Here is a 57,671-nt window from a genome sequence, read left to right on the forward strand (position 1 = left end):
CACCCACTCAAAACGCGGCGTGTAGAAGGTTGGCAGCGCAAACCACGGCGCATTTTCCACTGCGGTCCAGTCGACAATCCCCATCATGTAAGAGAGCGCATAGCCGACCAATACACCGACCAAAATCGGGATGATGGCGAGGAAACCACGGAACAGCACCGAACCAAACACGGTCACCGCCAGCGTGACCATTGAGATGATCACGGTTTTGCTGTCTGGTGATGTGCCGTCAGCGGGCAGCAAACCGGCCATATTCGCCGCCACGCCCGCCAGTTCCAGACCGATAACCGCGACAATCGCGCCCATCGCCGCCGGTGGAAACATCACATCAAGCCAGCCGGTACCGGCTTTCTTGACGATCAGCGCCACAAGGCAGAACAGCAAACCGCAGAGAATAAAACCGCCCAGCGCCACTTCGTAACCCAGCGGCAACAGCAGCAGCACCGGCGAAATAAAGGCAAAACTCGAACCGAGATAAGCCGGGATTTTGCCCTTACAGATAAACAGATAGAGCAGTGTTCCAACGCCGTTAAACAGCAACACCGTGGCCGGGTTGATGTGGAACAGAATCGGCACCAGCACAGTTGCGCCAAACATGGCGAACAGATGCTGCAAGCTGAGTGGAATGGTTTGTAAAAGCGGTGGGCGTTCATTAACGCCGATTGCACGACGGGTCATATTTTTCGCTATCCCCATTGAATATTTTTAGACAAAAAAAAGCCGACTCTCTGGCCGGCTGGTTTCTTTTATTTGGTTCCGAAAATCTTGTCCCCGGCATCGCCGAGTCCAGGAATGATGTAGCCCTTCTCGTTCAATCCCTGATCGATAGATGCGGTGTAGAGCTCCACATCCGGATGCGCTTTCTCCAGCGCGGCAATACCTTCAGGCGCAGCTACCAGCACCAGCACTTTAATGCTGGTACAACCGGCTTTCTTCAGCAGATCGATGGTAGCGATCATTGAACCACCGGTTGCCAGCATCGGGTCGACCACCAGCGCCAGGCGCTCTTCAATGTTCGACACCAGCTTCTGGAAATACGGCACCGGCTCCAGCGTCTCTTCATCACGATACACGCCAACCACGCTGATGCGCGCGCTTGGCACGTGCTCGAGCACGCCTTCCATCATGCCGAGGCCAGCACGCAGAATCGGAACTACAGTGATTTTTTTACCTTTGATCTGATCGATTTCTACTGGACCGTTCCAGCCTTCGATCGTCACACGTTCGGTTTCCAAATCGGCGGTGGCTTCATAGGTCAGCAAGCTGCCCACTTCCGAGGCCAGCTCGCGGAAACGCTTGGTGCTGATATCATGCTCACGCATCAGGCCCAGTTTATGTTTGACCAGCGGGTGTTTGACTTCCACGATCTTCATGATTGTTCTCCCGGAATTGAGTTGAGCTAAAAAAAAATCGCCGGATTATACCGCCTTTTCGCCGCTGCGCCATATGTCATCGGTCAATAGCCTGCGTCATCTAAGGATTGGCGAAAATCTGAGGCGATGCAAAGGCAGCATGAGATGGGACTCGCAAACGTTTGCCTGCGCTGTTAGAATTGCCGCGCTTAATTTTTGCCACCAACCGCAACTCGCGTGGGGATTCCGCAGTGACCGACAAAACCTCTCTCAGCTACAAAGACGCCGGTGTTGATATCGATGCTGGTAACGATCTGGTTGACCGTATTAAAGGCGTAGTGAAAAAAACCCGCCGCCCGGAAGTCATGGGTGGATTGGGCGGCTTCGGCGCGCTCTGTGCGCTGCCGCAGAAGTACCGCGAGCCTGTGCTGGTCTCCGGAACCGATGGCGTCGGCACCAAGCTGCGTCTGGCTATGGATCTCAAACGTCATGACAGCATCGGCATCGATCTGGTCGCGATGTGTGTTAACGACCTGATTGTTCAGGGTGCTGAGCCGCTGTTCTTCCTCGATTATTACGCGACCGGCAAGCTGGATGTGGATACCGCTTCATCGGTCATCACCGGCATCGCCGAAGGTTGCTTGCAGTCGGGTTGTGCGCTGGTCGGCGGTGAAACCGCTGAAATGCCAGGCATGTACCACGGCGAAGATTACGACGTGGCGGGTTTCTGCGTCGGCGTGGTGGAAAAATCAGAAATCATTGACGGTTCGAAAGTGCAGGACGGCGACGTGCTGATCGCGCTGGGTTCCAGCGGCCCGCACTCGAACGGTTATTCTCTGGTGCGCAAGATTCTTGAAGTCAGCCAGACCGATCCGGCCACTAAACAGCTGGATGGCAAGTCACTGGCCGATCACCTGCTGGCGCCAACCCGTATCTATGTGAAAAACATCCTTCGCCTGATCGAACAGGTTGATGTGCATGCGATTTCGCATCTGACCGGCGGCGGCTTCTGGGAAAACATCCCGCGCGTGCTACCAGACAACACCCAGGCGGTGCTGGAAGAGAGCAGCTGGCAGTGGCCAGCCGTGTTCAGCTGGTTGCAGCAAGCAGGCAACGTCAGCCGTCACGAAATGTACCGCACCTTTAACTGCGGCGTGGGCATGGTGATTGCGCTGAGCCCGGCAGAAGCCGATAAAGCGGTACAGCTGATGACCGACGCGGGCGAAAAAGCGTGGAAAATCGGTGTGATTAAAGCGTCTGATTCTGCAGAGCGTGTGGTTATCAATCCATGAAGAAACTGGTTGTACTGATCTCCGGCAACGGAAGCAATCTTCAGTCCATCCTCGACGCCTGCGCAAGCGGGCGTATCAACGGCAGCGTCGCTGCCGTTTTCAGTAATAAAGCCAGCGCCTATGGCTTAACGCGCGCGCAGGAAGCCAATGTCCCGCCGCATGCTTTAGCTGCCAGTGATTTTGCCGACCGCGAAGCCTTTGATCGCCAACTGATGCAGGAGATTGATGCTTACGCGCCGGATCTGGTGGTGCTGGCCGGTTATATGCGCATCCTCAGCAGCGCTTTTGTCGCGCACTATCACGATCGTCTGGTGAATATTCATCCGTCGTTATTGCCGAAATATCCGGGCTTGCACACGCATCGTCAGGCGCTGGAAAACGGCGACGAAGAGCATGGCACTTCAGTGCACTTTGTCACTGACGAGCTGGATGGCGGACCGGTTATTTTGCAGGCGCGCGTGCCGGTGTTTGCTGGCGACAGCGAAGACGAGATCAGCGCGCGCGTGCAGCATCAGGAACACGCGATCTATCCGCTGGTGATCAGCTGGTTTGTTGATGGGCGTTTGCAGATGCGTGAAGGTAAAGCGTGGCTGGATGATAAACCATTGCCGCCACAGGGATATGCACACGACTAACGTAGGGTCGCCATTCATGGCGACCTTCATCACGTCCGCACCATCACCCAAACCGTCCCGTAATGTAATCTTCGGTACGCCGCGCTTTTGGCGAGGTGAAGATGCGATCGGTTTCGTCAAACTCCACTAATTGTCCGTTATGCATAAACGCGGTGTAATCCGACACGCGTGCCGCCTGCTGCATATTGTGCGTCACTAACACCAGCGTGAAATGCTGCTTCAGCGTAGTCATCAACTCCTCGATCACCAGCGTTGAGATCGGATCAAGTGCCGAGGTGGGCTCATCCAGCAGCAACACTTCCGGCTCAATGGCGATGGCGCGCGCAATCACCAGGCGCTGCTGCTGGCCGTTAGAGAGCGTTAAGGCGTTCTGCCCCAGCTGATCTTTCACTTCGCCCCACAATGCCGCTGCACGCAGCGCACGTTCACAGGCTTCATTCAACACGCGACGATCGCGTACGCCCTGCAAGCGCAGGCCGTAAACCACGTTTTCGTAGATCGATTTAGGAAACGGATTCGGCCGCTGGAATACCATGCCAATGCGGCGACGCAGTGCGGGAAGATCCTGATTCGCCTGCATCACCGCGTAATCATCCAGCAGAATCTCGCCTTCGATGCGGCAGCGATCGATCACATCATTCATGCGATTAAAGCAGCGCAGCAGCGTCGATTTGCCGCAGCCGGAAGGACCAATCAACGCCGTGATGCGGTTTTTCGGGATCTGCAGATCAATGTTATTCAGCGCCTGGCGTTCGCCATACCACAGCGACAGCTGATTAACGCGAAGGGCAATGTCGTAGTCGGGCGTCATCAGAAACCTTTTTAGTGCGTCATAAGCCGGTAACGCTCACGCAGCCGATGGCGCAGCGCCATCGCCAGCAGATTGAGCGACAGGATGATCACCACCAGCAGCAAAGCGGTGGCGTAAACCAGCGGTCGATCAGCATCGATATTGGGGCTCTGGAACGCCAAATCGTAGATCTGAAAACCGAGGTGCATGAATTTACGATCGAGGTGCAAATAAGGGAATACCGCATCAACCGGCAGCTCTGGCACCATCTTCACCACGCCCACCAGCATCAGCGGCGCGGTTTCTCCAGCCGCACGCGCCACCGCCAGAATCAGGCCGGTGAGCATGGCGGGTACCGCCAACGGCAGCACCACGCGCCACAACGTTTCCGCCTGCGTTGCGCCCAGCGCCAGCGATCCCTGACGCAGATTATCCGGAATGCGCGACAATCCCTCTTCGGTGGCAACGATCACTACCGGCAGCGTCAGCAGCGCCAGCGTCAGCGCGGCCCACAGCAAGCCCGGCGTACCAAAAGTGGGATTGGGTAAGGCGCTGGAGAAGAACAGCTGGTCGATGGTGCCACCAATCAGCCAGACAAAGAAACCGAGGCCAAACACGCCGTAGACAATCGATGGCACGCCGGCGAGATTCACCACCGCGATGCGCACCAGCCGCGTCAGCGCATTGCGTCCAGCGTATTCGTGCAACCAAACCGCAGCGATGACGCCAAGCGGCATGACGATGATCGACATCAACAGCACCATCAGCACGGTACCAAAAATTGCCGGAAACGCCCCGCTCTCGCCGCCACCGGAAGTCGGTGAATCGCTGACGAATTGCCAAATCTGGCTGAAGAAGTGCAGCGTTTTGTTGGTTAAGGTCATGGCATTCGGATACCACGCATCCACCACCTGCGCCAGCGGGATGGTGTGATCCACGCCGTTCACATCGCGCAGCACCAGCGTATCGCGCTGACTTTCATGCTGCAGATGGGTTAACTGCTGCGCCAGCACGTTGAAGCGGCGTTGTAACGCCGTGCGATTGGCATCAAACTCGGACTGCACTTCCAGGCTGAAGCTGCCGTTACGCTGCTGCTCATCGGCCTGCTGCTGCAGGCTTTCCAGTTGTGCATTCAGGCGCGCCATCTCAATACGGCGGATGTTACTCGCCTGGCGCAGCTGCTCATGTACCTGCTGCAAACGCTGATGCAGCAAGGCATCGCGGCTTTGCGCGGTCATCACTTCATTATCCTGGCGCAGCTCCACCAGCCAGCCATAGGCATTGCCGCCGTTGCGGCGCTGTAGCACCAACACATCGACTGGACGACGGGTTTTCGCCTCACCCTGGCTGTAAAGCACGCGGAAATCCGGCGCGGCAAAGTCACGGTTACCGGTTTTCACCACATAGCGCCACTGTTCGCCCTGCTGCTGCTTTTGCAAAGTTTCGCCCAGCACCATCACCGCGCTGCCTTCCGGTGGCTGGAACTGATATTGATCGACCGGCTGCGGCCAGAAAGCGCGCACGCCTTGCCAGCCGAGCAAACCAATCAACAAGGTAAACGCCAGCAGGCAAACCGCGACAGCCCCGGCGGTGAGCCAGCGCCAGCGATCGTTCTGTTTCATCGCCGTCATCCGTGGCCCTCATGCTGGCTGTAGCGTTGACGCAGGCGCTGACGAATCAACTCAGCGATGGTGTTGATCACCAACGTGAAGATCAACAGTATCAACGCGCTAAGGAACAGAATGCGGTAATGCGCGCTGCCCGCTGCGGCTTCGGGCATCTCAATGGCAATGTTGGCGGAGAGCGCACGCAGACCAGCAAATAAGCCGCCTTCGCTGACCGGCGTATTGCCAGTGGCCATCAGCACAATCATCGTCTCGCCGACGGCGCGGCCAAAGCCAATCATTAATGCAGCGAAGATGCCCGCCGAGGCGCCCGGCAGCACCACACGCGTCAGGGTTTGCCACGGCGTGGCACCCAGCGCCAGCGAGCCCTGCCCGAGCGCGCCCGGCACGCTGAACAGCGCATCTTCCGATAAGGTGAAAATCAGCGGTACCAGTGCAAAACCCATCGCCAGCGCAGCGACTAAGAGGTTGCGCTGTTCGTAATGCGCTAAACGCTCGCCAATGTCCGGCCAGAACAGCGTTGGTAGCCACAGCGTTAACAGCGTAACCACCAGCAACACCGGCAGCAGCAAAATCACTTCAAAGCCGGGACGTCGCCAGCTGGCAGGCAACCGCGGACTGAGCACACCGCACAACAGTAAGGTGGCCGCCAGCACCAGCGGCAGCAGCAACACGCCGACCAGCGCGGTACTGATGTGCGGCGCCAGCCACACGCCAGCGATCAAACCAATCACCACGCTTGGCAGCGCGCCCATCATTTCGATCGCCGGTTTCACCCAGCGTCGTAAACCCGGCGACATAAACCACGCGGTATACATCGCGGCAGCCAGCGCCAGCGGCGTGGCGAACAACAGCGCCAGACTGGCAGCTTTTAGCGTGCCCAGCACCAGCGGCATCAGGCTGAACTTGGCTTGATAGCTGTCGCCCGCCGCAGTGGATTGCCATACCCAATCGGCCTGCGGATAGTTTTCGTACCAGATTTTCTGCCACAGGTTGCGCCAGGTGAAATCCGGCCACGGATTATCTAAAGCAAACTGCTGCCATTCCCCGGCGCGTTCGATGATCAAGGCATCACCGCGCGGCGCGAAGGCCAGCGCCTGAATGCCCGGTGCCAACTGGCGGGTTAAGATCGCGCCCTGCTGCTTGCTGGCGAACAGCTGAACCTTGCCCTGCGCATCGTAAGTGGCAAACACGCGGCGCTGCGGTTCCGGCGTGATGCCGCGCACCTGCTGGCTGCCGTTGTAAGTATGAATCTGTTGCAGACGCGGCCCTTTATCACTGGCGATAGCGAACCATTGCTGCACGCCTTGCGCATCCTGAATCAGCAAGGTGCGTCCACCGGCCAGCATATGCAGACTTTGCGGTGGCAGATTGAGAGTTTGGGTTTCGCGTAGCTGCGCGCCATCCGGCGTGATTTGCCACACGCGCAGTAAGCGCCCGCTGCTGGCGTAGAGTAAGGTGCCGTCCGGCGACAGCAGCAGATGATCGGCCTGCTGCTGCGGCAACAGGATCTGATTTACCTTTTGCTGATTTTCTAGCGTCAGCAGGCTGATGCCGGCTGCGGTTTGCGCGGCAATCAACCATTGATGATCGTTGAGAGACGTCAGCGCCATATTACTGACCGGGCCTTGCGGTAAGCGCAGCGGACGATCGCCGAGCGGGAAACCCCATTCGCCGCTGCCGTTGCGGATAACCGGTTGCATTAACAGCAGTTCGCCCTGCATATTGAGCAGCACGCTGCGGTTATCTGGGCTTGCGATCGCCGCATCAGGCTTGCCATTCAGCGCCAGTGCAGGTGCCGCAGGTTGACCATCGAGCGGGATAAAGCGCGCTTCGTTGCGGCTGATGCGCCAGCCCAAATGCCCGTCGCTGCCCATCGCCAGCATTGGGGCTTTGTCCCACAGCTGAATATTGGTGGTGGCATGCATTCCGGGCGCGCTAAACAGCGGCAGCACCACCCAGATCAGCCAGAAGAACAGCAGTAACATCAGCAGCAAAATTCCCACGCCGCAAGCTGTGACAACGCGGCGCACTACATTATCAGTGGCGCGTCGACGACGGTCGCTAAAGTGGACGGGAATACGATTTATGCTCATGCAGGCCAGGTTACCGGTGGAAACAAGTCGCTATGTTGCCCGTAGCTGATTGATAAGACAACCTTTGACGTTGGACAAGCCTGCCATACTCTCGCCATAATGGTGACGGACACTGAGCGGTAACGCATTTTTGTGCATTTTCCGCCGGACATTCCGTCCAGCATCAGCATCTCGGAGTCAGAATGGGTCAGGATAAGCTGTATATAGAAAAAGAATTAAGCTGGTTAAGCTTCAATGAACGTGTGTTACAGGAAGCCTCGGATAAAAGTAATCCGCTGATTGAGCGCATGCGCTTTCTGGGAATTTATTCCAATAACCTCGAAGAGTTCTATAAAGTCCGCTTTGCCGATCTCAAGCGGCGGATTCTGATCAGCGAAGAGCAAGGCAAACCGACCTCTTTGCGACATCTGTTAAAGAAAATTCAGCTACGGGTACAGAAGTCGGATCAAGAGTTCGACGCGCTGTATAACGATCTGCTGCTGGAAATGGCGCGTAATCAGATTTTCCTGATTAACGAACGTCAGCTGTCACCGAATCAGCAAGAGTGGCTGCGCTACTACTTCAAACATCAATTACGCCAGCACGTCACGCCGATTCTGATTAACCATGACACCGATCTGATCGAATTCCTGAAAGACGATTACACCTATCTGGCGGTGGAGATCATTCGCGGCGACGATATTCGTTATGCGCTGCTGGAGATTCCGTCGGATAAAGTGCCGCGCTTTATTAACCTGCCGGCTGAGTCACCCCGTCGCCGCAAACCGATGATTCTGCTGGATAACATCCTGCGCTACTGCCTTGATGAAATTTTCAAAGGCTTCTTCGATTACGATACGCTGAATGCCTATTCGATGAAGATGACGCGCGATGCCGAGTACGATCTGGTAACGGAGATGGAATCGAGCCTGCTGGAGCTGATGTCGTCGAGTCTGAAGCAGCGCCTCAATGCCGAGCCGGTACGCTTCGTTTATCAGCGCGATATGCCGGATGCGATGGTGGAAATGCTGCGCCATAAGCTGTCGATTTCGAACTACGATTCGATTGTGCCCGGCGGCCGCTATCATAACTTCAAAGATTTCATCGGCTTCCCGAACGTTGGCAAAAGCAATCTGGAAAACCGTCCGCTGCCGCAGATTCGTCACATCGGCTTCGACGGCTTCCGCAACGGTTTCGACGCCATCCGCAATCGCGATGTGCTGCTCTACTATCCGTATCACACCTTTGAGCATGTGCTGGAGTTGCTGCGTCAGGCCTCGTTCGACCCGAACGTGCTGGCGATTAAGATCAACATTTACCGCGTGGCGAAAAACTCGCGCATCATGGATGCGATGATTCACGCTGCTTATAACGGCAAGAAAGTCACGGTGGTGGTGGAACTGCAGGCGCGCTTCGATGAAGAGGCCAACATCCGCTGGGCGAAACGCCTGACCGAAGCGGGCGTACATGTGATCTTCTCCGCGCCGGGTCTGAAAATTCACGCCAAGCTGTTCCTGATTTCGCGCCGTGAAGGTGAGGAAATAGTGCGTTATGCGCATATCGGTACCGGGAACTTCAACGAAAAAACCGCGCGCATTTATACTGACTATTCATTGCTGACCGCCGATGCGCGTATCACCAATGAAGTGCGCCGCGTGTTCAACTTTATTGAGAATCCGTATCGCCCGGTGACCTTCGAGCATCTGCTGGTGTCGCCGCAGAACTCACGCGACATGCTGTATAAGTTCATTGATGCCGAGATTGCCAACGCGCAGCAAGGCAATCCTGCCGGCATTACCTTGAAGATCAACAACCTGGTGGATAATGGTTTAGTTGATCGGCTGTATGCCGCCTCGTCGGCAGGCGTGAAAGTGAATTTGCTGGTACGCGGCATGTGTTCGCTGATCCCCGATTTACCAGGCATCAGTGAAAATATTCGTATTACCAGCATCGTTGACCGCTATCTCGAGCACGACCGCGTCTATATTTTTGAGAACGGCGGCGAGAAAAAAGTGTTCCTCTCTTCCGCGGACTGGATGACGCGTAACATTGATCACCGCATTGAAGTTGCCGTGGCGATTCTTGATCCACGCGTGAAGCAACGCATTCTGGACATTATCGCCATTCTGTTTAGTGATACGGTGAAAGCCCGCATCGTCGATAAAGAGCTGAGTAATCGTTATGTGCCGCGCGGCAACCGTAAAAAGGTGCGTTCGCAGCTGGCCATTTACGACTACATCAAGAAACTGGAACAACCCGAATAACGCCTATGCCAATCTCACATAAAAGTACGCCGAAACCTCAAGAATTCGCGGCAATCGACCTCGGCTCGAACAGCTTCCATATGGTCATTGCCCGCGTGGTGGATGGCGCTTTGCAAGTGCTGGGACGCCTGAAACAGCGCGTGCATCTGGCCGATGGGCTGGATGCGCACAATCGCCTGAGCGAAGAAGCGATTGAGCGCGGGCTGAGCTGTCTGGCGTTGTTCGCCGAACGTTTGCAGGGCTTTAGTGCCGCCAACGTGACGATCGTCGGTACGCATACGCTGCGTATCGCCAGCAACGCCGAAGAGTTCTTGCAGCGCGCGGCTGAAGTGATTCCCTATCCAATCGAAGTGATTTCCGGCAACGAAGAGGCGCGTTTGATCTTCATGGGCGTGGAACACACGCAGCCGGAAAAAGGCCGCAAGCTGGTAATTGATATCGGCGGCGGCTCAACTGAACTGGTGATTGGTGAAGACTTTGAGCCACAGCTGGTAGAAAGCCGCCGCATGGGCTGCGTCAGCTTCGCCAATCTGTTCTTCCCGAAAGGAGAAATCACGCCCGAAAACTTCCGCCGTGCGCGCCTCTCCGCTGCGCAAAAGCTGGAAACCATGGCGTGGCAATATCGTCTGCACGGCTGGCAATATGCGCTGGGCGCTTCGGGCTCCATCAAAGCCGCCTGCGAAGTGCTGCTGGCGATGGGCGAAAAAGAGAAACTGATTACGCCCGAAACGCTGGAGTTGCTGACCACCGAAGTGCTGAAGCATAAGTCGTTCAACGCGCTGAGCCTGCCGGGCTTGTCGGAAGAGCGTAAAGCGGTGTTTGTGCCGGGCTTAGCGATTTTGTGTGGCGTGTTTGATGCGTTAGCGATTCGCGAACTGCGTCTTTCTGACGGCGCTCTGCGGGAAGGCGTGTTGTATGAGATGGAAGGCCGTTTCCGCCATCAGGATATTCGCAGCCGCACCGCGCAAAGTCTGGCCAATCACTACGCGATTGATAGCGATCAGGCGCGCCGCGTGCTGGAAACCACCGAAAAGCTCTATTTGCAGTGGCAGGAGCAGAATCCAAAGCAAGCCAATCCACAACTGTCGGCGCTGCTAAAGTGGGCCGCGCTGCTGCATGAAGTGGGATTGACCATCAATCACAGCGGCATGCAGCGCCATTCGGCCTACATCCTGCAAAACTCCAACATGCCGGGCTTTAATCAGGATCAACAGATGCTGTTGGCGACGCTGGTACGTTATCACCGCAAAGCGGTGAAGCAGGATGAGATGCCACGTTTCACCTTGTTTAAAAAGAAACAGTTTCTGCCGATGGTTTTCCTGCTGCGTCTTGGCACGCTGCTGAATAATCAGCGCCAGGCGACCACTAAACCAGATTCGCTCAAGCTCAGCACCGACGACGGCCACTGGACGCTGACCTTCCCTGCCGGCTTCCTGAGCCAGAATACGCTGGTGCAGCTGGATCTGGAGCGCGAGCAAGCTTACTGGAATGATGTCACCGGCTGGAAACTGATGCTGGAAGAAGAGGAGTAAAGCGGGCAGTTGGCCCGCAATCTGGTTATGACTACACGCCCCGATAACTATTACGCTGAAAAATACGGTCTCACGCCGACCCATTCTGAAGTGCTGGCGGCCCTGCCTCATCTTGAGGTGGGGAAAGCGCTGGATTTGGGCTGCGGCCAGGGCCGCAATAGCCTGTTTCTCAATCAGCATGGCTTTGAGGTGACGGCCTGGGACAGCAATCCCGCCAGTCTGGAACGCCTGAACAGCATCATCGCGGAAGAGAATCTGCAGAACATTCACACCGAGCTGTGCGATCTCAATAGCGTGCGGTTCAACGGCGCCTATCAGTTTGTGTTGTCGACCGTGGTGATGATGTTCCTGCAGCCGGCAACCATTCCGCAGTTGATTGCCGATATGCAGGCCAGCACGCGTAAATATGGCTACAACCTGATTGTGGCGGCGATGGATACCGATGATTATCCCAATACGCAAAACTTCCCGTTTGCGTTTAAATCCGGTGAGCTCAGCCACTATTACCGCAACTGGCACATCGTGAAGTACAACGAAGATGTCGGTGAACTGCATCGTCGTGATGAAAACGGTAACCGTATTAAATGCCGTTTCGCCACGCTGCTGGCGCAGAAAGCCAGCTACTGAGATAACGGCCGCCTTGTGCGGCCGTTACTTTGTCTGATGTTGATCAATGTGCTGAACCTTTTTTGCTCATTTTTCACACAGCGATTGCTTTAGCGATCTAAGTGTGACTAAATATTGCCTCCGCCCAACCGGGCAATTACAGGAACCACCCCGCGTGAACAGCGCTATCTCTGCACGAAGACGTCCCAAAACCGGTACCATGACCCGCGTGGTATTACTGGTCAGCTTCTTAATTTTGTTTGGCCGCCTGATTTTCATCATTCCCGGTGCCATCGAGCATCATCAGCAAAAGAAAGCCATCCCTGAACCGGTCACGCTGAGCACCAGTGATTCGCGCTAAAAAATTGCGGGTCGCCTGTCGCTGCTAAACATTGTCCTTTGAGACAATACTGCTTTTTACGTCCTGTTACCCGCAACGCGCTACACTGTGAGCTGACTTTACAGACACAAGGAACGCGTTATGTCTGCTTCGCATTCACAAAAATTAGCTGAAACCCGCCATCACATCCTCAACCTACTGCTCAACGAGCATGATCTGGTTGATGTTCTGCTGGATAAATCCGTCGATCTTAATGCCGCCGAACTGCGTGACATCACCGACTGGCGTCATGGATTAGAGCGTGAGCTACAACAATTACACGCCGCGGATTTAGCCGACATCCTCGAAGCCTTGCCGGAAGAAGAGCGTCAGGCGCTGTGGCGTTTAGTGCCAACGGCGCAGCGCGGTCACGTGCTGGTTGAGGCTTCAGAAACCGTTTGGGCCAGCCTGACGGAAGAAATGTCTGATCGCGATATTCTGCATGCCATCGAGCCGCTGGATATCGACGATCAGGTATATCTGGCGCGCTACTTGCCGCGTGATTTAACCGGACGTCTGCTCACCACTCTTGAGCCAAGCCTGCGCGCACGGTTGATGAGTGTGATCGAACTGGATCGCGACCGCGTCGGGCAGATCATGGATTTCAACATCCTGACGGTACGCTCTGACGTAACCTTAGCCACGGTGCAGCGCTATCTGCGTAAAGGCAAAAAAATGCCTGACGGCACCGATAAGATCTTTATCACCGATGAACAGAACCAACTGCAGGGCGAACTCACGCTCACGGATATTCTGCTCAACAAACCGAAGATGCTGGTCGCCGAAGTGATGAATCCGCATCCCACTACGTTTCAACTCAACGACAAAGCGGAAGACGCCGCCAGTGCGTTCGAACGTTATAACCTGATCTCCGCTGCGGTAACCGATGCACAAGGTAAGCTGATTGGCCGTATCACCATTGAAGACGTGGTCGATTTGGTGAACGAAGAGAATGAAAGCAACATCCGTAAAATGGGTGGTATCAGCCAGGGCGAAGACGTGTTTGCGCCGGTGCGTAAAGCGGTGGGCAAACGCTGGGCCTGGCTGGCGGTTAACCTGTGTACCGCGTTTGTCGCTTCGCGCGTGATTGGCCTGTTTGAAGCCACCATATCGCAACTGGTTGCGCTGGCGGCGCTAATGCCTATCGTTGCGGGCATCGGTGGCAATACCGGCAATCAAACCATCACCATGATTGTGCGCGCATTGGCGCTGCATCAGGTTGAACCAGGTAACTTCTCGTTCCTGATCATGCGTGAACTCGGCGTGGCATTAATAAACGGCCTGTTCTGGGGCGGTATTATGGGCGGCGTCACCTGGCTGATGTACGACAATCTGCAACTCGGCGGCGTAATGATGCTGGCGATGGTGCTGAACCTGCTACTGGCCGCGCTGATGGGCGTGCTGATTCCGTTAATCATGACTAAGATGAAACGCGATCCTGCCGTTGGCTCCAGCGTGCTGATCACCGCCATCACCGATACCGGCGGATTCTTTATCTTCCTCGGGCTGGCGACGATCTTTTTGCTGCATCATTAAGGCTTTAAACAGTGTGCGTAACGTTGCAGCATCTGCTGTAAATTGAGTTGCAACGTTGCGCGCGCCAGTTCACTCAATGCTGGATTGACCCGCGTTGAACCACGCTGATTTAACCATTCCAGCACATCAATTAAATGCCATAACGCTGTTTTTCCATCATGAATTGGGCGTGGAAACTGCGGGCTGTGGCTCAGCATTAGCTTACGCATGTTCTGCCGCGAAACACCTATCAACTCTGCAATATCGGTCAGCCCGACTAAATCCGGCGCGGCCTCGATCAGTTCAGCATCTGGCAATGCCTGAAAAACATCATCTAACGCGCTGCGCACCGCATCCTGTGCAGTGCTGGCTTCCCGGCTGAACGTCATGCTTAATTTTCCCGCCACACCCGCGCCAATTAACGCATCATCGCAACCTTGCGAGCCGAGACGCTCAAGCGCTTCATCAGTGTCGATTTCATCGTTAAGCTGAAAACGCAGCGTAAACTCAAATTCCATGTTTCACTCCTCGTCACTTAATCCGCTTAGGAATTTCACTGCAGTTATCCACCACCCGCCGTAACAGTTTGGCATGCGTTTCAGGATTTTTTGGCGTGCTCCAGATGCAGGTAATACAGTAATCCCCACATCGACACTCTGCCGAGTTATCTGGGCAGTACATCTTGCCCCACGCATGGTGGCCGCCGATTGCAATTTTCCAACCTCTCGCTTCCGCATACCGCAACGCTTCTTCTACCGCTTTATGCGGATGCCGCTTCCTGTCTGACATCGCTGGTTACCTTATGCTCACCGCACCAAGTTGTCAACTGACAACAATAGAATAATTCGATACTATTTCAGCGGTGAATGCTGCGGTAAATAACCAGAACGGTCTCAACGAGCTGTGCTTGTGTTTTGTGCTGGAAGACAGCGCACAAAATCAAGCGCACAGCCCATGAAGTGCATATAGACTCTGTTGTTAACACTGACCTGATGGAGAAGAAGCATGTTTAACGTGGATGATTTTGTGCAGTCTAAGACCGGTGGCCCAAAGATGCAGGTGCTGCGCGTGGAAGGCGATATGCTGTGGTGCGCTCGTGTTGACGATCACATCAAGCGCGAAATTGAAGTCAGAGCCGATACCGTAAATCCGTATCACGAAGACGGCGATTTTGGCGTCTGCTAAAAAAACGGCCCCAAATCGGGGCCATTTTTAGGGATTGTCGCGCTGTACATTGTCCTGCCCGATGCCGCCAATAAACGGCAGACGCAGCCTGAACGGTGTGAAATCCAGGCCCATGTTTAATCCCAGTAAGTTCACTTCCAGCCCCTCTTCCGCGCCAACTGTCACACCCAACACACCCAGTAGCGAAAGCTGCACGCCGCGACCTGACGGCGGTAAACCCACCGGATTAAGCAGCGAGCGATAATCTTTGCCGAGCGCGTTAGCCGGTAGATCCAGCTTCAACGCCGGTACCTCGCGGCCAATATGCGCCATAAAAGTATTGCTGTTGGGTCCAGGCCAGGCGTGATAGGTCGTCGGCCACGGATAGGATTTTATCGCCGCTTCGATCTGCGGAATCATCGCTTCTGCACTACTGCCGCGATGATCAACCAGCAGACGCGGCTTCGCGCCGTACCAGTAGCCATCCGGGAGATTACTGTTGCGCCGCACCTTATCGCCGCTGCCCCAGCTAATCACTTCATAGCGGTTGTAGCGGGTTTCACCGGCGCGTTTGAAGATAATCCACGGATGCACCGCCACGGCGCCCTTCCAGCCATAGGTCGGTGCCGCATAAACCTGCACGATAGCTTCTGCCGCATAACGCTGAGGATCCGGTGCGATGCCGGCAGAATCACGCCTTGCGGACGCCCAGCCACCGCGTTCAGAGGTGAGCTCACCGCTTCGCGTTGCCTGCGCCAGACTCGCGCCTAATGAAAGCAAGATGATGCAAAGAAAAGAGATCATTACGGCTTTGAAAGGCAACATCGACGGCATCCTGATGAATAAAAATCACTCGCTATCTTGCATCGAAACGAGTGAGTTTGTATTCACTAACTATGCGATTCATTTAGCCGTTTCATTTGCCACCAGAACGTTTGAAATAAAAAGCCCGCAATTAAGCGGGCTTCGTTTTTACGCAGTAATCAAAGCAGACTTTATTCCCACTCGATCGTCGCAGGTGGTTTACCTGAAATATCATAAACCACACGTGAGATGCCGTTCACTTCGTTGATGATGCGGTTAGAGACGCGGCCGAGGAAATCGTACGGCAGGTGCGCCCAGTGCGCGGTCATGAAGTCGATGGTTTCCACCGCACGCAGTGAAACTACCCAATCGTATTTACGCCCATCGCCCATTACGCCAACAGAACGCACTGGCAGGAACACGGTGAACGCCTGGCTGACTTTGTTGTACAGGTCAGCTTTATGCAGCTCTTCAATGAAGATGGCGTCTGCACGACGCAGCAGGTCGCAGTACTCTTTCTTCACTTCGCCCAGCACGCGCACGCCCAAACCTGGACCTGGGAACGGGTGACGATACAGCATGTCGTACGGCAAGCCGAGTTCCAGACCGATTTTACGCACTTCGTCTTTGAACAGCTCTTTCAGCGGCTCAACCAGGCCCATCTTCATCTCTTTTGGCAAACCGCCCACGTTGTGGTGCGATTTGATTACGTGCGCTTTACCGGTGGCAGAAGCCGCCGATTCGATCACGTCAGGATAGATGGTGCCCTGCGCCAGCCACTTCACATCTTCCAGACGCAGTGCCTGCTCATCGAACACTTCAACGAATACGCGGCCAATGATTTTACGTTTGGCTTCTGGATCGTTCTCGCCCGCCAGCGCATCAAGGAAGCGCGCTTCAGCCGCCACGTGCACGATGTTCAGGCCGAAGTGGTCGCCAAACATATCCATTACTTGCTCAGCTTCATTCAGACGCAGCAAACCGTTGTCGACGAACACACAGGTTAGACGCTCGCCGATGGCGCGGTGCAGCAGCATCGCGGTCACAGAAGAGTCCACGCCGCCTGACAGGCCGAGGATCACTTTGTCTTCGCCAACCTGCTGACGAATGCGCTCAACCGCATCTTCGATGATTTTGGCTGGCGTCCACAGCGCTTCGCAGCCGCAGATGTCACGAATGAAACGCTCGAGCATGCGCAGGCCCTGACGCGTGTGCGTCACTTCCGGGTGGAACTGCACGCCGTAGAATTTCTTCTCTTCATTCGCCATGATGGCGAACGGACAGGTTTCGGTGCTGGCAACGGTTTCGAAACCGGCTGGGATGGCGGTGACTTTGTCGCCGTGGCTCATCCACACGTCCAGCAGCGGTTTACCTGCTGCGCTAATCGCATCTTCGATGTCACGCACCAGCGCACTCTGGGTCAGCACTTCAACCTGCGCATAACCAAATTCGCGCTCGTTAGAGCCTTCGACCTTACCGCCCAGCTGCATCGCCATGGTCTGCATGCCGTAGCAGACACCCAACACGGGCACGCCGGCGTTAAACACGTATTCCGGGGCTCGTGGGCTGTTGAGCTCGGTGGTACTTTCCGGGCCGCCTGAAAGAATGATGCCGTTCGGGTTGAACTGGCGAATTTGCTCTTCGGTGACATCCCACGCCCAGAGCTCGCAGTAAACACCCAGTTCGCGCACGCGGCGCGCAACCAGCTGCGTATACTGAGAACCAAAATCGAGGATCAAAATACGATGTTTATGAATATTTTCAGTCGTCATTGAGGCGTTTCCATTGGGATGGACTTAATAATAAAAGCGCCCGGCAAGTGCCGGGCGCTAAATTTTACGGGATTATGAACCCATGCGGTAGTTTGGCGACTCTTTGGTGATGGTCACGTCATGCACGTGGCTTTCGTTGATGCCCGCGCCGCTGATGCGCACGAACTCCGCTTTGGTACGCAGATCGTCGATGGTTGGGCAACCGGTCAGGCCCATGCAAGAGCGCAGGCCGCCCATTTGCTGGTGCACGATCTCTTTCAGGCGGCCTTTATAGGCAACGCGACCTTCGATACCTTCCGGTACCAGTTTGTCAGCGGCGTTATCGCTCTGGAAGTAACGGTCTGAAGAGCCTTTAGACATCGCGCCCAATGAACCCATACCGCGATAAGACTTGAACGAACGGCCCTGATACAGCTCGATTTCGCCCGGAGACTCTTCGGTACCGGCCAGCATCGAGCCAACCATCACGGCCGCTGCGCCTGCTGCAATCGCTTTTGCGATGTCGCCAGAGAAGCGGATACCGCCATCAGCGATAACCGGAATGCCGGTGCCTTCCAGCGCGGCAACTGCATCAGAAACGGCGGTGATCTGTGGAACGCCAACGCCGGTAACGATACGCGTGGTGCAAATTGAGCCAGGGCCGATACCCACTTTCACCGCGCTCACGCCAGCCTGCGCCAGCGCCAGTGCGCCTGCGCCGGTAGCGACGTTGCCGCCAATGATTTCCAGGTTCGGGTATTTTGCACGGGTTTCACGAATGCGCTGCAGCACGCCTTCAGAATGACCGTGTGACGAGTCAATCAGCAGCACGTCAACGCCAGCAGCCACCAGCGCATCGACACGCTCTTCGTTGCCTGCACCAGCACCTACCGCCGCGCCTACGCGCAGGCGGCCTTCCGCATCTTTACAGGCGTTAGGTTTACGTTCGGCTTTCTGGAAATCTTTAACGGTGATCATGCCCAGCAGGTGGAAGCTGTCATCAACAACCAGCGCTTTCTCAACACGCTTCTCGTGCATTTTGTGCAGCACAACTTCGCGGGCTTCACCCTCTTTCACCGTGACCAGACGCTCCTTCGGGGTCATCACCGCAGAAACCGGCAACGTCAGGTCGGTAACAAAACGCACGTCACGGCCAGTGATGATGCCCACCAACTCGTTCTCGGTGTTCACTACCGGATAACCGGCGAAACCGTTACGTTCGGTCAGCTCTTTCACCGCCGCCAGCGCGGTGATTGGCAGCACGGTTTGCGGATCGGTAACTACGCCGCTTTCGTGTTTTTTCACCTTACGAACTTCGTCTGCCTGGCGCTCAATTGACATGTTTTTGTGAATAAAGCCCAACCCCCCTTCCTGCGCCAGTGCAATGGCCAGACCGGCTTCGGTCACGGTGTCCATGGCAGCAGAGAGCATTGGGATGTTAAGACGGATGTTTTTCGTCAGTTGAGTGCTGAGATCAGCGGTGTTTGGTAAAACAGTGGAGTGAGCGGGAACGAGCAGAACGTCGTCAAATGTGAGGGCTTCTTTAGCGATTCTTAACATTGCAATATCTCCACCTGGGGGCGATTAAAACAGATAAAATATTGCCGCGGCATTATACAGGCCGAAACCGATTGCCTCCAGTGTTTTTTCAGAAAAAGTCTTGATCCTCAGGGCAAGCAATGTAGTATCAGTTGATTAACCCTCTGATTTAAAATTTGATCTACATCACATGTCGCTACCGCCAACCGCCAATATTTTTACCGTCAGCCGCCTGAACACCACGGTGCGCCAACTGCTGGAAAATGAGATGGGCCTGGTGTGGCTCAGCGCTGAAATTTCAAATTTCACTCAGCCCTCTTCCGGTCATTGGTACTTCACGTTGAAGGATGATGGCGCACAAGTGCGCTGCGCAATGTTCCGCAACAGCAATCGTCGCGTCACCTTCCGTCCTCAACATGGCCAGCAAGTGTTAGTGCGCGCCAGCATCACGCTGTATGAGCCGCGCGGCGATTATCAGCTGATTATCGAAAGCATGCATCCGGCCGGTGAAGGCTTGCTGCAGCAGCAATTTGAACAGCTGAAAGCGCGTTTAGCCGCGGAAGGCTTATTCGATCAACAGTTTAAACAGCCGCTGCCGGATCCGGCGCGTCAGGTGGGCGTGATTACCTCCGCCACCGGCGCGGCGCTGCACGACGTGCTGCGCGTGCTGCATCGACGCGATCCTTCACTGCCGGTGATTATCTATCCCACCGCGGTGCAAGGCGTGGATGCGCCGGCTGGTATTGTGCGTGCCATTGAGCTGGCTAACCAGCGCGATGAGTGTGACGTGCTGATTGTCGGTCGTGGCGGCGGTTCACTGGAAGATTTGTGGAGCTTCAATGACGAGCGTGTGGCGCGGGCGATTTTTGCCAGCCGCCTGCCGATTGTCAGCGCCGTTGGGCATGAAACCGATGTCACTATCGCTGACTTCGTAGCGGATTTACGTGCGCCGACGCCGTCTGCTGCGGCAGAATTGGTGAGCCGTAATCAGCTTGAACTGTTGCGCCGTTTGCAGTCGCAGCAGCAGCGCATGGAGATGGCGATGGATTTCTATCTGGCTCAGCAGCAGCGTCGTTTCACGCGCATTCAGCACCGCTTGCAGCAGCAGCATCCACAGCTGCGTCTGGCACGCCAGCAAACCGCGCTCTTCCAGCTGCAGCGCCGTCTCGGTGAAGCAATGGACCAGCGCATGCGGGTGGCCAACCGTCAGCAGGATCGCCTGCTGCAACGCCTTAACGCCCAGCAGCCGCAGGGACGTATTCTGCGCGCTCAGCAGCAGCTCCAGCAATGGCACTATCGCTTACAGCAGGGCATGGAGAAGCAGCTCAATCACAATCGTCAGCGCTTTGGCACGCTGGCGGCACAGCTGGAAGGCGTGAGCCCGCTGGCGACGCTGGCGCGTGGCTTCAGCGTAACCACCGACACCCAAGGTCAGGTGGTGAAGAAAACCCAACAGCTGAGCAAAGGCGACTTGCTGCGCACCCGGCTGGACGATGGCTGGGTGGAAAGCCAGGTTACCGCACTCGAACCGCAGAAATCTCGGAGCCGCAAAGCGCGTTCATAGCGGGAAAACTATACTTCTGGCATGTACCTCAATGGCCAGGAGTTTTTTATGTCTTACAGCGTTATTCCTCCCTACATTCTGCGCAATATCATTGATAACTGCTCCGGCGCGCAACAAGACTACGCGCGCCGCACCCTCACCCACGTCCAGCACTTGATGGGCGAACATAACGCTAAACCAGCAAGCACCGCCACCGCTCAGCCAGGCACGGTGCTGCGTGCTATCTATGACGCCGAAGGAACGCAAAATCTGCCCGGCACGTTGGTGCGCGAAGAAGGCCAGCCGGGAAATGGTGATGTTGCAGCCGAAGAAGCCTGGAACTATCTCGGCATTACCCACGATTTCTTCTGGCAAATCTACCAACGCAACTCGCTGGACAATAAAGGCCTCAAGCTCGATGGCACCGTGCATTACGGCAAGGAGTATCAGAACGCCTTCTGGAACGGGCAGCAGATGGTGTTTGGTGACGGTGACGGCGAGATTTTCAATCGCTTCACTATCGCGCTGGATGTGGTGGCGCACGAGCTGACGCACGGCGTGACAGAAACCGAAGCGGGATTGATCTATTTCCAGCAGGCAGGCGCGCTGAATGAATCGATGTCTGACGTGTTTGGTTCGCTGGTGAAGCAATTTCACCTCAAGCAGAGCGCCGATCAGGCCGACTGGATTATCGGCGAAGGGTTACTGGCGCAGGGCATCAACGGGCGCGGATTGCGCTCAATGTCGTCACCGGGAACGGCCTACGATGATCCTGTGCTGGGTAAAGATCCGCAACCGGCCGATATGGCGCACTATATCGAAACGCGTGACGACAACGGCGGCGTGCACCTCAATTCCGGCATTCCCAATTGCGCTTTTTACCTCGCCGCTAAAGCGCTGGGCGGCTTTGCGTGGGAACAGGCCGGTCAAGCCTGGTACGACACGCTGTGCGACGAAACGCTGCCACAGGATGCCGATTTCAGCACCTTTGCGCGCTTTACCGTGCAGCACGCCAATCAACGATTCAACAGCTCAGTGGCGGAAAAGATCCAATCCGCCTGGCAGCAGGTAGGCGTAACATGGACATCCAACTGACCGATGACGCAATCATCGAGCTGGCGCGGGAAGGCGGAATCGCTTTTATCCCTAAACTGCGCGGCGAACGGCGCTTTGCGCTGGCGGAACTGCCGGAACCGCAAAAGCAGCGCGTCTGCGAAGTACTGGAACAAGCAATGCCCTTGGGGGAAACGGAAGATCAGGCGGCAAATGTCGGTCGTGGCGATCAGCGCTACTACCGCATTCAAATCACCTATGCTACCCATCGCGAAGCGGGAAGTTTCGTGATTTTAATTCCCGAACAACTGGCGCCCCCCGAGCTGCAATCGCTGTGGCGAGACGGTGAATAGGTTATCGGAGATCTCTCAAGGCAGAGCGTAACTGATTGACTATACTCATTATGTGGCTAGCTAGTCCACGTCGAAGAAAACACCCTTAGATGAGGTCTCTGCTATGACACAAAAAAAGCAACGAGGTGGTGCCGGGAACTTTGCAGAGGACCCGGAGCGCGCCAGGGAAGCCGGTAGCGCTGGCGGCAAAGTCAGTGGGGGTAATTTCAGAAACGATCCTGAAAGAGCCAGGGAAGCTGGAAGAAAAGGAGGTCAAAAAAGCCGTCGCCCTTCTAAGCAGCAGTAATTAAGGTGCCTTAAAGGAAGAGATGTGCCACGGAGGGTGATAAAAAAAAGGCCGACATCATGATGTCGGCCTTTCTCCTTTTTTAACTTACTTGCTGTCTGGCAGCGCGTAAGCAATCACGTAATCACCACGGTCTGGCGACTGACGTGCACCGCCTGCGGAGATCAGGATGTACTGTTTGCCGGTTTTCGGCGAAACATAGCTGATTGGACCGCCCTGGCTGCCGACTGGCAGACGTGCTTTCCACACTTCTTTACCGGTTGAGCTATCGAAAGCGCGCAGATAGTAATCCTGCGTACCCGCGATGAACACCAGGCCACCCTGCGTTGCCAGCGTGCCGCCTAAGGTCGGCATACCAATTGGCATTTTCGCGCGCATTTTGATACCAAACGGACCGGTATCTTCTACCGTACCCACTGGCACCTGCCACACGATCTGACGGGTTTTCATGTCAATCGCTGACAGCGTACCGAACGGCGGAGCCTGGCACGGAATGCCCAGCGGCGACATGAAGCGGTTTTTGTTCACCGCGTACGGTGTGCCTTTCAGCGGAACCGCACCCATACCGGTGTTGATAGCTTCACCACCGTTGCTGGCCGCCGTTTTGCTGGTGTCTTGTGGAATCATCTGTACCCACAGACCCAGACGCATATCGTTAACGAACATGTACTGGTTGTTCGGGTCAAACGAGATACCGCCCCAGTTCATACCGCCCAGTGAACCTGGGAAGCTGAGGGATTTATCGGTATCCGGCACGGTGAACAGACCATCGTAACGCATGCCTTTAAAGGCAATACGGCACGCCAGCTGATCAAACGGTGTTGCACCCCACATATCCGACTCCGTCATTTTCTGGTTGCCGATATTTGGCATTTCCACAGAGTGCGGCTGAGTTTTGGTGTACTGCTCGTTCGGGATGTGACCCTGCGGCATCGGCAGCTCTTCAACTTTGGTCAAAGGCTTGCCGGTCAGGCGATCCAGCACCCAGATCATGCCGGTTTTCGCGCCGATAACGACGGCTGGCTTGTTGGTGCCATCCTTCATCGGGAAGTCGACCAGGCTCGGCTGCATTGGCAGGTCGAAGTCCCACAGATCGTTATGCACGGTCTGATAAACCCACTTCTGCTTACCGGTGGTGGCATCCAACGCCAGAATTGATGCGCCGTAAGTGTGATCCAGTTTGGTACGGTTCGCACCCCACAGATCCACTGACGAGCTACCCATCGGCAGGAACACGGTGTTCATTGCCGGATCGTAAGACATTGGCGCCCACGAGTTTGGCGTACTGCGGGTGTAATTTTTACCCGGCATCAGCACCGCATTTGGGTCGTCGTTGCCTGGGTCAAACGCCCAACGCATCTGACCGGTGATGACGTCAAAACCACGCAGCACGCCGCCAGGCATGTCGGTCTGTACGTTATCGGCGACACGACCACCCACAACAACAGTGGTACCGGCCATCGCTGGCGGTGACGTCAGCTGATATTGCGGATCTGGCGCACTGCCCAGACCGGTTTTCAGGTCAACCACACCGTGCGTACCGAAGGTGTCGCACAGCTCACCGTTGTCGGCGTTGATAGCAATCAGACGCGCATCAATGGTGTTCATCAGAATACGACGCTGACAGGTATCGCCAGCAGGCAGCACAGCGGCAGTAACCGGCGTTGAACCCGGCTCGGTTGGCTGCTGCAGCGGTTTAGTCGCATCGAAATAGGCTAAGCCACGGCAGCGGTTCCACACTTCTGCCTGCGCGTTGATTTCGCGTTTCCAGATTTCCTTACCGCTGTCTGCGGCAACCGCAATCACATTGTTATGCGGGGTGCACAGGAACAGCGTGTTGCCCACCTGTAATGGGGTTTGCTGATCTTCCGCACCGTTACCGGTTGGGCTGATTGGCGTATCGCCAGTGTGGAAAGTCCAGGCAACCTGCAGATCTTTCACGTTGTCGCGGGTAATCTGATCGATGGCAGCGAAGCGGTCGCCACCCGGCGTACGGCCGTAGCTGCTCCAGTCTTGCTGAGGTTTTGCTTTATCGACCGGAATCAGCGGCAGCTGTTTACCGTCAAATGCCACGGTAGGATGCGGCTGGAACATCTGCACGAAGGTCGCCACCATGCCCACCACGATCACCGCAGACAGCACATAAGAGACTTTCGCCAGGGAGCTTTTGCCTTCGCTTTTACGCAGGGCTGGCCAGGTGAGGAATGCAAACAGCATCAAGCCGGCCGGCACCATCAAGCGCGAGACCAGCGGCCAGAAATGCAGGCCTGCATCAAACAGTGACCAAATCAACGTGCCAGCAAACACCAGAATAAACAGGGTGACGGCGGATGATTTGCGACGGAAGAACTGAATGGCCGACAGCAACATGACGATACCGGCGATGAGGAAGTACCAGCTGCCGCCCAGCGCAACCAGCTTGCCGCCGCCGATAGCGAAGAACAAACCGATAGCCAGCAGGACCAGGCCAAACAGTACGGACCAGATGCTCAGCCCTTTGCCGGGACGAGCGGAATTTTCTGCCATAACAAAAACTCTCCTGAAAAAATAAAGCGCTGGCGCCAGTAAATCTGTGGCAGCCGATAACAAGGCTCCAGCCGCAGCGGGAGACAGGAATAATTCCGTTACGCTTTATTTTATATCTATTGGTACGGGTGCAATGCCCGTGATTCGGCGCTTGTGAGCGAGGACACAACGCAGGTGAGAGTGATTCTCGCTACAAGGCGGCAGGATTGTACCACCTGGTACAATAAAAAGTGAATATCCATAACGCGGCAGTCACTGGTTAATAGCATTTTTGCTACAAATCCAGCCGTAAGCTATTCATAAATATGACGGCTTATCGTGACTTTTATTATTGCGACGTTAAGTCAGGGATGAATTCGACACGTTTTTTGGAAATTAGGCCGTCGCCGTGCTGGCAGAAGTAGTCCACCGCACCGCAGGCTTTCAGCACCTGCAACGGTTGGTGGCAATCCGGGCATGAGGCGATGTGTGCGAAATGACGTTCACAGTTGGGGCAGTCAAAACCGGTTTCATTGTGAGTGAGTCGTTGCTGACAGGCTGGGCAGGAAAAATTCATCAATTGTCCTCTGCGCTTTGGATGGCGGTCGCCATGAATGGCGACCCTACGCGTTACAGGTTCATAAAAAAAGGGCCCTGCTGGGCCCTTATCATCTTAACGCTTGTTCTTCTTCAGATGCGACATCAGACGCTGGCGTTTACGCTGCTGCGTTGGCGTCAAAAGGTTGCGTTTGCCCGCGTACGGGTTATCGCCCTCTTTGAACTGAATGCGAATCGGCGTACCCATCACGTTGAGTGAACGACGGAAGTAGTTCATTAGGTAACGTTTATAGGAATCGGCCAGATCTTTCACCTGGTTACCGTGAATCACCACGATTGGCGGGTTATAACCACCGGCGTGCGCATACTTCAGCTTCACGCGGCGACCACGCACCAATGGCGGCTGGTGATCGTCGGCGGCCATGGTCATGATGCGCGTCAGCATTGCGGTGCCCACACGTTTGGTAGAGCAGTCGTACGCTTCGGTCACCGATTCGAACAGGTTGCCGACGCCGCTGCCGTGCAGGGCGGAAATAAAGTGGATGCGCGCAAAATCGATAAAGCCCAGGCGGAAGTCCAACATCTCTTTGACTTCATCTCTGGCTTCCTGCGTCATGCCATCCCACTTGTTGACCACGATCACCAGTGAGCGCCCACTGTTCAGGATAAAGCCGAGCAGCGAGAGATCCTGATCGGAGATTCCGGCACGCGCATCAATCACCAGCATTACCACGTTAGCATCTTCGATCGCTTGCAACGTTTTGATAACTGAGAATTTTTCGACGGTTTCGGTGATTTTACCGCGCTTACGTACGCCAGCGGTATCAATCAGGACATACTCACGTCCGTCACGTTCCATCGGAATATAGATGCTGTCGCGCGTGGTGCCCGGCATGTCGAAGACCACGACACGGTCTTCGCCAAGAATGCGGTTAGTTAGCGTTGACTTGCCCACGTTGGGGCGGCCAACGATAGCGAGTTTGATTGGCAGTGTGGTTGGGTCGAAATCTTCTTCTTCCTCTTCCTCCAGCGCCTTCTCACTCTCTTCTTCTAAATCGGCCCAATAAGCAGCGTTCTCTTCTTCTTCAGTGAGCTCGACTTCTGGAACGATTTCTTCCATCCACGGCAACAGTGCGGTTTCCAGCAGGCTGTTAACGCCGCGGCCATGCGAAGCTGCAATGGCGTGAATCTCGCCTAAGCCCAGCGCATAGAAATCCAGCACCGCTGCTTCTGGGTCGATACCGTCAGTTTTGTTGGCGACCACAAAGGTGGCTTTCTCACGCGCACGCAGATGATTGGCGATTTGCTGATCCGCCGGCATCACGCCCGCGCGCGCATCCACCATAAACAGCACCACATCGGCTTCTTCAATCGCCAGCAGCGACTGCTCCGCCATGCGGTTTTCAACGCCCTCTTCGGTGCCATCGATACCGCCGGTATCAATAACAATGAATTCGCGCCCTTCCACTTCGGCGCGACCATATTTGCGATCGCGAGTCAGTCCAGGAAAATCCGCCACCAGCGCATCACGTGTGCGTGTTAAACGGTTAAATAGCGTAGATTTTCCCACATTGGGACGCCCAACCAGCGCGACCACAGGTACCATAACACTTGCCTCAGTTTTTAAAATAATTCGCCCGAATGGCGTGATTATAACGACATTTGACGCCAGGCGTCAGGCTGAAGGCGCAAAGAATACCATGCCTGACTAAAAACGAAACGGCCCCTGACGAATCAGGAGCCGTGTAAGCGAGCGGGAAACGGGTTCCCGCAGAGCCAATTCCTTAACGGGTGATGGCGTAAACTTCTCCGCCTTTCGCCTGGATCAGCAGCTTGTCACCGGCGACAACCGGTTCAGTCTGGAAGCCATCGCTGTCCAGTTTCTGCTGCGCTACGAAGCGGCCGTCAAGGGTGTTAATCCAGTGCAGATAACCTTCGCTATCACCGACAACCAGATAACCGTTGAACAGCACCGGCGAGGTCAGATTACGATGCAGCAGATCGCTTTGACGCCAGATGGCTACGCCACCGTCAGCATTCAGGGCAATCACGCGGTCATCCTGATCGACCAGATAGATACGACCCGCATCCACCACCATGTCTTTCACGCCGCCAATCTCACGCTTCCACAGAACCTGACCAGACCGCAGTTCCAGCGCGGTAAGGTTACCGTTATACGCCAGCGCATAAACCACACCGTTTACAACGACTGGCGTAGTATCGACGTCGCTTAGGCGATCGATTTCCGTGGCGCCGCTTGGCTGCGAAATACGCTGCTGCCAAATCAGCTGACCTTGATTGACGATGACTGCGCTCACGCGGCCATTATCGCCACCCACAATTGCGCCACCAAAGGCCACGGTCGGGGCTGATTCACCGCGCAGTGACAGCGCAGGCATATCGAGGTTGACGGTCCATTTGATTACGCCAGTGCTCTGATCAAGACCTTGCAGCATACCGTTGCTGGTGTGGATCAGCACTAAACCGTCGCTCACTACCGGACGCGACAGCGCTTCACCGGCGACCTTGGTCTGCCAGGCAATGCCACCATCGCTGGTATTCAACGCAAATACCTGACCACGTTCGCTACCGATGTAGATGCGATCGCCGCTGGCCGTTACGCCGCCAGAAAGCAGTGCCGAGATGTTTTTCGAGAAGAAGCCGGTTTTCTCAGAGAGATCAACTTTCCACTTCTCTTTACCATTGCTGGCATCAAGCGCTTTAACTACACCAAAACGATCCGCAGCATACACGGTACCGTCCAGCCAGGCTGGATGCAGATTGGAATAGAAATCACCAACGCCGTCGCCGACTGAGGTGCTCCACGCGGTCTGCGGCGTAAACTGGTTTTCCACTTTAGGCAGCGGGGCCATTTTCACTACATCTTCTTCGCCGCTGAACAGCGAGCAACCGCTGAGCAGAGTGACTGAAATCAGCCCTGGCAGCAGGTATTTACGTAATTCCATGTGCGCTCTCTTGACTGGCTTAACTTAAGTTATTCATCTTCATCTGCAGCATTTGCTTCAGCGCAGGAGAGGCCTGCGATTCAGCACCTTTGCTCCAGGCATCACGTGCGCCCTGCTTATCGCCTTTGCTCAGCAGTGCTTCGCCACGAATGTCCGCCACAATGGCTGTCCAGCCATCACCTTTAACATTGTTAAGGGTAGAAAGTGCGGCATCGGCCTGGCTTTGCTGCAACTGAATGCGTGCCAGACGCAGGTTAATCACCGCCTGCAGGTTGGCATCTTTGGTATCTTTCAGCCCACTCTGTAACAGAGTGATAGCTTTATCGAGCTGATTGGTTTCAACATACTGCTTAGCCAGATCCAGCGACGCCAACGCACCGTAGGTGTTGTTGTTTTCGCTGGCGAAAGTGGCGACCGCTTGCAGCGAATCCGGCTTGTCCGCCTGCATCGCGCTGGTCAGCTGTTGATATTCTGCTGATGCCGCTTTATCGGTTCCTTCCTGATGGCTGGACCAGAAACGCCAGCCACCCAACGCAGCGATACCGATGATTACGCCAACGGCCAGGAATTTGCCATTGTTGGCAAAGAACTGACGCAGCGCGTCAACTTGTTCGTTTTCGTTGCTGTAAACTTCCACGCAATCCCTCTCTTTAAAATGGCTGTTGCAGTGCTGCGCTTACTGCAGCAGCGTGCGCAACGTCGCAGCGGCGTCGCTCTGAGCCAGCGTCTGTTGATCGCCAGTACGCAAGTCTTTCACCACAACCTGGCCCGCTTTCACTTCATCTTCGCCCAGCACCAGCGCAATGCGTGCGCCCCACTTGTCTGCACGTCCAAACTGCTTCTTGAAGTTACCGCCACCGAAGTTGGTCATCAGCTTCAATGCCGGATCAGCATCACGCAGTTTTTCCGCCAGTTGCATCGCGGCGGACTGAACGCCCTGCCCCGAAGCGATAACATAGACATCAACAATACGCGTCGGTTCAAATTCTGGATTAACCGCTTGCACCAGCAGCACCAAACGCTCCATGCCCATGGCAAAACCCACCGCTGGCGTGGCACGGCCACCCAACTGTTCAACTAAACCATCGTAACGTCCGCCGCCGCAAACGGTGCCCTGCGAACCGAGGCTGCTGGTTACCCATTCAAACACGGTACGGTTGTAGTAATCGAGGCCGCGCACCAGGCGCTGGTTGATACGATATTTAATGCCCGCGTCGTCCAGCAAGGCGCACAGCCCGCTGAAGTGCTCGCGCGACTCCTCATCAAGGAACTCGCCCAGCGTTGGCGCATCATTTAACAGTTTCTGGATGTCAGGATTTTTGCTGTCGAGCACGCGCAGTGGATTGGTGTACATGCGGCGTTTGCAATCTTCGTCGAGTACGTCCTGATGTTGCTCCAGGAACGCCACCAGCGCGCTGCGATAGTTGGCGCGCGCGTCCAGCGAACCGATTGAGTTCAGCTCCAGCTCAACGTGCTCGGCGATACCTAACGCTTTCCACCAGCGCGCGGTCATCATGATCAGCTCCGCATCTACGTCCGGGCCTTGCAGGCCGAAGACTTCCACACCCATTTGGTGGAACTGGCGATAACGACCTTTCTGTGGGCGCTCGTAGCGGAACATCGGGCCGGTGTACCACAGACGCTGTTCCTGGTTGTACAGCAGACCGTGCTCGATACCGGCGCGCACGCAACCTGCGGTGCCTTCCGGACGCAGCGTCAGGCTTTCGCCGTTGCGGTCTTCAAAGGTGTACATCTCTTTCTCAACCACGTCGGTGACTTCACCGATCGCGCGGCTGAACAACGGGGTGTGCTCAACGATTGGCAGACGGATTTCACTGTAACCATAGCTGGCCAGCACCTGCTTCAGGGTGCCTTCAATACGCTGCCAAATCGCGGTATCCGCCGGCAGGTAATCGTTCATCCCGCGAATCGCTTGAATATTCTTCGCCACGTTAGAATCTCTTTAAGACAAAAAAACCTGAGCGGCATCATACCTTATGAGGATGAAACCGCACAGGTTCAATCACAAACTGGCACGCGACAGGCGCGCACCACGATTATTTTTCCAGCTGCTGCACGTTGATGCGGCGGCTTTCATCCAGCATGCTGGCCTTGGCGCGAATACGCGCTTCCAGCTGGTCGATCATGTCGTTGTTATCGAGACGATCACGTTGGCGCACACCATCTTCATAGAAGCCGCTTTTCTTGGCGCCACCGGTCACGCCAAGAGTAGACACTGTCGCTTCACCCGGACCGTTCACCACGCATCCGATAATGGAAATATCCATCGGCGTGATGATGTCTTCCAGACGCTCTTCCAACGCATTCACCGTGCCGATGACATCAAACTCCTGACGCGAACAGGTCGGGCAGGCGATAAAGTTGATGCCGCGCGAACGAATGCGCAGAGATTTGAGGATGTCGTAGCCGACTTTGACTTCTTCAACCGGATCGGCCGCCAGCGAAATACGCAGCGTATCGCCAATGCCTTCGGCCAGCAGTAAACCTAAACCGATCGCCGATTTCACTGAACCCGCACGCGCGCCGCCCGCTTCGGTGATACCGAGGTGCAGCGGTTGATCGATGGCTTTCGCCAGCAGACGATAGGACTCAACGGCAAGGAACACGTCGGAGGCTTTGACGCTCACTTTGAACTGATCAAAGTTGAGGCGATCGAGATGATCCACATGGCGCATCGCGGATTCGAGTAGCGCCTGCGGCGTGGGCTCGCCGTATTTTTCCTGCAGATCTTTTTCCAGCGAACCGGCATTCACGCCGATGCGGATCGGAATATTGTAATGACGCGCACAATCCACCACCTGGCGGATACGCTCATTGTTGCCGATGTTGCCTGGATTGATACGCAGACAATCCACGCCATATTCAGCGACTTTTAGTGCGATGCGATAGTCAAAGTGAATGTCCGCTACCAGCGGCACGTTGACCTGTTGCTTAATCAGTTTGAAGGCTTCAGCCGCATCCATCGTAGGAACAGAGACGCGCACGATATCAACCCCGACGCGCTCAAGCTGGCGAATCTGGTTAACGGTGGCGTCCACATCAGTGGTGCGGGTGTTGGTCATTGACTGAACGGCGATGGGCGCGCCATCGCCAACTGGCACCTTGCCGACGTAAATCCGTGTTGATTTGCGACGGATAATGGGTGCTTCGTTATGCATATTCTCTCTCCACAATTACCCGGAAAGCGCGCTGCGCGTTATTGCGCACCCAGCGTCAGACGGGCAACCTGGTTATTACGGATAAAACGACTTAAATCAACGGGCTGATTCTGATATTGCACGTCAACCGCACCTGGTGCGCCAATTTTCAGACGATACGGAGCCGTTCCGGACAAACTCAGCTTACCGCCGCTCCGTTGCAGACCGCTGAACAACTTCTTGCCGGTAGCATCGCTGACTTCCAGCCAGCAATCGGCTTTGAAGTTCATCACGATGGCATTCGGATCGCCTGCCGGTTGGCTGACAGCCGCATTTCCGGTAGGCATCTGGCCGGCAGGAACGCTGTTCGCTGGCGCCGGAGACGTCGCCGCTGGCGGCGCCGTATCAATTGGTGCCTGGCTCGGCGAAACCACGGCGTTGTCGCTGCCGTTGGTTTGCGCTGGAGTGCTAGTGCTCGCCGCAGGTGCGGCGGTGTTACTTTCCGGCGTGGCGACAGCGCCAGCACCGTTATCAATTGGCGTACCGGCTGCGTTGGTATCTGCATCGGCATTGCTGTCGGTGCTGTTGTCGCCCAATGGAATCGACTGGCTATTGTCGCCGCTGCCGTTTTGATCGGCCATCGACACCAAATCAGCCTGGGACGCTTTATGGTTCTGCCACCACCACGCACCGGTTAAACCGACTACGACAAAAATCACCAACCAGGTGAAGATCATCAGCCAGCCATCGCGCTTTTTACGACGCTTACCCAATGAGAAGCTCTGCATTGGCTCGATCTTGGCCGCGCGCACCGGAGCCTGTTTTGCCATCATCGGCAGCAGGTCATCTTCCGGCACATGCACCAGACGGGCATAGGAGCGAATGTAACCGCGCAGGAATGTCGAGGCTAAATCAGCAGGTGACTTATCCTCTTCAATATCACGCACGGTAGTAAGTTTCAGGCACAGGCGTTCAGCGACGTTTTGCTGGGTCAGCCCCATCTGCTCACGGGCCAGACGCAGGCGTTCACCTGTGGAATGTACTGCAGAATTCTCTTGAGTGGCTTCAGTATTCATTAGCTAAATAACGCTGGTACTGTATCGATTGTGGAAAACTTCGCGCCAACCGGTCGCCATAACGTGTAACGTCAGCAGCGTTTCCCTGTTGCGCGGCGAAACGTATCTGTAACCACAGGCTCTCTGCCGTTGCCGGCAAACGCTGATGGTAAACTTCTAAAAGCAGCGGAACCGACTGCTGTTCCTGCTGTTCAAGCCGCCTTTCCACTTCCCTTAGCAGTTGACTGCCCTGCTCCGGTGCGGCATCCAGCGCATAACCTAACTGCTCGCGCGCTGCGGCACTCTCATCAGCCTGCAGGTAACAATAGCCCGAAAACAGGAATGCATCCTGACGAGCATCGATTTCCTGCGCCTCAATGGCCAGCTTAAACTGTTGATGCGCTTCGTCATACTGCCTTAAACCGCAGAGAAACGCACCGTAATTGTTAGCCACATAACCATTCAGCGGCGCTAACTGCTGCGCCCGCTGATAGTGCCAGCGGGTTTGTGCGCTGTTCTGCTGCGCCTGTGCCACCCGAGCAAGGGCCAACGGGACGCGATAATCTTTCGGCGCTGCCTGCTGAGCACGCAATAAATTGCGCTGTGCAGCGGCATAATCCTTCACCGCCAGATAGTGCAATCCGAGCTGCAAACGAATATCCGCTGCGCTTTGCCTTGCGGGATGATTGACACAACCGGTTACAAGAAAGCTAGCCAGAATCGCTACGGGTAATCCTTTACGCATTTCAGTCTCTCCATAAAAATATGCGGAGAGACTGACATGAGTTACGCCCGGTGAATATCAGCAGGCGCTGGCTTTCAGAGCGCCTTCACAGAGATGGCTTCACCCGCCATTTTCTTACGCAGCGTACGCTTGGTACGGTCGATCACATCGCCCGCCAGCTGACCACAAGCAGCGTCGATATCGTCACCACGGGTTTTACGCACGATGGTGGTGAAACCGTAATCCATCAGGACTTTGGAGAAGCGATCGATACGGCTGTTGGAGCTACGGCCATACGGCGCGCCGGGGAACGGGTTCCATGGAATCAGGTTGATTTTGCACGGCGTCTCTTTCAGCAGTGCCGCCAGTTCATGCGCGTTGTCGGTGCTGTCATTGACGTGATCCAACATCACGTACTCAATGGTGACACGGCCCTGATTGGCGTTGGACTTGCCGATGTAGCGTTTTACCGCCGCAAGGAAAGTCTCGATGTTGTACTTTTTGTTGATCGGCACGATCTCGTCACGAATGGCATCGTTCGGCGCGTGCAGCGAAATTGCCAGCGCTACGTCGATCATGTCGCCCAGCTTATCCAGCGCCGGCACTACACCCGAAGTGGAGAGCGTAACGCGACGTTTTGACAGGCCGAAACCGAAGTCATCCAGCATGATGTCCATTGCTGGAACCACATTGTTCAGGTTCAGCAGCGGCTCACCCATGCCCATCATCACCACGTTGGTGATCGGACGCTGACCGGTAATTTTTGCGGCACCGATAATTTTCGCGGCGCGCCATACCTGGCCGATAATTTCTGATACGCGCAGGTTGCGGTTAAAGCCCTGCTGCGCCGTCGAACAGAATTTGCACTCCAGCGCACAGCCTACCTGCGAAGAGACGCACAAGGTTGCGCGATCCGCTTCAGGGATATAGACGGTTTCAACCAGCTGGTCGCCCACGCGAATCGCCCATTTAATGGTGCCATCGGTGGAACGCATCTCTTCCGCCACTTCCGGCGCACGGATTTCAGCGCGCTGCATCAGCTTACCGCGCAGCACTTTGTTGATGTCGGTCATCTGCTCGAAATCATCGCAGCAGTAGTGGTACATCCACTTCATGACCTGATCGGCACGGAACGGCTTTTCGCCCATCTCAAGAAAGAATTCGCGCATCTGCTGACGGTTAAGATCCAGCAGGTTAATTTTTTCGTTTTTTGGGGAAACAACCACGGGGGAAGCGGACGACGGCGTCACAATCTGTTCGGACATAATGTTCTCTGGCCTCGTTGTTACACGTTACGGCTCTGGTTAATAGTAGGAAAAAAACAGCGCCCTCGCTGAGACTGGCTCAACAAGGGCGCATAATTGTACTACATCTGCTGCATGATGCCAGGGGAACCTTTTCACAGATGTTGAACAGCTGTAAAGACGCGTGTCCGCCTGGGCGATCAATGCATTTAGCGAGTGCGTGGGCAGACTTCGTTTTCTGCGAAGAAGTACGCGATTTCGCGTGCTGCAGATTCAGCAGAGTCAGAACCGTGGGTTGCGTTCTCGGTGAAGCTGTCCGCGTAATCGGCACGCAGAGTACCTGCCAGCGCGTTGTCTGGGTTAGTTGCACCCATCAGATCGCGGTGACGCTGAACGGCGTTTTCGCCTTCCAGTACAGAAACCACAACTGGACCAGAAGTCATGAATTCAACCAGACCATCAAAGAATGGACGGCCTTTATGCTCAGCGTAGAAGCCTTCAGCCTGCTCTTTGGTCAGGTGCAGCATTTTTGCGCCAACGATTTTGAAGCCCGCGCTTTCAAAACGGTTATAGATTGCACCAATCACGTTCTTAGCGACGGCGTTTGGTTTCACGATTGAGAAAGTACGTTCGATTGCCATGTTGACCTCTAGTTAGCATCCTGAAGAATCCGGGAGCTCCTCCCGGTAAGAAAACGCGCCGATTATAGGGATATCATGGCGCGTTGCCTATTAGCGATTAGCGGAATTATTGAAAATAATTGATTTTTGTCGGGGCGCGCAGGCAAAAAGTATGCCATATCCATGCACTCAACCGCGGGTAAAGGCCACCGATGAGAGCTGCCCCGCTTCATCCATCACCACCAGTTGATAACTGCCCGGCTCATCCAGCACCAGCGCCGCACCCTTATTATTCGCGTCCCGCTCCAGCGGCTGCCCGTTTAAAAACCACCAGCGCTGCTCACCTTGTCCGCCCTGCACCGCTACCGGCATCACCAGCACCACTTTGCCCGGCAGCGGCTGTACGCGCTGGCCGTTGATCACACCGGTAATCACCATCGGTGGCGCATTGCCCTGATTGAGTGGCGGACAAGCGGGATCGATCGGCGGCAAGCGCTGCGCACGGCGTTCAGCAACCGGCAGCCAGGGTTCAAGCGGCAGCGGCCACATCAGGCGCTCGCGACTTTGTGCATCCGGGCAGTCTGCTGCTACGCGCAATCCCCGGCTATTCTGCCAGTAACGCTGGCGCAAACCATTAACGCCTTCCTGCCCCGGCGCCAGCAGCGTTGGCGGCACGGTTTGATTCAATACCCAACTCTGACGACGTTGACGACAGTTCTCGTCGCCGAGGGGCAACGGCTGACCGCCAGGCCAGCAAATGTTCATGGCGCTGACCGCTTGCGGACGCGGATCGCGCGACGCACCGTTCACCGGCATATGTCCTGCCAGCAAATTATTGACCTGATTCATCACCGGCACCGCCGAGGCAAAACCAAATTGCCCGGCGACCGGCGTCGCATCGGGTCGCCCAACCCACACGCCAATCAGATAGCGCGGGGTAATGCCAATCGTCCATGCATCGCGATAGCCGTAGCTGGTCCCGGTTTTCCACGCCAAAGGCGCAATCTCCGGCACCGCGCCGCTGGCCGGCGGTTGCGCCGCGCCAGCCAGAATGCGCCGCACAATCCATGCTGCGCCCGGCGACAACAGCGGCCTCTCCTGCAGCGGCTGTGTCGTCAGCCAGCGCAACTGCGCCGCGTTGCCGTGACGGGCAAAGGCGCTGTAGGCCGCCACAATCTCATCCATGCGTGCGCCGGTGCCGCCCAGCACCAGCGACAGATTGGGTTCTGCACCGGCAGGAAAGCGCAGATTCAATCCGACGTTACGCAAGCGCGCGGCGACGGTTTTTGGCCCCAGCGCATCCAGCAACTGCACCGCCGGGAGATTGAGCGATCGCTCCAGCGCATCGCTGGCGCTCACCGGTCCGTGAAAGCCCGAGTCAAAGTTGCCGGGACGATAGTCACCGAAGCGGCGCGGCACATCCTGCAGCAGCGATTCGCCATGAATTAGTCCATCGTCCAGCGCCATGCCATAGACAAAGGGCTTCAGCACCGATCCTGGCGATCGCACGCTGGCGATCATATCGACGTGACCAAAACGGCTGTCGTCATTGAAATCCACCGAGCCGACATAGCCGCGCACTTTCATATTTTGGTGATCCACCACCAGCAGCGCTAGCGAAGTGCGCGGCGGCAAGTTGCTTTTCAGCGACGCTGCCAGATTCTCGAGTTCGCGCTGCAGCGACACATCAAGGGTTGAGGTGATTTTGTTGTCGGGTGACAGCGACAATAAGCGTCGGGCCAGCAGCGGCGCACGTTGCGGCATTTGGCGCGGCGGCAGCCACACCGCTTCTTGTTTGATATCGGCGACATCCTGCACTGACCAGACGTGATATTGCGCAAGGCGATCCAACACTTTATTGCGTGCGGCTTCGGCGCGCTGTGGCCAGCGGTCCGGACGCAGGCGGCTTGGTGCCTGTGGCAGCACCGCCAGCAGCGCCGCTTCACCTTTGGTGAGCTGGGACGGCGGTTTGCCCAGCCACATCCAGCTTGCCGCGCCAACGCCCTCAACCGTGCCACCAAAAGGGGCACGATTGAGATACAGCGTGAGGATATCGCGTTTGGAGAGATGATATTCAAGCTGCAGCGCGCACCACGCCTGCACCACTTTACCGCGCAGCGTGCGCGGTTGCGGATCGATAAGCCGCGCCACCTGCATGGTGAGCGTGCTGCCGCCGGAGACCACGCCGTGATGCAGTACGTTCTGCCCGACGGCACGCACAATCGCCATCGGATTGATGCCGGGATGCTGCCAGAACCAGCGGTCTTCGTAGGTCAGCAGCGCCTCGATATAAGCGGGCGAGACATCCTGCAGCGTCACCGGATAGCGCCACACGCCTTGCTGGTCAGCAAAGCGCCACAGTGGCGTACCGTCTTCGGCTACTACCACGCGCGCCGGCTGCAAATCACGCAGCGGCAATGGCGTAAGTCGATCCAGCAGCCACAGCGCGGCCAGTAAAATCAGTAAAAAAAGTGGCAGCCAGCGCCACCGCTTTAGTCGCTTACTTCCAGACATTAAGGGTTAACGCACATTGAGTTTTTCCGGCGTGCTGCCAATCGCGCGCCATTCCGGCACATACATCGATTCCACCTGTGGCGGCGGCAGGCGATAGCTGCCCGGCGTCACCGCGCGCGCCAGATACAACAACGTGCCCGGCGTGTAGCCATCCAGCGCCAGCGCGGCGACAAAACGGTCGTCACGGAATTCGATATGCTTAATGTTGGCTTGCTGCATATCCATCATGCTCTCTTTCAGCGCATCGGCGCTGTCGCCTAAACTGGCGCTGCTGTCGCTCAGGTTCTGGTTTTCCAGCTCAAGTCCAGCAGGCAGCAGATCCACCACCAGCGCATCACTGACGCGCTCGCTAGCCGCGACTTTGAGCCGCACCACCAGCAGTTCGCCACTTTTCAGGTTGGTGAGATCCGCTGGCTTACCATCCAGCGTGAAGTACTCACGACTGATCTGCAGCACGTTGCTCATCGGCGACGGTGCGGTGCGCGGATAGCCCACCACATTTAGCGTGCCGTAAAGCGGCGACGCGTTGTCGCTTTTCACCGACACGCCCTGACGCAGCTGATCTTCCGTCATACCAATATTGAGCGGCTGATTGCTGCTGAGCGGTTCCGCTTTGCCTTGTAGTGTCGCCTGCCAGCTTTCGCCTTTATGCTGCTGCAAGGTGCGGGCGGCGAGGAACAACGCGTTGTTTTCCTGCGTCGAGAACCAGCGCTGTCCGTGCACCGCTTTCGCCAGATCGATCAGCAACGGACCTTGCATCTCCGGCAGCAGCTGGTTTTCCGTCAGCAGCGACAGAATCAGCGCGCGATCGCGCACCGGGCTGCCGTAATCGCCGAGCCAGTTGTTCGGCTTACGTTCCAGGCCAATGCCCTGCGCCAGCGCCAGTTGTGCACGCTGTTGATCGCCCATCAGCTTCAACGCCACGCCAAGCTGCACCATCGCCAGACCCGATTTCGCCTGATCGCGTTTTTCATACAGCGCACGCAACGCACCGAGCGGTGCCTGCTGCTGACGTGCCAGCACCAATCCGGCATAGGCCTGCACGCTGAAACGCAAACCATCGGCATCGCTGCTCCAGCTGGTTTCGATCTGCGTGGGATCCTGCAGATAGCGCAGCAGACGCTCGTCGGCACGGGTAATCACGCCATCCGGCACGCTGTAGCCGGCTTCGCTGGCGCGCAGCAGGAAATCAGTGACGTAAGCCGTCAGCCAAAACTCTTCCTGACTCTCTTTGCTCCACAAACCAAAGCTGCCGTTGCCGCGCTGCATGCCGGCAAGGCGCGCGATGCCAGTATCAATCGAGGCACGACGCGCTTCATCATTGCTGGTTTTGATGCCCATCGCCGTCAACTGCGCATGGTTGGTGAACACCGACGGCCAAATGCCGCTGGCGGTCTGTTCAAGGCAGCCATAAGGATAGGCATACAGCGAGCTGATATAGCTGGCGATATTCAGCGGTGGACGGTTGCTGAGCGACAGCTGTCCGCTCAACGTATCCTGCTGCAAGCCGTTGAAGGCGCTCGCCATCACCTGCCAGCTTTGGCCGGTTTGCATCACGTTATCGAAGCTTAGCGTTTGTGCCGGATAAGCCGGACGCACGCCAATTTTCCATTTGCGCTCGCTGGCTGCCAGCGTTTCGCCCGGCAAACTTATGCCGGACACCTTGACCTGCACATCGCCCTCACCAAAGCCGCCCTGCGCTTTGACCGGAATTTGCAAAGTGGTGCGCGCGCCTTTCGCCAGCTGCACGCTGGCGGGGATCTGGCCGTTGAGCGCGATCTGGCCACTGGCCGTGACGTTGATTTTCAGCGTCTGCGGTTGATCGGTGAGGTTGGTGAGATCCAGCGCCAGCGTGGATTGATCGCCGCTGGCAAGGAAACGCGGTGTCGCCAGTTCACTGATCAACGGCGCAGCGACCACCAGCTTGCGATCGGCCGAGCCGAAGCTGTCGGCGCTCCACACCTGCGCCATCAAACGCAATTCGCCATTAAACGCCGGAATTGGCAGTTCCAGCGTACCTTCGCCGTTGGCATCCAGCGTTACAGGCTGCAACTGCTGCGCCACAATCTGCACCTCGGTGACCGGTTTTTTACCGCCGCGCGACAGCGCATCCGCATCGTCGCCGTCACCGCCAAAGCGCAGCGCGGCCAGCTTGCCACCGCCTTCAATCAGCTGACCAAACACATCGTACTGATCGGCGTTGTAGCGCTTGCGGCCAAAAAACGCGTCCCACGGATTCGGGGTTTTGTAGTCGGTAATGTTGAGCACGCCGCGGTCCACCGCCGAGAGCAATACCTGAACCTGCTGCGGCAACGCGCCACCTTCACGGCTGGCTTTGACCTTCACTTTTAGCGTCTGCTCAGGACGGATTTTATCTGGCGCGTCGAGCGCTACGCTGAGGCGACGCGCTTCGGTCGCCATCGGCAGATGCAGCAAGCCCACCGCACGTTTCGGCGTGACGCCGCTGGCTTTGTCGCCGTCACGCACCACGATGGCGCTGAGATAGAGATCGTGTCGCTTCCAGCTGTCGCTAATCGGTACATCAATGGTTGCGCCGCCGGCCGGAACCTCCAGCGGTTGCCACCACAGCGTGCCGCTGCTGGATTCCACCATCAGATAGCCTTTACCGGCAGCAGGCGATTCCACCTGCACATGCGCGGTATCGCCCGCCTGATAGGCAGTTTTATCGATTTTCAGTTTGACCTGATCCGGACGCAGCGCGCCGGTGCCGTTGGTGTTGTCCTGCCACCCATATCCGGCCTGGAAACGCACGCTGCTAATGATGTTGTCGCCGGCATGCACTTCCAGGCGATAGGTGCCCCACTCCACCGGGAAGCTCACTTTCTGGCTGCCGCCCGCCGCAATGGTGATGCGCTGCTGCTCCTCCTGCAAATCCTTTTGATCGAAGCGCGACTGCCAGCCTTCGCTGTCGGAGAAGCTCCAGTAATAGTCGCGGCGTTCGTGGATCAGGCGCACATCAAGATCTGACGCCGCCAGTTTTTCGCCCTGCGGATTGGCGTAGACCACGTCGAACTCCGCAAGGCTGTTTTCCGCCACGGTCGGCTCATCGTGATAACGGTCGCTACGATAGTCATACACCGATTCGCTGTTAAACAGCGGACGAATGCCGGGCAGCGCCGGAGCCGGCCAAATCGCCTGAGTCGCGCGGCGCGTCACCGGACGGCCGCCGGTCTCCAGCAGGCTGGCTTGCAGAATCAGATTGAGCGGCGAATGGCTCTCTTTCCAGCTGCTCTCAACGTTGAGTTGCAACTTGCCGCGCTCATCCAGCTTCTCGTCCACATCATCGAGCGAACGTTTCAGCTCTTCAGTGATGTCGCCAAATTGATAGCCTGGCAGCGCGGCAACCGCTTCACGTGCCGGGCGCAGGAACAGCTGCCCCTGCAACTCGTTACCTGCGGCAGGCGCACCGTACAAATAGCGGCCTTCGACCGCAAAAGTAATGTCGTCATCCGGCGCCACCGGCTGCGCGCGGTTGGTTAGATCCAGTGCCATGCGCTCCGGCAGGAAGTCTTCTACATGGAACGGCCAGCTGCGCGGCTGGTTGTCGCCGCTGTTGATGCGCAGCGTCCATTCGCCAGTCATTGCGGAAGCGGGCAAGGCGAAGCGATGTTGATAGATGCCGTTATCTGGCTGCCAGACAAAGGTCTGCGACACTTCGCCATTCGGCTGCACCACGTCGGCTTTCACCGGCTGCGGCGGCAACGGTTTGCCATCAGCATCACGCAGCAGCGCGTTAACGATCACCGTTTCACCCGGACGATAGAGATCGCGCGGACCAAATACGAAGAACTGTTTGTCATAGCCTTGCGGGCCATCAATCGGAAATTCAGCCAGATCCAGCGCCGGACGATTGAGATCGATCAGCGAGGTTTGGCCCTTTTGCGTTGCCAACAGCAGTTTGCCTTTGGCATTCGCCGGCAAGCGCAGATGACCGTTGCTGTCGCTGGTGCCGCTGGCGAGTTGTTTGCCTTTTTCATCCAGCAATTGCACGCTAACGTCAGCCAGCGGCGCGCCGTTGAACAGGCTTTGGGCGAACAGTTCCAGCTGTTCGGGGAATTGGTGCAGCGACAAACCGATGTCGCTCAATGTGAAGAGTGTCGCTGGCTGCGTGTAGTTGTAGGTTCCGGCCTGTTTCATTACCGCCAGATAGACGCCCGGCTGTTTCAGCGCATCGACATCGCCCAGCGGCAGCTGCATTTTCTCGCGCGTGTTGCGTGCCGGATTGAGATCGAAGCGTGCGCCGTAAACCAGATCGGCATTTTTCAGCAACTCACGCGATTCCCAGTACGATATGTTGTTGCCGTAATCCCACTGGGCGAGAAAATCGGCCAGCGAGGCACTTTTCACGCGGAAGAAATCGACGTCGACGTTATTCACATTTAATGCCAGCACCGGCAAACCCTGCGTCAGACGCAGCGGCAGCAGCGATCCGCGACTGGCAAAACCCACCATCGGCTGGATATCGCGCGTGGTGAGTGTTTGATTAAATGGCGTGGATAAGGTGCTGCCATCGGCCGCTTTGAGACCGGCATCGACGTTAACCGTCAACTTGCGCGACGGTTCAGGATGGCGAAAACGCAGCGCTTTACCGTTTTGCGCCAGCTCCCAGCCGCCGTCGACCTTGCCGCTTTTATCATCGGTAATGTGCACGTGCGCGGCAAAATCCTGTTTGCTATCAAGCGGCGCGTTGAAGGTCAACACCAGCGCCGCAGCGCCGTCGAGTTGCAGTTCGGAGAGATCGATAACGGACAGCGATTGCGGCGTTGTTGCTGCAGTTGCCGTTTCCTGCGCGTGAATCGTCGAGGTTAAGCCGCCCAGTAATAGACCACCGATCAGCGCGCTGAGGAGCAGCCGGTTAAAACGTTTTGCCATGGTAATTCCCTCACCAGTCCCAGAAGTTAAGAAAACGCAATTTCGCGCAATTTCACATCAACCCGCCAACTTTAGCAATCACACCCTTGAGATAGCGTTCACATTCCCGGACACTGGTCGTTTCCCGTTTGCTGAGAAGAGGTTGCTATGACAGCCATATTTGTGTCCGCTGATTGGTTGAAAGAACATTACACCGAGGAAACATTGCAGGTGCTTGATGCCCGCATGTTGCCGCCTGGCCAGGAAGCCGTACGCGATCTGCAGGCTGAATATCTGGCTGGCCATCTGCCGAATGCCCCGTTCTTTGATATCGAAGCGTTGTCCGATCACACCTCGCCTTATCCGCACATGATGCCGCGCGCCGAATCCTTTGCGGTGGCGATGCGTGAATTGGGCGTCAGCCAGGATAAACATCTGGTGGTGTATGACGAAGGCAATCTGTTCTCGGCACCGCGCGCATGGTGGATGCTGCGCGCCTTTGGCTGCGAAAATGTGTCGATTCTGGCCGGAGGATTGCAGGGCTGGAAAGCGGCTGGTTTCGATGTCGCCACCGGACCGGTTAGTTTGCCGGAGGGTGAATTCGAGGCGACTTATGATGGCACACAGGTGAAACGCCTGACCGACGTGCTGCTGATCAGCCACGAAGGCGGCGCGCAAATCGTCGATGCACGCGCGGCCAACCGTTTTAACGCCGAAGTGGATGAACCGCGTCCGGGATTGCTGCGCGGGCATATTCCTCACAGCCTGAACGTGCCGTGGAACAGTTTGGTGGTAAATGGTGAACTGAAACCGGCAGCGGAACTGCGCGATCTGTTTGCTCAGGCGGGCGTAAAACTGGATCAGCCGGTGATTGCCAGCTGCGGTTCGGGTGTTACGGCGGTGGTGGTGATTCTGGCGCTGACGTCGCTGGGTGTGCGGGATGTGACGCTGTACGACGGTTCGTGGGGCGAATGGGGCAGCCGCGACGATTTACCGATCGAAAAGTGATCGCAGGTCGCCATAAATGGCGACCCTACATGTAAGGTGCGGATTATATAATCCGCTGACTGCCCTTAAAATCGCGCAGGAAACTGCCCCAGCGACGTTCATAGAACGGCGTAATGTGGGCAGTAAAGAAGTGGCTCACGCCGCGATCTTCACTAACCACTTCACAGATATCAATCGGTGCATCATCGGCCAGCGTGTCCGTTGCTACGCCGCCCGCCGCCTGAATAATCTCGTCAATATCGCTATCGGCTTCGATACCAATCAGCAGGTTGGGTTCTTCGGTGGCGCTTTCACGAATGCTGGCGATGTAAGCACGGCGCACCTGCTTGTACTTGGCAAACAGCTGCGTTAGTGAATCAATCATCTGCGCTGGCGGCTCGGCCACTTCAGATAACAGCAGCGCCTGACCGCCTTCCAGCACGGTTTGCTGGCTCAGCGCACTGCCCTCTTCGCCAATCAAATGGGCGATTTCACCCGGCGAAAACTCTTTGCCCGCAGGCAGCTTCGGGTTGAGGAACAGCGTTTCGCCTTGCGTAATCTCAAACAGCGTACGCACCGGCATGCGCAGATAAGGCTGCTCATCTTTGATTGCCTCGCCCATCGCTTCTTCGGAGGTGAAGAACGGGATCACGCTGCCACCACCCTCTTTTTCCCAATGCTGTAATTCGACCGGCGAAGTCGCATCAAACTGCTCAGCGGGACTTTCGCCTGGCACCCAAACATCGGCTTCCAGCAGCAGTTGGAAAAATTCCGGACGGTGCGCAGGCTCAGTGGCCGCCAGCTTCAGCACCTCTTCAAGACGGTTACTCATTTATCGTATTCCAAAAAAGACGGCAAGCTTACGCCTGCCGTGATGAGGACTATTTCAGTAACAGATTGGCGACGGTGCGCACACCCAAACCGGTCGCACCAGCGGACCACTGATCCACCGCGCCTTTGCGATACGTCGCGGAGCAGTCAATGTGCAGCCAGCCTTGCTGATATTTGCTGACGAAATGCGACAGGAACGCCGCCGCGCTGCTGGCACCTGCCGCATGTGACGGGCTGGCAATGTTATTCAGATCGGCAAAGTTCGAAGGCAGATGGCTGCGATGGAACTCGGCCAGCGGCAAGCGCCAGAAGGCTTCGTTTTCGCCGGTCGCGCTGCCAAGCAGCGATTCCGCCAGCACATCGTCAAAGGTAAACAGCGCGTGGTAATCGTTGCCCAGTGCGGTTTTTGCCGCGCCGGTCAGCGTTGCCGCATCGATTAGCAGTTCCGGATTCTGCTCGCTGGCATCAATCAGGCCATCAGCCAATACCAGACGACCTTCCGCATCGGTGTTCATCACTTCCACGGTTTTACCGTTGCGATAGCGAATGATGTCGCCCAGACGGAACGCGTTGCCGCTGACCATGTTGTCGGCGCAGCACAGATACAGTTTCACGCGCTTATTCAGACCGCGTGAAATCGCCAGCGCCAGTGCGCCGGTCAAGGTTGCCGCGCCGCCCATGTCGGACTTCATCGAGTCCATAAAAGCGCTCTGCTTCAGGCTGTAACCGCCGGTATCGAAGGTGATACCTTTACCGACCAGACACGCGTAAACCGGCGCACTTTCATCGCCGCTTGGGTTGTAATCGAGCGCGAGTAATACCGGCGAGCGGGTAGAACCGCGACCCACGGTGTGAAGTCCGGCATAACCCTGCTCGCGCAGATCGTCGCCTTTGGTGATGCGATAGCTCACCGCTTTGCCGCCCACTTCATTGATCAGATCAACCGCGTTGTGTGCCAGCTGCTCTGGGCTGAGATCTTCCGCTGGCAGGTTGATGGTGTCGCGCACCCAATCGACAATCTTCAGACGGCGCGCAAATTCAGCCTGATCGGCCTCATTGAATTCCGGCCACTCGACCTGACGTTTGCCTTTCGGGCTGCGATAGCCTTGCCAGAATGCCCAGCACTTCTCCAAATCCCAGCTTTCGCCCTGCAGGGCGACGTGACGAATGCCCTGACCGTCCAGCTTGCGACCCGCGCGCTGGATGCTCATCAGCGCATCTGCGCCAGTCAGGTGAATGGTCATGCCACTTTCGTTGCTGCTCAGCAGCGCTTTATCACCCCAGCGCGCGTCGGCGGCCTGGGAGCTGAGCGTAATTATCATCGGTTGTGTTGTCATCGCGTGGCTCCGTTTGCGTTAGGTGTCACCTTGCGCCAGAACCGGCGCAAGGGGTGCATGAATTAGCGGGCGTTTGTTGCAGGCGAGAGCGCCCGCAGACGGGTTACCGCTTTGTTGACCAGCTCGATAGCGTACTCAATTTCCTCTGCGCTGGTGAAGCGTCCGAGCGAAAAACGCAGCGAGCTGTGTGCCAGCTCCTGTTCGACGCCCATCGCGCGCAGCACGTAGGAAGGTTCGAGACTGGCCGAGGTGCAGGCGGAACCGGATGACAGCGCCAGATCTTTCAGCGCCATAATCAGCGATTCGCCATCGACGTGGGCAAAACTGATATTGAGGATGTTTGGAGCGCCCTGATCCAACGAACCGTTGAGGTTCACGTTACCCAGTTGACGAATGCCACTCCACAGACGCTGGCGCAACCCGGACAGACGCGCCATTTCGCTGCTCATCTCTTCACGTGCAATGCGGTAGGCTTCGCCCATGCCGACAATTTGATGCACCGGCAATGTGCCCGAACGCATGCCGCGCTCGTGGCCGCCACCGTGCATTTGCGCATCTATTTGCAGACGCGGTTTACGGCGCACCCACAGCGCGCCGATGCCTTTCGGTCCATACAACTTGTGCGCCGAGAAGGACATCAAATCCACTGGCAGTTCAGTGACGTCTATCGGCAGTTTGCCAACGCTTTGCGTGGCATCAACGTGGAACAGGATGTCACGCGCACGGCACAGCGCGCCGAGGGCGGCGATATCCTGAATCACACCGGTTTCATTATTAACGTGCATCAGCGACACCAGCACCGTGTCGTCGCGCAGTGCAGATTCGAGCATCTGCGGCGTGACGATACCGTCGCTGCCCGGCTGTAAGAAAGTGACATCAAAGCCTTCGTGCGCCAGTTGCTGGCAACTGTCGAGCACCGCTTTGTGTTCGGTTTGGCTGGTAATAATGTGCTTGCCGCGCGCCTGATGGCATTGCGCTGCACCTTTAATCGCAAGGTTGTCCGCTTCGGTCGCGCCGGAGGTAAAGACGATTTCACGCGGATCGGCGTTGACCAGCTCCGCAATCTGATTGCGAGCTACATCAACAGCTTCTTCGGCCTGCCAGCCAAAACGGTGGGAACGGGACGCGGGGTTACCGAAAGTGCCATCCATCGTGAGGAACTGCATCATTTTGGTGGCGACACGCGGATCCGCAGGCGTAGTGGCTGCGTAATCCAGGTAAATCGGTAATTTCATTGCGCTAAAACTCCGTATAAAAAATCATACGTCTTTATAGCACGAATCGGCCTTTCCAGTATGAACCCGTCATGCTTCAAGTTATAGGTGCGTTGGCTGCACTCACTCACCCCAGTCACATACTTATGTATGCTCCTGGGGATGCGCTCGCTTGCCGCCTTCCTCTAACTCGAATCATTTAGGGTTGGGAAAACCACGCTAAGCTATATTACGCGCGCAGATTAACGTTGATGGTTTCTTGCACACGATGCTGCTGGAAGCGGCGATTATCGACCGTGTTCTGGCGATCGGCCACTTCGAGGATTTCCTGATTATTCACCAGTTCCGCCAGCGTGATGTTGTTGAGGAAATCGCTAATGCGCTCACTCAGGTCACGCCACAAAACGTGTGTCAGGCAACGCTCGCCGCCCTGGCAGCCTTCTTTGCCCTGGCATTTGGTGGCGTCGACAGATTCGTCAACGGCGGTAATTACCGCGCCCACAGCAATCGCGCTTGAATCTTTACCTAACAGATAACCGCCACCTGGACCACGAACGCTGGCCACCAAGCCGTGCTTACGCAGACGCGAGAATAACTGCTCCAGATAGGACAACGAGATGCCCTGACGCTCAGAAATGTCAGCTAGCGGCACCGGGCCCTCATTGGAGTGCAGTGCAACGTCCAGCATAGCGGTTACGGCATAACGTCCTTTGGATGTCAGTCTCATAGCATACAACCTCGTAAGCGTCCGTCCGGTTATCGGCGGGTTATCTGATGAATTGGATGCAGTCTGACATTCCTGAGTAAAACGGTCAACTATTTAACCGAGTAATTTACTCAACTATTTAACCAAGTGTTTTACTCAACTATTATCCACATTCCCTTTGCGCTTTTCGAACGATGCCATCATACCGCGCAGGATGTTCAGTTCATCGCGTTCCGGACGCGCACGCGTATATAAACGACGCAGCTTGCTCATCACCTGGCTTGGCGTACCTTCACGGATAAAGCCGCTGTTCAGCATCATCTGCTCGATGTGCTGATAGAAGCGCTCGAGATCGTCAACCAGAGGATACGGTGACTCGACAGCTTGCTCCGTCGGCGCGGCTTTTTCCTGCGCGTCCAGCCAGGCCATGCGCACTTCGTAAGCGATGATCTGCACCGCCATCGCCAGGTTCAGTGAGCTGTATTCCGGATTGGCCTGAATCGCGACGTGATAGTGACACTTCTGCAACTCTTCGTTGGTCAGGCCGACGCGCTCGCGGCCAAACACCAACGCAACCGGTGCCTGCTGGCCCTCTTCCACGCTCTTAATGCCGCACTCACGTGAATCCAACATTGGCCACGGCAGTGAACGTGAACGTGCGCTGGTGCCAACCACCAAACTACAGCCGGCAATGGCTTCATCCATGGTATCGACAATGCGCGCATTACCAATGACATCGCTGGCACCGGCGGCGAGGGAAATGGCCTGTGAATCCGGTTTCACCAGCGGATTGACCAGATAAAGGTTGGTTAAGCCCATGGTTTTCATCGCGCGTGCGACCGAGCCCATGTTGCCCGTGTGCGAGGTTTCTACCAGTACGATTCGGATATTCTGCAGCATAATTAGAAGCGGTCAGGGAAATGATGGCGCGCATCCTAACATAAAAAGAGGACATTTGCTGAACACACTGATATACTCCGCGCCGTTTTCCCCGTTCTTTAACATCCAGCGAGAGATACCGATGCATCCGATGCTCAACATCGCCGTGCGCGCAGCGCGCAAGGCCGGAAATTTAATTGCCAAGAATTATGAAACCCCGGACGCAGTTGAAGCTAGCCAGAAAGGCAGCAACGACTTCGTTACCAATGTTGACCGTGACGCAGAACGTCTGATTATCGAAGTAATTCGTAAATCGTACCCGAAACACACCATCATCACCGAAGAAAGCGGTGAACTGGCGGGCGAAGATCAGGACATTCAATGGGTAATCGATCCGCTGGATGGCACCACCAACTTCATCAAGCGTCTTCCACACTTCTCAGTATCTATCGCTGTGCGCATTAAAGGCCGCACCGAAGTCGCTGTGGTTTACGATCCAATGCGTAACGAACTCTTCACCGCCGTACGCGGTCAGGGCGCCCAGCTGAACGGCTATCGCCTGCGCGGCAGCACGGCTCGCGATCTGGATGGCACCATTCTGGCTACCGGCTTCCCGTTCAAGTTGAAGCAGCACGCAACGCCTTACATCAACATCGTTGGCAAACTGTTTACTCAGTGTGCCGATTTCCGTCGCACCGGTTCAGCGGCGCTGGATCTGGCTTACACCGCTGCGGGTCGCGTTGATGGTTTCTTCGAAATTGGCCTGAAGCCGTGGGATTTTGCCGCGGGCGAACTGCTGGTGCGTGAAGCGGGCGGCCTGGTGACTGACTTTACCGGCAACCACGGTTACGTGATGTCAGGTAACATCGTTGCGGGTAACCCACGCGTAGTGAAAGCGATGCTGGCATCGATGCGTGAAGAATTGAGTGAAGCGCTGAAGCGCTAAGTGAGAAAAGGCGGCTGAATCAGCCGCCTTTTTTTTATTACCGACGTTCGTGACTTAATACCTGACGCGGTTGCGTCTTGCGTCCTACGCGTCCCATCAAGGCCGCCAGTACCGCTTCAATCACCAGCATGAAGAAGGTGAACCAGCTTGCTTTCGCCGTCGCGGCAGCCGCTTGCTCAGCCACTTCACGCGCTTTCTGCTCCGCTTGCTGTTTCAATTGCTGATATTGCTGTACGGCTTTTTTGTAGCTCTCTTCAGTCTGCGTCACAATCTGCTCAACTTCCTGATCGCTTTTACCGGTACGCGCTTTAATAATATTTTTCAGCGCATCACGATCGGCAGCCTGCAATGTATCTGAATGACGATTCATAACGCCTTTCAACCAATTAGCCAGATCATTATCAGCATTCTGTGGATTTTGTGCGGTTTGTTCCGCTTGATTTTGCGCATTATTGGCTTCGTTATTTACATCCTTTTGCAGATTCTCAGGTTGTAATTCTGACTTACCCGTTTGACGCAGCGTGGTTTGTAATTCGTTTTTTAAATCATCTAAATTGATATTACTTTCCTGCAGCTTCTCTTTTGCCATATTGGTCAGTGATGGCGCAGCTGCGGAAATTCCATTGCCCACGGCATTTACGCCAGCACCTAAAATATTAAAGGCACCGCCAATAACGCCAGTCGCAAGGGTAATGGCAAGCCATAATGTCAAAATGGTGCTGACGCCAAACATTAATAATCCGTGCATCGCCCCTTCGCGCTGTGCCAAACGTCCCGCCACATAGCTACCGACGGCCATGGCAATCAGCATACTCACGCCCGTCCATATTAATGCACCAGTTCCCAGATGCTGCAGCGGATTTTGTTCCTGTTGTGGATCGATGGATGTTGCACCGATCGCGGTACCTAATATCCCCAATAAAAGATGAATGATTAGCGCAGCGATAACGCCGGCAAATACTGCGCTCCAGGAAATACGCTTTAATGGTAGGCCGCCATGCACTTCGTGCACCGTATCCACGCTGCCATTATTAATCCGAGTTTCAGGCATCGTTTTCTCCTCGCAGAATGTTTTTCTGAAATATTATAATTTCTCAATTCACCAGAGCATTGACTGGTGTAATTTATCTTAGACAGAGAAATCTATTTTCACCAGCACACCAGGAGGAGATATTTAATTAACTATTGAAGGGGGAACACTTGCAGAAGTGGGTTATTTACACTACCCAAACATCCTAATTTCAAAAAGGACGAATTCCGCCGCCAATGCCCGGTGAAGCACTTTGCCATAATGCAACGCCCGCAACGATTAACAGCACGCTGCCCAATAAGGCGAGCAGCGGAACCAGCAGCCTGGCCGCAGGATGGCTGCCGCCAGCCTGTCCTAAACGTTGCGCCAGCACACGGGAACGCTGCACTAACAAGCCGAGCGCCGAAACCGTCAACGCCGTACCCACCGCCATCGCCACGGCAGAGGCAACGCCCCACGCATAAACGCCGATCACTTTGGCAAACAGCAGCATCATGATGGCACCGGAACAGGGCCGCAGCCCCATGGAAAACACCACCAACGCCTGCGTTTTAGCGCTAACCGCCTGATCCATTTGCGCGGCGCTGGGCAGATGCGCATGACCGCAGCCGCAGTGTTCATCATGCTGATGTGTAGGACGAATAGCGTGGATCTGCAGCTTTGGCTGAGGGCGCAGTTGCTGGCGCAGCGATCGTAGTGCACGCCAACCGACCCAAACACCCAGCGCGACGACTAACAGATAACTGCCTTTCTCCAGCCAGTAACTGCCGAGATGCATCTGACGCGACGAAGTTTGCAGCACCACCAGCATTAGCGTCACCAAACCAATCGCCACGCCGCCTTGCAGCAATGCCGCCAATAGCGTCAGTTTCATGCTGGTTTTCAACTTTGCCGGATGAGTGGCGAGGAAGGTGGTGATCACCACTTTGCCGTGTCCCGGCCCCAGCGCATGCAACACGCCATACACAAGGCTGAACAGCATCAGCGTCACACCCGCCTGCTGCGGTTGTTCAGCGACCTGCTGCAACAGCTGCGTCATCTCGCGATTCAGGACTTTTTGCCACAGCACGCTTTGCAGCAAAATCTGCGACCAGTGCTGCCACAGCAGCACGCCCGCTAGCAGTAATAACGCCGTCATCAGCCACAGCGGCCATAAACGACGTGAGCGGGAAGGCAGCGAAATCAGTGACATGTCAGCGTTACCGTTTGGGCGAATTGCTGGCCAAGGTCCATATCCTCCGGCGGCGCATCGGCTTTATCCAGCGACAGCGCATATTGCTTCAGCGAGTCATCCGGTTTCGGCGTGTGCAGTTCGATTTGGCAGTGCGATTTAACGGTGTCGTCCATGGTTAATGCCTGTGGATTATCGTAATACATATCAACGAAATAGCTGGGATCAAAGGTCTGAATACGATACTGCTTCGCACTTAATAACTGTGGCTCGCCAAACGGCACGATGAACTCCAGCACCGCTTTGTTGCCGTTACGCGATAAGTTGTACTCTTTCGGCAGGTTGAGGAATTTAACCCGATTCTTATCCTGCCACACTTCAGTGAAATAGTGCTGACCGAGCACATTGGCCATCACCTGCGCCGCCAGCTTTTTCCATACCACATCGCCAGGTTTGGCCTTACCTGCGTCGTACAGCAGATCGGCGGAGGTAATCTCATCCATGGTCCACACCATTTTCATGCCGCTGAGATGTTGGTTGTCACTGATGAACTCGGTTTTCATGTCAATAAAGCTGTGCGGATGTGACCAGGCTGCGGTGCTGAACAACAGCGTAAACGTAATGAGTGCAATTTTCATGTGTTATAAAGTAACAATTTTAAAGTGAAGTGTAGAGTGGTCCAGAAAAATTGTGACCCGCCCTAAAGCTCTGAACAAAAGTCACGACAAAGTGCAAGGTTACCGCGTGGAGTTAGCTATTCTTAGCTCAAAAGTGACCTGCGGATAAACCATTGATGAGTTCTGCACCTTCCTCTGCACCACTCTTCAGCCGCTCCCAGCGTCGTTGTCATCTGTTACTGCTGCTATTTCTGCCCGCTCCCGCGTTGACGCTTGAAAAGCTCTGCCAGTTAAATGGCGTGGCGCCTGTTGTCGCCCGACAGGATATCGCGGATGTGGGAGAGGAGATACAGCGTTACCATCAACTGGAGCTACACCAGATGGTCGATGGCAGCTTCCGCATTCATGGGACGGAACTGGACAGGCGGCTGTGCCTGATCCACTGGCTGCGACGCGCGCTGCGTTTGTCGCAGGATTTTGTCTGCGAGCATTTTGCCCCGGTGCTGCGTCAGCGCCTGAAAGTACTGAAAATCGAGAAAGCGCTGTGGGATGAAACCAACCTGCAGGCGCTAATCCAACACTGCAGCCTGCGTCTGGCGCGCGACTTCAGCGCACGCGACCGCCTGTTTCTGCAAATCTTCATGAAGTATTCGCTGTGTCAGCGACAAAACGCGCTGTTCAATGACGGGCAACGCGCATGGCTGGCGGAAAAAGCCGAACGTGCTGCCGCCGACGACGTGATTCATCACTGGCAGAAACGCTGCCACATAGCGCCGGATGTGAGCGAAACCGACTTCTGGACGTTGTTGTTTAGCTTGATTCACGCGCCAACCGCTACGCAACTGGAACATCCACAAGCGGTAAAGCTGATGCAGTCAGTGGAAGCGCTGATTACGCGCTTTGAGCAACTGGCACAAACCACCTTCAAAAATCGATCCGAACTTACTCAGCAACTCTTTACGCATCTGGCGCAGGCGCTGGATCGCAGTCATTTCGCCATCGGCATTGATAACAGCGTGGCGTTGGATGTCGCACGACTTTATCCGCGCCTGCTGCGCACCACGGAACGCGCACTTGAGCATTTCAGCCGTAATTTTGCCACGCGCTTTAGTGCTGAAGAGGTGAGTCTGGTGGCGGTGCTATTTGGTGCCTGGCTGATGCAGGAGAGCGCATTGCAGGAAAAGCAGGTGCTGCTGCTGACGGGCGCGGATGCGGCGCTGGAGCAGTTGCTGGAGCAGCAGCTGCGGGAAATGACGCTGCTACCGATTAACATCAGTTATCAGGACGTCGTGCACTTTCAGCGTGAAGGCGCGCCGCGCGATATCGCGCTGGTGATTACGCCGTACGCCATTTCGTTACCGCTGTTTTCACCGCCGCTGATCCAGGCGGAGCTGCCGCTGAGTAGTCATCAGCAGCAGCGCATTCGCCAGTTGCTGGAGAGCTAAGCGGCGCGCGGACGCAGGAACAGCGCCGGCAGCGCCACTAACGCCATCACCCAGAACAGATGTCCTTGCAGATGCGTAAACAGCACGCCGCAAATCATGGTCATCACCGCAATACCGCCACCCATGGCCAGCGCCGAATAGAGCGATTGCAGACGAATCACTTCCGCGCCTTGGCGCGCGGCAATAAACCGCATCGCCGCTAAATGGCAGACGGTAAAGCTGCCACAGTGCAGAATCTGCGCCACGATCAGCAACGGCAAGGCGGTGCTGGAGCCCAGCATTGTCCAGCGGATAATAGCGCACACGCCCGATAACAACAGCAGATCGCGCGCACTCCAGCGGCGGAACAGTCGGCTGCTAAGGGCAAAAATTATGATTTCAGCCACCACGCCCAGCGACCATAAATAGCCGATAATCGATGCGGCATAACCGCTCTCCTGCCACCAAATCGCGCTGAAGCTGTAGTAAGCCGCATGTGCGCCCTGCAACAATGTCACGCATAACATAAAGCGCCACACCGCATTTTCGCGCAGCAAATCACGCCATGCCTGCCAGCCACCATCGGTGGATGTCTGACGTTCACTGCCCTGCGGCTTCGTCGCAGGCGTTAACATCATCCCACCCAACATGCTGATCGCGCCCAGTGACAGCAGCACCAGAATCGCCTGAGACGAGAACGCAGTAACTAGCATACCGGTTAAGGCAGAACTGATGACAAACGCCAGCGACCCCCACAAACGAACCGGACCATAAGTCAGACCGATTTGCTGCGTCCAGGTGGCGGCCAGCGCATCACTTAACGGCACCAGTGGTGAGAAAAACAGATTAAAGCCGATCATCACGAACAGCAGCCACATCCACTGTTGCCCCAGCCAATAACCGATGGCGAACAGGCAGGTCATTAGCGCCAGCAGGCGCAGCGCGGTGATCAGCTGTGAGGGATTTTTTACCTGCGAGGCAATCAGCAAACTGCCGACAAAACGCGCCACCATGCCACAACCCAGCAGCAGGCCGATTTTTTCCGCATCGAGTCCGGTGCCTTTTAGCCAGACGCTCCAGAAAGGTAGGTAAATGCCGTAACAGAAGAAGTAAGTGAAGTAGCCCAAACCGAGCCATTTGGCGGAGCCGATTGCCATATTCCCTCCAGCAAAAATGCTGCTGAGCAGCACGAGTGGCCGCTACTTTGTCAGAGCGCTGCCGCGACGGCAATAAAAAAAGGATGGCTTGCGCCATCCTTTTTGGAACTGCATCGACCAGCGTAAAGCTTACGCGTACACCGGCAGACGGCTGCAGATTTCCAGCACTTTCTGTTTGGTACGTTCGATGGTCGCTTCGTCGTTGATGTTGTCCAGCACGTCAGCGATCCAGCCAGCCAGCTCGCGAACGTCAGCTTCTTTGAAGCCACGACGCGTCACCGCTGGGGTACCGATACGCACGCCAGAGGTCACAAACGGGCTTTTCGGATCGTTAGGTACGCTGTTTTTGTTCACGGTAATGTTGGCACGGCCCAGAGCGGCATCGGCTTCTTTACCGGTCAGGTTTTTGCTGACCAGATCGATCAGGAACAAGTGGTTGTGTGTGCCACCGGAAACGATGTTGTAACCGCGCTCCAGCAGAACTTCCACCATCGCTTTCGCATTCTTAGCCACCTGCTGCTGGTAAGTCTTGAACTCTGGCTCCATCGCTTCTTTGAACGCCACTGCTTTACCAGCGATCACGTGCATCAGAGGACCGCCCTGACCGCCCGGGAACACTGCGGAGTTCAGTTTTTTATACAGATCTTCGTCACCGTTTTTCGCCAGGATCAGGCCGCCACGCGGACCCGCCAGGGTTTTATGGGTGGTAGAGGTCACGATATGTGCATGAGGAACCGGGTTCGGGTAAACGTCTGCGGCGATCAGGCCCGCAACGTGTGCCATATCAACGAACAGGTACGCGCCGACGCTGTCTGCGATTTCACGCATTTTGGCCCAGTCGCACACGCCAGAATAAGCAGAGAAGCCGCCGACGATCATTTTTGGCTTGTGGGTTTGCGCCAGTTCAGCCAGCTCTTCGTAGTTGATTTTGCCGGTTTCATCGATGCCGTAAGGGATAACGTTGTACAGCTTACCAGACAGGTTCACCGGAGAACCGTGCGTCAGGTGACCACCGTGCGCCAGGTTCATACCCAGAATGGTGTCGCCCGGCTGTAGCAGCGCGGTGTAAACCGCGAAGTTGGCCTGAGAACCTGAGTGCGGCTGCACGTTAGCGAAATCTGCGCCGAACAGCTCTTTAGCGCGATCGATCGCCAGCTGCTCAACGATATCGACGTATTCACATCCGCCGTAATAACGTTTGCCCGGATAGCCTTCGGCATATTTGTTGGTGAGCTGTGAACCTTGGGCCTGCATTACGCGTGGGCTGGTGTAGTTTTCAGAAGCAATCAGTTCAATGTGCTCTTCCTGACGCACTTTCTCTTGCTCCATAGCCTGCCACAACGCGGCATCATAATCGGCAATGTTCATATCACGCTTTAACATCCGGACTCTCCTGACTCAGCTAACTTTTTAACGGCAGTTTAGGCCCCGGCTAGGGGGCGAAGGCGAACAGTGTAAACGGTTTTGACAGGTGACGGTAGCGTCAATCCCCTCTTTTTGCGCAAACGATTGGCATGGCGCTGGAACGGGTTTTTTACGCTTTTTTGCAAACCGGAAAATCACGAAATTTGCTCACTTTCATCGCGAAAGAATTTCAGCTTTGCGGGCCAGCTCGCACCTCTTTTGCTTAATCCTTAATCACAACAGGGGATTTACAGGCGCTGCGATTACTCATAAGATGCATTTAAAATACATGTTTAAATTCACCTTGAGGATTTCACCATGCTCGACGCGCAAACCATCGCCACCATCAAATCGACCTTGCCCGCCATTGCCCAGATCGGTCCGCAACTTACCGGCCATTTCTACCAGCGTTTACTGACGCAACATCCTGAACTGAAAAACGTGTTCAACATGAACAATCAGCGCAGCGGCAATCAGCGGGAAGCATTGTTCAACGCCATTGTGGCGTATGGCAGCAATCTGGAAAATTTGGCCGTGCTGTTGCCGGCAGTGGAGAAAATTGCGCAGAAGCATGCCAGCCTGAACATTCAGCCTGAGCAGTACGCGATTGTCGGTGAAAATCTGCTGGCGACGATTGATGAGCTGCTGCATCCGGGTGAAGAGGTGTTGACCGCGTGGGGCAAAGCGTATGGTGTGCTGGCCGATGTGTTTATCCAGCGTGAAGAAGCCATCTATTCGGCCTCCGAAGAGAAAACCGGCGGCTGGCGCGGTGCGCGTGATTTCCGTATTCGCGCCATCAATCAGGAAAGTGCGGTGATCAAGAGTTTTGAACTGGTGCCAAACGACGGTCAGCCAGTAGCAACCTTCCTGCCCGGTCAATATCTGGCGATCAGCTTACAACCGGCAGGTTTTGAAAATATCCAGCATCGCCAGTATTCGCTGACGCACCAGCCCAATGGGCAGTTTTATCGCATCGCGGTTAAACGCGAAGCGCTGGGCAGCGTGTCGGGCTGGCTGCACGATAACGCGCAGGTGGGCGATATCGTGCAGTGCGCTGCGCCAGCCGGTGATTTCTTCCTGCAGGCTGAAGCCGCTACGCCGATTACGCTGATCTCGGCTGGCGTCGGTCAAACCCCCATGCTGGCGATGCTGGCTAACCTGGCGCAGCAGCAACATCCGGCGGCGGTTAACTGG

Annotated in this window: 48 protein-coding genes (2 of these 48 only partly in view); 16 read left to right on the plus strand and 32 right to left on the minus strand. The window is 55.9% G+C overall.

All coding sequences use genetic code 11. The annotated features are described in order from the left end of the window. Together uraA and upp are read right to left on the minus strand one after the other, a co-directional pair. Positions 1-678, minus strand: the 5' portion of a protein-coding gene (uraA, locus tag AC6I8A_RS14470) for a uracil permease (RefSeq protein WP_256697087.1). Its footprint begins 606 nt before the window's first position; only the first 678 of its 1,284 coding nucleotides appear in the window; its start codon is at positions 676-678; the stop codon falls past the left edge of the window. 68 nt (positions 679-746) lie between these two features. Further along, positions 747-1,373: a uracil phosphoribosyltransferase gene (gene upp, locus AC6I8A_RS14475; RefSeq protein WP_008108331.1), complete on the minus strand. Its 627-nt coding sequence runs from the start codon at positions 1,371-1,373 to the stop codon at positions 747-749. Positions 1,374-1,603: 230 nt separating this feature from the next. Here upp and purM point away from each other — a divergent pair, with 230 nt between their 5' ends. Both purM and purN read left to right on the plus strand, forming a co-directional pair. Next, positions 1,604-2,644: a phosphoribosylformylglycinamidine cyclo-ligase gene (gene purM, locus AC6I8A_RS14480; RefSeq protein WP_265300245.1), complete on the plus strand. Its 1,041-nt coding sequence runs from the start codon at positions 1,604-1,606 to the stop codon at positions 2,642-2,644. Next, positions 2,641-3,279, plus strand: coding sequence for a phosphoribosylglycinamide formyltransferase (gene purN, locus AC6I8A_RS14485; RefSeq protein WP_497818700.1), 639 nt, complete (start codon positions 2,641-2,643; stop codon positions 3,277-3,279). The genes purM and purN overlap by 4 nt, the downstream gene beginning before the upstream one ends. Before the next feature lie 43 nt (positions 3,280-3,322). On the opposite strand, the gene pstB is transcribed toward purN, so the two are convergent. The 3 genes from pstB to AC6I8A_RS14500 are packed head-to-tail and all read right to left on the minus strand — an operon-like array spanning position 3,323 to position 7,790. Continuing rightward, the gene (pstB, locus tag AC6I8A_RS14490) at positions 3,323-4,090 is read right to left on the minus strand and encodes a phosphate ABC transporter ATP-binding protein PstB (RefSeq protein ID WP_256697092.1); all 768 of its coding nucleotides are present in this window, start codon (positions 4,088-4,090) and stop codon (positions 3,323-3,325) included. Between the two features lie 11 nt (positions 4,091-4,101). Next, positions 4,102-5,700 carry a phosphate ABC transporter permease PstA gene (pstA, locus tag AC6I8A_RS14495; RefSeq protein ID WP_479486080.1) on the minus strand — a complete coding sequence of 533 codons (1,599 nt, stop codon included), beginning with the start codon at positions 5,698-5,700 and terminating at the stop codon, positions 4,102-4,104. Further along, positions 5,697-7,790 carry an ABC transporter permease subunit gene (locus tag AC6I8A_RS14500; protein WP_256697094.1) on the minus strand — a complete coding sequence of 698 codons (2,094 nt, stop codon included), beginning with the start codon at positions 7,788-7,790 and terminating at the stop codon, positions 5,697-5,699. The genes pstA and AC6I8A_RS14500 overlap by 4 nt, the downstream gene beginning before the upstream one ends. 182 nt (positions 7,791-7,972) lie before the next feature. Between AC6I8A_RS14500 and ppk1 the strand changes: the two genes are divergently transcribed. The 5 genes from ppk1 (at position 7,973) to mgtE (ending at position 14,086) form a co-directional block, all read left to right on the plus strand. Continuing rightward, positions 7,973-10,033, plus strand: a complete 2,061-nt coding sequence (gene ppk1 / locus AC6I8A_RS14505) for a polyphosphate kinase 1 (RefSeq protein ID WP_008108325.1) — start codon at positions 7,973-7,975, stop codon at positions 10,031-10,033. 5 nt (positions 10,034-10,038) lie between these two features. Next, the gene (ppx, locus tag AC6I8A_RS14510; protein WP_008108324.1) at positions 10,039-11,565 is read left to right on the plus strand and encodes an exopolyphosphatase; all 1,527 of its coding nucleotides are present in this window, start codon (positions 10,039-10,041) and stop codon (positions 11,563-11,565) included. A 21-nt stretch (positions 11,566-11,586) separates the two neighbouring features. Further along, entirely contained in the window at positions 11,587-12,192 is a 606-nt protein-coding gene (gene tehB / locus AC6I8A_RS14515) for a tellurite resistance methyltransferase TehB (protein WP_154155979.1), read from the plus strand. Positions 12,193-12,346: 154 nt separating this feature from the next. Beyond that, complete coding sequence (locus tag AC6I8A_RS14520; protein ID WP_265300231.1) at positions 12,347-12,532, plus strand: YfgG family protein; 186 nt, start codon at positions 12,347-12,349, stop codon at positions 12,530-12,532. A gap of 120 nt (positions 12,533-12,652) precedes the next feature. Further along, positions 12,653-14,086: a magnesium transporter gene (gene mgtE / locus AC6I8A_RS14525; RefSeq protein ID WP_265300229.1), complete on the plus strand. Its 1,434-nt coding sequence runs from the start codon at positions 12,653-12,655 to the stop codon at positions 14,084-14,086. On the opposite strand, the gene AC6I8A_RS14530 is transcribed toward mgtE, so the two are convergent. Next, on the minus strand, positions 14,083-14,583 hold the full coding sequence (locus tag AC6I8A_RS14530; protein WP_256697096.1) for a helix-turn-helix transcriptional regulator: 501 nt from the start codon (positions 14,581-14,583) through the stop codon (positions 14,083-14,085). The two genes, mgtE and AC6I8A_RS14530, sit on opposite strands and share 4 nt — an antisense overlap. A 487-nt stretch (positions 14,584-15,070) precedes the next feature. Between AC6I8A_RS14530 and AC6I8A_RS14535 the strand changes: the two genes are divergently transcribed. Then, on the plus strand, positions 15,071-15,250 hold the full coding sequence (locus AC6I8A_RS14535; RefSeq protein ID WP_265300223.1) for a GDFGVC terminal motif YodC-like protein: 180 nt from the start codon (positions 15,071-15,073) through the stop codon (positions 15,248-15,250). A 27-nt stretch (positions 15,251-15,277) separates the two neighbouring features. Here AC6I8A_RS14535 and AC6I8A_RS14540 read toward each other — a convergent pair whose 3' ends face one another. The 3 genes from AC6I8A_RS14540 to guaB all read right to left on the minus strand — a co-directional run bounded on the left by AC6I8A_RS14540 (position 15,278) and on the right by guaB (position 19,344). Beyond that, positions 15,278-16,054, minus strand: coding sequence for a DUF3750 domain-containing protein (locus AC6I8A_RS14540; protein ID WP_265300221.1), 777 nt, complete (start codon positions 16,052-16,054; stop codon positions 15,278-15,280). Positions 16,055-16,224: 170 nt separating this feature from the next. Then, positions 16,225-17,805 (minus strand): glutamine-hydrolyzing GMP synthase, encoded by a 1,581-nt coding sequence (gene guaA, locus AC6I8A_RS14545; protein WP_265300218.1) that lies wholly within the window; start codon positions 17,803-17,805, stop codon positions 16,225-16,227. Positions 17,806-17,877: 72 nt separating this feature from the next. After that, a complete protein-coding gene (gene guaB / locus AC6I8A_RS14550; RefSeq protein WP_497818701.1) occupies positions 17,878-19,344 on the minus strand; it encodes an IMP dehydrogenase in 1,467 nt (488 codons plus the stop codon). A 169-nt stretch (positions 19,345-19,513) separates the two neighbouring features. Here guaB and xseA point away from each other — a divergent pair, with 169 nt between their 5' ends. From xseA to AC6I8A_RS14570, 4 genes are all read left to right on the plus strand, one after another. Continuing rightward, positions 19,514-20,887, plus strand: coding sequence for an exodeoxyribonuclease VII large subunit (gene xseA / locus AC6I8A_RS14555; RefSeq protein ID WP_110866471.1), 1,374 nt, complete (start codon positions 19,514-19,516; stop codon positions 20,885-20,887). Between the two features lie 48 nt (positions 20,888-20,935). Beyond that, positions 20,936-21,961 (plus strand): M4 family metallopeptidase, encoded by a 1,026-nt coding sequence (locus AC6I8A_RS14560; protein WP_497818702.1) that lies wholly within the window; start codon positions 20,936-20,938, stop codon positions 21,959-21,961. Further along, positions 21,946-22,272, plus strand: coding sequence for a protealysin inhibitor emfourin (locus AC6I8A_RS14565; protein ID WP_217548974.1), 327 nt, complete (start codon positions 21,946-21,948; stop codon positions 22,270-22,272). The genes AC6I8A_RS14560 and AC6I8A_RS14565 overlap by 16 nt, the downstream gene beginning before the upstream one ends. 103 nt (positions 22,273-22,375) lie before the next feature. Then, a complete protein-coding gene (locus AC6I8A_RS14570) occupies positions 22,376-22,558 on the plus strand; it encodes a con-10 family general stress protein (RefSeq protein WP_045814915.1) in 183 nt (60 codons plus the stop codon). Positions 22,559-22,645: 87 nt separating this feature from the next. Here AC6I8A_RS14570 and AC6I8A_RS14575 read toward each other — a convergent pair whose 3' ends face one another. From AC6I8A_RS14575 to AC6I8A_RS14635, 13 genes are all read right to left on the minus strand, one after another. Then, entirely contained in the window at positions 22,646-25,084 is a 2,439-nt protein-coding gene (locus AC6I8A_RS14575) for a glucose/quinate/shikimate family membrane-bound PQQ-dependent dehydrogenase (RefSeq protein ID WP_256697104.1), read from the minus strand. 328 nt (positions 25,085-25,412) lie between these two features. Further along, positions 25,413-25,640 carry a zinc ribbon domain-containing protein gene (locus AC6I8A_RS14580; protein ID WP_256697106.1) on the minus strand — a complete coding sequence of 76 codons (228 nt, stop codon included), beginning with the start codon at positions 25,638-25,640 and terminating at the stop codon, positions 25,413-25,415. Between the two features lie 96 nt (positions 25,641-25,736). Beyond that, the gene (gene der, locus AC6I8A_RS14585) at positions 25,737-27,227 is read right to left on the minus strand and encodes a ribosome biogenesis GTPase Der (protein ID WP_101763491.1); all 1,491 of its coding nucleotides are present in this window, start codon (positions 27,225-27,227) and stop codon (positions 25,737-25,739) included. A gap of 178 nt (positions 27,228-27,405) precedes the next feature. Continuing rightward, positions 27,406-28,587, minus strand: a complete 1,182-nt coding sequence (gene bamB / locus AC6I8A_RS14590; protein WP_256697110.1) for an outer membrane protein assembly factor BamB — start codon at positions 28,585-28,587, stop codon at positions 27,406-27,408. A 19-nt stretch (positions 28,588-28,606) separates the two neighbouring features. Then, on the minus strand, positions 28,607-29,224 hold the full coding sequence (locus AC6I8A_RS14595) for a YfgM family protein (protein WP_256697111.1): 618 nt from the start codon (positions 29,222-29,224) through the stop codon (positions 28,607-28,609). Between the two features lie 39 nt (positions 29,225-29,263). Beyond that, positions 29,264-30,538: a histidine--tRNA ligase gene (hisS, locus tag AC6I8A_RS14600; protein WP_256697113.1), complete on the minus strand. Its 1,275-nt coding sequence runs from the start codon at positions 30,536-30,538 to the stop codon at positions 29,264-29,266. 106 nt (positions 30,539-30,644) lie between these two features. After that, positions 30,645-31,766: a flavodoxin-dependent (E)-4-hydroxy-3-methylbut-2-enyl-diphosphate synthase gene (gene ispG, locus AC6I8A_RS14605; protein WP_101763487.1), complete on the minus strand. Its 1,122-nt coding sequence runs from the start codon at positions 31,764-31,766 to the stop codon at positions 30,645-30,647. A gap of 38 nt (positions 31,767-31,804) precedes the next feature. Continuing rightward, positions 31,805-32,821 carry a cytoskeleton protein RodZ gene (rodZ, locus tag AC6I8A_RS14610; protein ID WP_256697115.1) on the minus strand — a complete coding sequence of 339 codons (1,017 nt, stop codon included), beginning with the start codon at positions 32,819-32,821 and terminating at the stop codon, positions 31,805-31,807. Then, positions 32,811-33,545 (minus strand): type IV pilus biogenesis/stability protein PilW, encoded by a 735-nt coding sequence (gene pilW, locus AC6I8A_RS14615; protein ID WP_479489306.1) that lies wholly within the window; start codon positions 33,543-33,545, stop codon positions 32,811-32,813. The genes rodZ and pilW overlap by 11 nt, the downstream gene beginning before the upstream one ends. A 74-nt stretch (positions 33,546-33,619) precedes the next feature. Then, entirely contained in the window at positions 33,620-34,789 is a 1,170-nt protein-coding gene (rlmN, locus tag AC6I8A_RS14620) for a dual-specificity RNA methyltransferase RlmN (RefSeq protein WP_007884898.1), read from the minus strand. 188 nt (positions 34,790-34,977) lie between these two features. Beyond that, a complete protein-coding gene (ndk, locus tag AC6I8A_RS14625; protein WP_007884899.1) occupies positions 34,978-35,409 on the minus strand; it encodes a nucleoside-diphosphate kinase in 432 nt (143 codons plus the stop codon). Positions 35,410-35,577: 168 nt separating this feature from the next. After that, positions 35,578-37,902, minus strand: coding sequence for a peptidoglycan glycosyltransferase PbpC (gene pbpC / locus AC6I8A_RS14630; protein WP_497818703.1), 2,325 nt, complete (start codon positions 37,900-37,902; stop codon positions 35,578-35,580). A 6-nt stretch (positions 37,903-37,908) separates the two neighbouring features. Beyond that, positions 37,909-42,795: an alpha-2-macroglobulin family protein gene (locus tag AC6I8A_RS14635; protein WP_497818704.1), complete on the minus strand. Its 4,887-nt coding sequence runs from the start codon at positions 42,793-42,795 to the stop codon at positions 37,909-37,911. 147 nt (positions 42,796-42,942) lie between these two features. Between AC6I8A_RS14635 and sseA the strand changes: the two genes are divergently transcribed. Further along, positions 42,943-43,782, plus strand: a complete 840-nt coding sequence (gene sseA, locus AC6I8A_RS14640; protein WP_154155653.1) for a 3-mercaptopyruvate sulfurtransferase — start codon at positions 42,943-42,945, stop codon at positions 43,780-43,782. 43 nt (positions 43,783-43,825) lie between these two features. On the opposite strand, the gene sseB is transcribed toward sseA, so the two are convergent. The 5 genes from sseB to trmJ all read right to left on the minus strand — a co-directional run bounded on the left by sseB (position 43,826) and on the right by trmJ (position 48,749). Next, the gene (sseB, locus tag AC6I8A_RS14645) at positions 43,826-44,593 is read right to left on the minus strand and encodes an enhanced serine sensitivity protein SseB (RefSeq protein ID WP_293792659.1); all 768 of its coding nucleotides are present in this window, start codon (positions 44,591-44,593) and stop codon (positions 43,826-43,828) included. Between the two features lie 49 nt (positions 44,594-44,642). Then, positions 44,643-45,929 (minus strand): aminopeptidase PepB, encoded by a 1,287-nt coding sequence (gene pepB / locus AC6I8A_RS14650; protein WP_293792658.1) that lies wholly within the window; start codon positions 45,927-45,929, stop codon positions 44,643-44,645. A 62-nt stretch (positions 45,930-45,991) separates the two neighbouring features. After that, the gene (locus AC6I8A_RS14655) at positions 45,992-47,164 is read right to left on the minus strand and encodes an IscS subfamily cysteine desulfurase (RefSeq protein WP_293792657.1); all 1,173 of its coding nucleotides are present in this window, start codon (positions 47,162-47,164) and stop codon (positions 45,992-45,994) included. Positions 47,165-47,372: 208 nt separating this feature from the next. After that, on the minus strand, positions 47,373-47,870 hold the full coding sequence (iscR, locus tag AC6I8A_RS14660; protein WP_008108287.1) for a Fe-S cluster assembly transcriptional regulator IscR: 498 nt from the start codon (positions 47,868-47,870) through the stop codon (positions 47,373-47,375). A 135-nt stretch (positions 47,871-48,005) separates the two neighbouring features. Beyond that, positions 48,006-48,749 (minus strand): tRNA (cytosine(32)/uridine(32)-2'-O)-methyltransferase TrmJ, encoded by a 744-nt coding sequence (gene trmJ / locus AC6I8A_RS14665; RefSeq protein ID WP_008108285.1) that lies wholly within the window; start codon positions 48,747-48,749, stop codon positions 48,006-48,008. Positions 48,750-48,870: 121 nt separating this feature from the next. On the opposite strand from trmJ, the gene suhB reads away from it, so the two are divergent. Then, positions 48,871-49,674, plus strand: a complete 804-nt coding sequence (gene suhB / locus AC6I8A_RS14670) for an inositol-1-monophosphatase (protein ID WP_008108283.1) — start codon at positions 48,871-48,873, stop codon at positions 49,672-49,674. Between the two features lie 37 nt (positions 49,675-49,711). Here suhB and AC6I8A_RS14675 read toward each other — a convergent pair whose 3' ends face one another. From AC6I8A_RS14675 to AC6I8A_RS14685, 3 genes are all read right to left on the minus strand, one after another. Then, positions 49,712-50,725: an MFS transporter gene (locus AC6I8A_RS14675; RefSeq protein ID WP_256697125.1), complete on the minus strand. Its 1,014-nt coding sequence runs from the start codon at positions 50,723-50,725 to the stop codon at positions 49,712-49,714. Positions 50,726-50,915: 190 nt separating this feature from the next. Beyond that, positions 50,916-51,896 (minus strand): nickel/cobalt transporter, encoded by a 981-nt coding sequence (locus AC6I8A_RS14680; RefSeq protein ID WP_256697126.1) that lies wholly within the window; start codon positions 51,894-51,896, stop codon positions 50,916-50,918. Beyond that, positions 51,887-52,513: a DUF1007 family protein gene (locus AC6I8A_RS14685; RefSeq protein ID WP_061717983.1), complete on the minus strand. Its 627-nt coding sequence runs from the start codon at positions 52,511-52,513 to the stop codon at positions 51,887-51,889. Before AC6I8A_RS14685 ends, AC6I8A_RS14680 begins: the two co-directional genes overlap by 10 nt. 155 nt (positions 52,514-52,668) lie before the next feature. Here AC6I8A_RS14685 and csiE point away from each other — a divergent pair, with 155 nt between their 5' ends. Further along, complete coding sequence (gene csiE / locus AC6I8A_RS14690; protein ID WP_008101480.1) at positions 52,669-53,937, plus strand: stationary phase inducible protein CsiE; 1,269 nt, start codon at positions 52,669-52,671, stop codon at positions 53,935-53,937. On the opposite strand, the gene AC6I8A_RS14695 is transcribed toward csiE, so the two are convergent. Further along, positions 53,934-55,073 carry a 3-phenylpropionate MFS transporter gene (locus AC6I8A_RS14695; protein ID WP_497818705.1) on the minus strand — a complete coding sequence of 380 codons (1,140 nt, stop codon included), beginning with the start codon at positions 55,071-55,073 and terminating at the stop codon, positions 53,934-53,936. The two genes, csiE and AC6I8A_RS14695, sit on opposite strands and share 4 nt — an antisense overlap. 129 nt (positions 55,074-55,202) lie before the next feature. Beyond that, positions 55,203-56,456: a serine hydroxymethyltransferase gene (gene glyA, locus AC6I8A_RS14700; RefSeq protein WP_176971039.1), complete on the minus strand. Its 1,254-nt coding sequence runs from the start codon at positions 56,454-56,456 to the stop codon at positions 55,203-55,205. Between the two features lie 318 nt (positions 56,457-56,774). On the opposite strand from glyA, the gene hmpA reads away from it, so the two are divergent. After that, positions 56,775-57,671: the 5' portion of an NO-inducible flavohemoprotein gene (gene hmpA, locus AC6I8A_RS14705; RefSeq protein ID WP_497818958.1), read on the plus strand. The gene runs 309 nt beyond the window's last position; only the first 897 of its 1,206 coding nucleotides appear in the window; its start codon is at positions 56,775-56,777; the stop codon falls past the right edge of the window.

This window comes from Pantoea sp. X-Soil-ISGK-275, from assembly GCF_059730795.1.

Excerpts from the sequence above, each read along its gene's own strand:
- trmJ (WP_008108285.1), bottom strand. The coding sequence starts at position 48,749 with ATGCTGCAGAATATCCGAATCGTACTGGTAGAAACCTCGCACACGGGC.
- der (WP_101763491.1), bottom strand. The coding sequence starts at position 27,227 with ATGGTACCTGTGGTCGCGCTGGTTGGGCGTCCCAATGTGGGAAAATCT.
- AC6I8A_RS14675 (WP_256697125.1), bottom strand. The coding sequence starts at position 50,725 with ATGCCTGAAACTCGGATTAATAATGGCAGCGTGGATACGGTGCACGAA.
- AC6I8A_RS14565 (WP_217548974.1), top strand. The coding sequence starts at position 21,946 with ATGGACATCCAACTGACCGATGACGCAATCATCGAGCTGGCGCGGGAA.
- rodZ (WP_256697115.1), bottom strand. The coding sequence starts at position 32,821 with ATGAATACTGAAGCCACTCAAGAGAATTCTGCAGTACATTCCACAGGT.
- ppk1 (WP_008108325.1), top strand. The coding sequence starts at position 7,973 with ATGGGTCAGGATAAGCTGTATATAGAAAAAGAATTAAGCTGGTTAAGC.
- AC6I8A_RS14560 (WP_497818702.1), top strand. The coding sequence starts at position 20,936 with ATGTCTTACAGCGTTATTCCTCCCTACATTCTGCGCAATATCATTGAT.
- suhB (WP_008108283.1), top strand. The coding sequence starts at position 48,871 with ATGCATCCGATGCTCAACATCGCCGTGCGCGCAGCGCGCAAGGCCGGA.
- AC6I8A_RS14575 (WP_256697104.1), bottom strand. The coding sequence starts at position 25,084 with ATGGCAGAAAATTCCGCTCGTCCCGGCAAAGGGCTGAGCATCTGGTCC.
- iscR (WP_008108287.1), bottom strand. The coding sequence starts at position 47,870 with ATGAGACTGACATCCAAAGGACGTTATGCCGTAACCGCTATGCTGGAC.
- pstA (WP_479486080.1), bottom strand. The coding sequence starts at position 5,700 with ATGACGGCGATGAAACAGAACGATCGCTGGCGCTGGCTCACCGCCGGG.
- glyA (WP_176971039.1), bottom strand. The coding sequence starts at position 56,456 with ATGTTAAAGCGTGATATGAACATTGCCGATTATGATGCCGCGTTGTGG.
- guaB (WP_497818701.1), bottom strand. The coding sequence starts at position 19,344 with ATGTTAAGAATCGCTAAAGAAGCCCTCACATTTGACGACGTTCTGCTC.
- AC6I8A_RS14685 (WP_061717983.1), bottom strand. The coding sequence starts at position 52,513 with ATGAAAATTGCACTCATTACGTTTACGCTGTTGTTCAGCACCGCAGCC.
- pilW (WP_479489306.1), bottom strand. The coding sequence starts at position 33,545 with ATGCGTAAAGGATTACCCGTAGCGATTCTGGCTAGCTTTCTTGTAACC.
- ppx (WP_008108324.1), top strand. The coding sequence starts at position 10,039 with ATGCCAATCTCACATAAAAGTACGCCGAAACCTCAAGAATTCGCGGCA.
- sseB (WP_293792659.1), bottom strand. The coding sequence starts at position 44,593 with ATGAGTAACCGTCTTGAAGAGGTGCTGAAGCTGGCGGCCACTGAGCCT.
- AC6I8A_RS14580 (WP_256697106.1), bottom strand. The coding sequence starts at position 25,640 with ATGAATTTTTCCTGCCCAGCCTGTCAGCAACGACTCACTCACAATGAA.
- AC6I8A_RS14500 (WP_256697094.1), bottom strand. The coding sequence starts at position 7,790 with ATGAGCATAAATCGTATTCCCGTCCACTTTAGCGACCGTCGTCGACGC.
- AC6I8A_RS14680 (WP_256697126.1), bottom strand. The coding sequence starts at position 51,896 with ATGTCACTGATTTCGCTGCCTTCCCGCTCACGTCGTTTATGGCCGCTG.
- pepB (WP_293792658.1), bottom strand. The coding sequence starts at position 45,929 with ATGACAACACAACCGATGATAATTACGCTCAGCTCCCAGGCCGCCGAC.
- AC6I8A_RS14535 (WP_265300223.1), top strand. The coding sequence starts at position 15,071 with ATGTTTAACGTGGATGATTTTGTGCAGTCTAAGACCGGTGGCCCAAAG.
- rlmN (WP_007884898.1), bottom strand. The coding sequence starts at position 34,789 with ATGTCCGAACAGATTGTGACGCCGTCGTCCGCTTCCCCCGTGGTTGTT.
- AC6I8A_RS14655 (WP_293792657.1), bottom strand. The coding sequence starts at position 47,164 with ATGAAATTACCGATTTACCTGGATTACGCAGCCACTACGCCTGCGGAT.
- purN (WP_497818700.1), top strand. The coding sequence starts at position 2,641 with ATGAAGAAACTGGTTGTACTGATCTCCGGCAACGGAAGCAATCTTCAG.
- mgtE (WP_265300229.1), top strand. The coding sequence starts at position 12,653 with ATGTCTGCTTCGCATTCACAAAAATTAGCTGAAACCCGCCATCACATC.
- sseA (WP_154155653.1), top strand. The coding sequence starts at position 42,943 with ATGACAGCCATATTTGTGTCCGCTGATTGGTTGAAAGAACATTACACC.
- ispG (WP_101763487.1), bottom strand. The coding sequence starts at position 31,766 with ATGCATAACGAAGCACCCATTATCCGTCGCAAATCAACACGGATTTAC.
- AC6I8A_RS14530 (WP_256697096.1), bottom strand. The coding sequence starts at position 14,583 with ATGGAATTTGAGTTTACGCTGCGTTTTCAGCTTAACGATGAAATCGAC.
- AC6I8A_RS14540 (WP_265300221.1), bottom strand. The coding sequence starts at position 16,054 with ATGTTGCCTTTCAAAGCCGTAATGATCTCTTTTCTTTGCATCATCTTG.
- ndk (WP_007884899.1), bottom strand. The coding sequence starts at position 35,409 with ATGGCAATCGAACGTACTTTCTCAATCGTGAAACCAAACGCCGTCGCT.
- pbpC (WP_497818703.1), bottom strand. The coding sequence starts at position 37,902 with ATGTCTGGAAGTAAGCGACTAAAGCGGTGGCGCTGGCTGCCACTTTTT.
- AC6I8A_RS14695 (WP_497818705.1), bottom strand. The coding sequence starts at position 55,073 with ATGGCAATCGGCTCCGCCAAATGGCTCGGTTTGGGCTACTTCACTTAC.
- xseA (WP_110866471.1), top strand. The coding sequence starts at position 19,514 with ATGTCGCTACCGCCAACCGCCAATATTTTTACCGTCAGCCGCCTGAAC.
- csiE (WP_008101480.1), top strand. The coding sequence starts at position 52,669 with ATGAGTTCTGCACCTTCCTCTGCACCACTCTTCAGCCGCTCCCAGCGT.
- guaA (WP_265300218.1), bottom strand. The coding sequence starts at position 17,805 with ATGACGACTGAAAATATTCATAAACATCGTATTTTGATCCTCGATTTT.
- AC6I8A_RS14570 (WP_045814915.1), top strand. The coding sequence starts at position 22,376 with ATGACACAAAAAAAGCAACGAGGTGGTGCCGGGAACTTTGCAGAGGAC.
- upp (WP_008108331.1), bottom strand. The coding sequence starts at position 1,373 with ATGAAGATCGTGGAAGTCAAACACCCGCTGGTCAAACATAAACTGGGC.
- AC6I8A_RS14635 (WP_497818704.1), bottom strand. The coding sequence starts at position 42,795 with ATGGCAAAACGTTTTAACCGGCTGCTCCTCAGCGCGCTGATCGGTGGT.
- bamB (WP_256697110.1), bottom strand. The coding sequence starts at position 28,587 with ATGGAATTACGTAAATACCTGCTGCCAGGGCTGATTTCAGTCACTCTG.
- pstB (WP_256697092.1), bottom strand. The coding sequence starts at position 4,090 with ATGACGCCCGACTACGACATTGCCCTTCGCGTTAATCAGCTGTCGCTG.